At 35.9% G+C, this 57,671-nt stretch carries 52 protein-coding genes and 1 riboswitch (1 of these 53 only partly in view); of the genes, 38 read left to right on the plus strand and 14 right to left on the minus strand.

All coding sequences use genetic code 11. From position 1 onward, the window contains the following. Positions 1 to 65 precede the first annotated feature (65 nt). The 8 genes from G6O73_RS00295 to G6O73_RS00330 all read left to right on the plus strand — a co-directional run bounded on the left by G6O73_RS00295 (position 66) and on the right by G6O73_RS00330 (position 4,702). On the plus strand, positions 66 to 536 hold the full coding sequence (locus G6O73_RS00295; protein WP_057884700.1) for an FMN-binding protein: 471 nt from the start codon (positions 66 to 68) through the stop codon (positions 534 to 536). 28 nt (positions 537 to 564) lie between these two features. Further along, positions 565 to 1,368 (plus strand): FAD:protein FMN transferase, encoded by an 804-nt coding sequence (locus G6O73_RS00300; RefSeq protein WP_235805033.1) that lies wholly within the window; start codon positions 565 to 567, stop codon positions 1,366 to 1,368. Next, positions 1,346 to 2,641 carry an FAD-binding oxidoreductase gene (locus G6O73_RS00305; protein WP_057884701.1) on the plus strand — a complete coding sequence of 432 codons (1,296 nt, stop codon included), beginning with the start codon at positions 1,346 to 1,348 and terminating at the stop codon, positions 2,639 to 2,641. The genes G6O73_RS00300 and G6O73_RS00305 overlap by 23 nt, the downstream gene beginning before the upstream one ends. 944 nt (positions 2,642 to 3,585) lie before the next feature. Further along, positions 3,586 to 3,855 carry a 30S ribosomal protein S14 gene (rpsN, locus tag G6O73_RS00310; protein WP_057884702.1) on the plus strand — a complete coding sequence of 90 codons (270 nt, stop codon included), beginning with the start codon at positions 3,586 to 3,588 and terminating at the stop codon, positions 3,853 to 3,855. A 14-nt stretch (positions 3,856 to 3,869) separates the two neighbouring features. Next, positions 3,870 to 4,028 carry a 50S ribosomal protein L32 gene (gene rpmF / locus G6O73_RS00315; protein WP_057884703.1) on the plus strand — a complete coding sequence of 53 codons (159 nt, stop codon included), beginning with the start codon at positions 3,870 to 3,872 and terminating at the stop codon, positions 4,026 to 4,028. Positions 4,029 to 4,032: 4 nt separating this feature from the next. Further along, the gene (locus tag G6O73_RS00320) at positions 4,033 to 4,419 is read left to right on the plus strand and encodes a hypothetical protein (protein WP_057884704.1); all 387 of its coding nucleotides are present in this window, start codon (positions 4,033 to 4,035) and stop codon (positions 4,417 to 4,419) included. A 3-nt stretch (positions 4,420 to 4,422) separates the two neighbouring features. Then, positions 4,423 to 4,572: a 50S ribosomal protein L33 gene (gene rpmG, locus G6O73_RS00325; RefSeq protein ID WP_083478411.1), complete on the plus strand. Its 150-nt coding sequence runs from the start codon at positions 4,423 to 4,425 to the stop codon at positions 4,570 to 4,572. Positions 4,573 to 4,588: 16 nt separating this feature from the next. Continuing rightward, positions 4,589 to 4,702 (plus strand): putative metal homeostasis protein, encoded by a 114-nt coding sequence (locus G6O73_RS00330; protein WP_162254583.1) that lies wholly within the window; start codon positions 4,589 to 4,591, stop codon positions 4,700 to 4,702. Positions 4,703 to 4,790: 88 nt separating this feature from the next. Here G6O73_RS00330 and G6O73_RS00335 read toward each other — a convergent pair whose 3' ends face one another. Continuing rightward, the gene (locus G6O73_RS00335; RefSeq protein ID WP_057884705.1) at positions 4,791 to 5,264 is read right to left on the minus strand and encodes an RpiB/LacA/LacB family sugar-phosphate isomerase; all 474 of its coding nucleotides are present in this window, start codon (positions 5,262 to 5,264) and stop codon (positions 4,791 to 4,793) included. Between the two features lie 109 nt (positions 5,265 to 5,373). Then, complete coding sequence (locus tag G6O73_RS00340; RefSeq protein WP_057884706.1) at positions 5,374 to 5,922, minus strand: TetR/AcrR family transcriptional regulator; 549 nt, start codon at positions 5,920 to 5,922, stop codon at positions 5,374 to 5,376. A 226-nt stretch (positions 5,923 to 6,148) separates the two neighbouring features. On the opposite strand from G6O73_RS00340, the gene G6O73_RS00345 reads away from it, so the two are divergent. After that, positions 6,149 to 9,409 (plus strand): MMPL family transporter, encoded by a 3,261-nt coding sequence (locus G6O73_RS00345; protein ID WP_083478412.1) that lies wholly within the window; start codon positions 6,149 to 6,151, stop codon positions 9,407 to 9,409. Between the two features lie 68 nt (positions 9,410 to 9,477). Here G6O73_RS00345 and G6O73_RS00350 read toward each other — a convergent pair whose 3' ends face one another. Beyond that, on the minus strand, positions 9,478 to 10,467 hold the full coding sequence (locus tag G6O73_RS00350; protein WP_057884708.1) for a LacI family DNA-binding transcriptional regulator: 990 nt from the start codon (positions 10,465 to 10,467) through the stop codon (positions 9,478 to 9,480). Between the two features lie 231 nt (positions 10,468 to 10,698). Here G6O73_RS00350 and G6O73_RS00355 point away from each other — a divergent pair, with 231 nt between their 5' ends. Continuing rightward, positions 10,699 to 12,075 (plus strand): SLC45 family MFS transporter, encoded by a 1,377-nt coding sequence (locus tag G6O73_RS00355; RefSeq protein ID WP_157056631.1) that lies wholly within the window; start codon positions 10,699 to 10,701, stop codon positions 12,073 to 12,075. A 28-nt stretch (positions 12,076 to 12,103) separates the two neighbouring features. Next, positions 12,104 to 13,774: a glycoside hydrolase family 13 protein gene (locus G6O73_RS00360; RefSeq protein ID WP_057884710.1), complete on the plus strand. Its 1,671-nt coding sequence runs from the start codon at positions 12,104 to 12,106 to the stop codon at positions 13,772 to 13,774. 70 nt (positions 13,775 to 13,844) lie between these two features. Here the strand turns inward: G6O73_RS00360 and G6O73_RS00365 are convergent, their stop codons facing one another. Then, positions 13,845 to 14,615 carry a sulfite exporter TauE/SafE family protein gene (locus G6O73_RS00365; protein ID WP_057884711.1) on the minus strand — a complete coding sequence of 257 codons (771 nt, stop codon included), beginning with the start codon at positions 14,613 to 14,615 and terminating at the stop codon, positions 13,845 to 13,847. 486 nt (positions 14,616 to 15,101) lie between these two features. Here G6O73_RS00365 and G6O73_RS00370 point away from each other — a divergent pair, with 486 nt between their 5' ends. From G6O73_RS00370 to G6O73_RS00390, 5 genes are all read left to right on the plus strand, one after another. After that, positions 15,102 to 16,382, plus strand: a complete 1,281-nt coding sequence (locus tag G6O73_RS00370) for an O-acetylhomoserine aminocarboxypropyltransferase/cysteine synthase family protein (RefSeq protein ID WP_057884712.1) — start codon at positions 15,102 to 15,104, stop codon at positions 16,380 to 16,382. Positions 16,383 to 16,481: 99 nt separating this feature from the next. Then, positions 16,482 to 17,738 (plus strand): amino acid permease, encoded by a 1,257-nt coding sequence (locus G6O73_RS00375; protein WP_083478414.1) that lies wholly within the window; start codon positions 16,482 to 16,484, stop codon positions 17,736 to 17,738. Between the two features lie 218 nt (positions 17,739 to 17,956). Continuing rightward, positions 17,957 to 18,670 carry an AzlC family ABC transporter permease gene (locus G6O73_RS00380; RefSeq protein WP_057884714.1) on the plus strand — a complete coding sequence of 238 codons (714 nt, stop codon included), beginning with the start codon at positions 17,957 to 17,959 and terminating at the stop codon, positions 18,668 to 18,670. Further along, entirely contained in the window at positions 18,657 to 18,983 is a 327-nt protein-coding gene (locus G6O73_RS00385; RefSeq protein ID WP_057884715.1) for a branched-chain amino acid transporter permease, read from the plus strand. The genes G6O73_RS00380 and G6O73_RS00385 overlap by 14 nt, the downstream gene beginning before the upstream one ends. A gap of 80 nt (positions 18,984 to 19,063) precedes the next feature. Next, on the plus strand, positions 19,064 to 19,537 hold the full coding sequence (locus tag G6O73_RS00390; RefSeq protein ID WP_057884716.1) for a glutathione peroxidase: 474 nt from the start codon (positions 19,064 to 19,066) through the stop codon (positions 19,535 to 19,537). A 77-nt stretch (positions 19,538 to 19,614) separates the two neighbouring features. On the opposite strand, the gene ade is transcribed toward G6O73_RS00390, so the two are convergent. Next, positions 19,615 to 21,291 carry an adenine deaminase gene (ade, locus tag G6O73_RS00395; protein WP_057884717.1) on the minus strand — a complete coding sequence of 559 codons (1,677 nt, stop codon included), beginning with the start codon at positions 21,289 to 21,291 and terminating at the stop codon, positions 19,615 to 19,617. 109 nt (positions 21,292 to 21,400) lie between these two features. Continuing rightward, positions 21,401 to 22,570 carry an MFS transporter gene (locus G6O73_RS00400; protein ID WP_057884718.1) on the minus strand — a complete coding sequence of 390 codons (1,170 nt, stop codon included), beginning with the start codon at positions 22,568 to 22,570 and terminating at the stop codon, positions 21,401 to 21,403. A gap of 258 nt (positions 22,571 to 22,828) precedes the next feature. Between G6O73_RS00400 and G6O73_RS00405 the strand changes: the two genes are divergently transcribed. Then, on the plus strand, positions 22,829 to 24,112 hold the full coding sequence (locus G6O73_RS00405; RefSeq protein ID WP_187327491.1) for an L-cysteine desulfidase family protein: 1,284 nt from the start codon (positions 22,829 to 22,831) through the stop codon (positions 24,110 to 24,112). Between the two features lie 95 nt (positions 24,113 to 24,207). Continuing rightward, the gene (locus tag G6O73_RS00410; protein ID WP_057884719.1) at positions 24,208 to 24,738 is read left to right on the plus strand and encodes a VOC family protein; all 531 of its coding nucleotides are present in this window, start codon (positions 24,208 to 24,210) and stop codon (positions 24,736 to 24,738) included. 85 nt (positions 24,739 to 24,823) lie between these two features. On the opposite strand, the gene G6O73_RS00415 is transcribed toward G6O73_RS00410, so the two are convergent. Further along, a complete protein-coding gene (locus G6O73_RS00415; RefSeq protein ID WP_057884720.1) occupies positions 24,824 to 26,458 on the minus strand; it encodes a peptide ABC transporter substrate-binding protein in 1,635 nt (544 codons plus the stop codon). Between the two features lie 370 nt (positions 26,459 to 26,828). Here G6O73_RS00415 and G6O73_RS00420 point away from each other — a divergent pair, with 370 nt between their 5' ends. Beyond that, positions 26,829 to 28,874, plus strand: coding sequence for a methyl-accepting chemotaxis protein (locus G6O73_RS00420; RefSeq protein ID WP_057884721.1), 2,046 nt, complete (start codon positions 26,829 to 26,831; stop codon positions 28,872 to 28,874). A gap of 159 nt (positions 28,875 to 29,033) precedes the next feature. Here the strand turns inward: G6O73_RS00420 and G6O73_RS00425 are convergent, their stop codons facing one another. Beyond that, complete coding sequence (locus tag G6O73_RS00425) at positions 29,034 to 30,008, minus strand: asparaginase (RefSeq protein WP_057884722.1); 975 nt, start codon at positions 30,006 to 30,008, stop codon at positions 29,034 to 29,036. A 389-nt stretch (positions 30,009 to 30,397) separates the two neighbouring features. Here G6O73_RS00425 and G6O73_RS00430 point away from each other — a divergent pair, with 389 nt between their 5' ends. The 4 genes from G6O73_RS00430 to G6O73_RS00445 all read left to right on the plus strand — a co-directional run bounded on the left by G6O73_RS00430 (position 30,398) and on the right by G6O73_RS00445 (position 35,047). Continuing rightward, on the plus strand, positions 30,398 to 31,387 hold the full coding sequence (locus G6O73_RS00430) for a LacI family DNA-binding transcriptional regulator (protein WP_057884723.1): 990 nt from the start codon (positions 30,398 to 30,400) through the stop codon (positions 31,385 to 31,387). Between the two features lie 21 nt (positions 31,388 to 31,408). After that, positions 31,409 to 32,362 carry a dihydrodipicolinate synthase family protein gene (locus G6O73_RS00435; protein ID WP_057884724.1) on the plus strand — a complete coding sequence of 318 codons (954 nt, stop codon included), beginning with the start codon at positions 31,409 to 31,411 and terminating at the stop codon, positions 32,360 to 32,362. Between the two features lie 101 nt (positions 32,363 to 32,463). After that, complete coding sequence (locus tag G6O73_RS00440; protein WP_057884725.1) at positions 32,464 to 33,873, plus strand: sodium:solute symporter family protein; 1,410 nt, start codon at positions 32,464 to 32,466, stop codon at positions 33,871 to 33,873. 16 nt (positions 33,874 to 33,889) lie between these two features. Further along, complete coding sequence (locus tag G6O73_RS00445; RefSeq protein WP_057884726.1) at positions 33,890 to 35,047, plus strand: NAD(P)-dependent malic enzyme; 1,158 nt, start codon at positions 33,890 to 33,892, stop codon at positions 35,045 to 35,047. Between the two features lie 76 nt (positions 35,048 to 35,123). Here the strand turns inward: G6O73_RS00445 and G6O73_RS00450 are convergent, their stop codons facing one another. The 6 genes from G6O73_RS00450 to G6O73_RS00475 are packed head-to-tail and all read right to left on the minus strand — an operon-like array spanning position 35,124 to position 40,770. Beyond that, positions 35,124 to 36,284 carry a serine hydrolase domain-containing protein gene (locus G6O73_RS00450; RefSeq protein ID WP_057884727.1) on the minus strand — a complete coding sequence of 387 codons (1,161 nt, stop codon included), beginning with the start codon at positions 36,282 to 36,284 and terminating at the stop codon, positions 35,124 to 35,126. Between the two features lie 28 nt (positions 36,285 to 36,312). Beyond that, on the minus strand, positions 36,313 to 37,596 hold the full coding sequence (dltD, locus tag G6O73_RS00455) for a D-alanyl-lipoteichoic acid biosynthesis protein DltD (RefSeq protein ID WP_057884728.1): 1,284 nt from the start codon (positions 37,594 to 37,596) through the stop codon (positions 36,313 to 36,315). Then, on the minus strand, positions 37,593 to 37,841 hold the full coding sequence (dltC, locus tag G6O73_RS00460) for a D-alanine--poly(phosphoribitol) ligase subunit DltC (RefSeq protein WP_057884729.1): 249 nt from the start codon (positions 37,839 to 37,841) through the stop codon (positions 37,593 to 37,595). Before dltC ends, dltD begins: the two co-directional genes overlap by 4 nt. A gap of 27 nt (positions 37,842 to 37,868) precedes the next feature. Beyond that, a complete protein-coding gene (gene dltB, locus G6O73_RS00465; RefSeq protein WP_057884730.1) occupies positions 37,869 to 39,095 on the minus strand; it encodes a D-alanyl-lipoteichoic acid biosynthesis protein DltB in 1,227 nt (408 codons plus the stop codon). Continuing rightward, positions 39,092 to 40,615 carry a D-alanine--poly(phosphoribitol) ligase subunit DltA gene (gene dltA / locus G6O73_RS00470; protein WP_057884731.1) on the minus strand — a complete coding sequence of 508 codons (1,524 nt, stop codon included), beginning with the start codon at positions 40,613 to 40,615 and terminating at the stop codon, positions 39,092 to 39,094. Before dltA ends, dltB begins: the two co-directional genes overlap by 4 nt. Before the next feature lie 23 nt (positions 40,616 to 40,638). Beyond that, a complete protein-coding gene (locus G6O73_RS00475; RefSeq protein ID WP_390624798.1) occupies positions 40,639 to 40,770 on the minus strand; it encodes a teichoic acid D-Ala incorporation-associated protein DltX in 132 nt (43 codons plus the stop codon). 237 nt (positions 40,771 to 41,007) lie between these two features. Between G6O73_RS00475 and G6O73_RS00480 the strand changes: the two genes are divergently transcribed. The 15 genes from G6O73_RS00480 to G6O73_RS00550 all read left to right on the plus strand — a co-directional run. Next, positions 41,008 to 42,072 carry a YdcF family protein gene (locus G6O73_RS00480; protein ID WP_057884733.1) on the plus strand — a complete coding sequence of 355 codons (1,065 nt, stop codon included), beginning with the start codon at positions 41,008 to 41,010 and terminating at the stop codon, positions 42,070 to 42,072. A 319-nt stretch (positions 42,073 to 42,391) separates the two neighbouring features. After that, positions 42,392 to 43,624 (plus strand): arginine deiminase, encoded by a 1,233-nt coding sequence (arcA, locus tag G6O73_RS00485; RefSeq protein WP_057884734.1) that lies wholly within the window; start codon positions 42,392 to 42,394, stop codon positions 43,622 to 43,624. A 16-nt stretch (positions 43,625 to 43,640) separates the two neighbouring features. Continuing rightward, positions 43,641 to 44,639: an ornithine carbamoyltransferase gene (gene argF / locus G6O73_RS00490; protein WP_057884735.1), complete on the plus strand. Its 999-nt coding sequence runs from the start codon at positions 43,641 to 43,643 to the stop codon at positions 44,637 to 44,639. 37 nt (positions 44,640 to 44,676) lie between these two features. Beyond that, on the plus strand, positions 44,677 to 45,615 hold the full coding sequence (gene arcC, locus G6O73_RS00495; RefSeq protein WP_415592799.1) for a carbamate kinase: 939 nt from the start codon (positions 44,677 to 44,679) through the stop codon (positions 45,613 to 45,615). A 135-nt stretch (positions 45,616 to 45,750) separates the two neighbouring features. Further along, complete coding sequence (gene arcD, locus G6O73_RS00500) at positions 45,751 to 47,175, plus strand: arginine-ornithine antiporter (RefSeq protein ID WP_057884737.1); 1,425 nt, start codon at positions 45,751 to 45,753, stop codon at positions 47,173 to 47,175. A 35-nt stretch (positions 47,176 to 47,210) separates the two neighbouring features. Beyond that, positions 47,211 to 47,675 carry an arginine repressor gene (locus G6O73_RS00505; RefSeq protein ID WP_057884738.1) on the plus strand — a complete coding sequence of 155 codons (465 nt, stop codon included), beginning with the start codon at positions 47,211 to 47,213 and terminating at the stop codon, positions 47,673 to 47,675. A gap of 79 nt (positions 47,676 to 47,754) precedes the next feature. Continuing rightward, on the plus strand, positions 47,755 to 49,179 hold the full coding sequence (locus G6O73_RS00510) for a basic amino acid/polyamine antiporter (protein WP_057884739.1): 1,425 nt from the start codon (positions 47,755 to 47,757) through the stop codon (positions 49,177 to 49,179). A gap of 19 nt (positions 49,180 to 49,198) precedes the next feature. Continuing rightward, entirely contained in the window at positions 49,199 to 50,800 is a 1,602-nt protein-coding gene (locus G6O73_RS00515) for an amidohydrolase (protein WP_057884799.1), read from the plus strand. Between the two features lie 82 nt (positions 50,801 to 50,882). Then, a riboswitch (PreQ1 riboswitch) is annotated at positions 50,883 to 50,927 on the plus strand. Between the two features lie 29 nt (positions 50,928 to 50,956). Further along, the gene (locus G6O73_RS00520; RefSeq protein ID WP_057884740.1) at positions 50,957 to 51,943 is read left to right on the plus strand and encodes a nucleoside hydrolase; all 987 of its coding nucleotides are present in this window, start codon (positions 50,957 to 50,959) and stop codon (positions 51,941 to 51,943) included. Positions 51,944 to 51,959: 16 nt separating this feature from the next. Then, positions 51,960 to 52,523 carry an ECF transporter S component gene (locus G6O73_RS00525; RefSeq protein WP_057884741.1) on the plus strand — a complete coding sequence of 188 codons (564 nt, stop codon included), beginning with the start codon at positions 51,960 to 51,962 and terminating at the stop codon, positions 52,521 to 52,523. Positions 52,524 to 52,696: 173 nt separating this feature from the next. Further along, complete coding sequence (locus G6O73_RS00530; protein ID WP_057884742.1) at positions 52,697 to 53,386, plus strand: response regulator transcription factor; 690 nt, start codon at positions 52,697 to 52,699, stop codon at positions 53,384 to 53,386. Next, positions 53,373 to 54,362: a sensor histidine kinase gene (locus G6O73_RS00535; protein ID WP_057884743.1), complete on the plus strand. Its 990-nt coding sequence runs from the start codon at positions 53,373 to 53,375 to the stop codon at positions 54,360 to 54,362. Before G6O73_RS00530 ends, G6O73_RS00535 begins: the two co-directional genes overlap by 14 nt. Positions 54,363 to 54,443: 81 nt before the next feature. Continuing rightward, positions 54,444 to 55,202 (plus strand): ABC transporter ATP-binding protein, encoded by a 759-nt coding sequence (locus G6O73_RS00540; protein WP_057884744.1) that lies wholly within the window; start codon positions 54,444 to 54,446, stop codon positions 55,200 to 55,202. Continuing rightward, on the plus strand, positions 55,199 to 57,106 hold the full coding sequence (locus tag G6O73_RS00545; protein ID WP_057884745.1) for an FtsX-like permease family protein: 1,908 nt from the start codon (positions 55,199 to 55,201) through the stop codon (positions 57,104 to 57,106). Before G6O73_RS00540 ends, G6O73_RS00545 begins: the two co-directional genes overlap by 4 nt. Before the next feature lie 233 nt (positions 57,107 to 57,339). After that, on the plus strand, positions 57,340 to 57,671 hold the 5' end (the start) of the coding sequence (locus G6O73_RS00550; protein ID WP_057884746.1) for a branched-chain amino acid aminotransferase. 697 nt of this gene lie beyond the right edge of the window; only the first 332 of its 1,029 coding nucleotides appear in the window; the start codon lies at positions 57,340 to 57,342; its stop codon lies beyond the right edge, outside the window.

Consider the following 57,671-nt stretch of genomic DNA (forward strand, 5'->3'; position numbering starts at 1 on the left):
CATAATTTAGCATATTATCTAAAAAAAGGAATTAATTAGCTTGTGTTTGAAGGCGAGGAATAATTATGTGTCGTAAAGTAGCAGCAGTTTTTTTATCTTTAGCCATTGCAGTAGCAATGGCTTTGGATGGTTATTTTGTGTTCTTTCAGCCGCTAAGCAGCAAAAAGAGTACGATAAGCAGCACAAGTACAGCTGCAAGTACGAGTTTGAGCAATGCAACAGCTTCCAGTCAACCTGGAAGTCAGCAAACGTATAAAGATGGTGAATATGTCGGCAAGAGTACGGCAACTGCGTGGGGAAATGTGCAGTTAAAAGTTAAAATCACTAATAGCAAGATTAGTCAGATTACTGTACTCAAATATCCAGACACACATTCACATTCGGTTGAGGTAAATCAGCAGTCCCTGCCGATTTACAAGCAAGAAGCACTAAAGAAACAATCTGCAAGTATTAATCAAGTTTCCGGAGCAACTGAAACTTGGAAAGGTTTTACTGGCTCTTTACAGAGCGCATTAATGCAAGCACGGCAAGCTTAAATATCATAATTGATCGGAGATGATTAACATGGGACCAAAACAACTAGACTACCAATTTTATGATCGGTTAATCAACGAGATGAATTTGCCATTTACCTTAACACTTGTTTGTGAAAAAAATTCACCAAGTATTGAGCAAGAAGTTAATCAATTAGCAAAACAGATCCAGCAGAATTTACAAGATATTGACCGAATCTTTTCACCATTTAAACAAGATTCATTATTAAAAAAATATCAGCAAGGTGACTTGCAAGTAATGCAAAATAAAAGCTTCCGAACGGTTTTTGGGCTGGCTGAGATGGCGGCTAAGCTGACAACCGGTTTCTTTGATCCTTATTATGCAGCTAAATATGATCCAACCGGTTTAGTTAAGGGATGGTCCATTGAAGAAATCTTTAATAAATTACTGGTTCCATTTCTGCTACAGCATAGTCAAGTTGTCGGTATTTCGTTAAATGGCGGTGGTGATTTGCAATTTAGGACCCGGGCTGATAGTGCTTTTTATTGGGAAGTTGGAATTGAAAATCCTAACAACTTGCAAAAGTTAAGTGCTGTCTATCAAATGAAGGATGGGGCGATTGCTACTTCTGGTTTCAGTAAACGCGGACAACATATTGCCAATTTAACAGATCACTCATTGTTACAAGCAACAATTATTACTGATAGTTTGACCTGGGCAGATATCTGGGCAACGGCGGCACTGACAGCTGGTCGGCAAAATTTTCTTGAGCTTTTAAAAACAAACCAATTAAGTGGAGTATTGATTACGCCGACAAGTACAATTCCATTTTCAAAAGGGAGGCTAGCAGATGCTGCGGAAAATTCAATATAAACTAATCCTTTTTTGGTTTAGTTTCTTCTTTATTATTCCACTTCCTTTTATTCAGACACTGGCTGAGGGACTGCAGGGTGTGTCTTCGAATGAAGCTGTAGCGATTTATAGTGGGGCAATTGCCTACGCTTGGATGCTGGCAGTTGTTTATCTAAGTACTAAACCGCGTTGGTTGGACCGGTTAATTGGTCTTCCGAGCATTTACCAGCTTCATGGAATATTAGCATTGGCAGCTTTAGCGTTGTCTTGGTTACACAAGATCGGATTGACTTCAAGTGGTTTAATTAAGCAAACCGGTAATTTGGCGCTATTCATTTTAATCGGGACAATTAGTTATTCGTTGCTGTTTTTAGCTGGTTGGTTGACTAGTCGCTGGTTTTGGTTGAGAAAATTCAAGCAGAGTCTTGAAATTATTTTTAAACATGAAGTTACAATGTGGATTCATAAATTATTGCTTGTAGCAGTAGTTTTAGTCTTCATTCACGTGCAGTTGATAGACTATATTACTTCAATTACTCCATTTATGATTTGGTTTAATGGTCTAAGTTTGCTAGCAGCAGTCAGTTATCTGTTTAGTAAAGTAAGCTGGTATGGCCGTAAAGGACAGGCTGAAGTTAAATTAATTCGTAATTTATCGCTATCAGATCAGATCCAAGAATTAACTTTAGGCGGCCAGCAAAGCCAGCAGCTTGATTTGCAAGCAGGAGATTTTGTTTTCTTAGCTTTTCCAAGTGTGCCGCAACTGCGAGAACTGCATCCTTTTTCGTTAGTAAGTCTGCCCAATCGAGTGGGAGAATTCAAATTAACTATTCGAGCTGACGGTGATTTTACTTCACAACTGAAAAAAATCAAGGTTGGAACGCCAGTTAAGGTTATGGGTGGCTTTGGTCGCTATCAAGAATTTATCGATGAACACAAGCAAATTGTTAATTTAGTTATGATTACTGGTGGAATCGGAGCAACACCGTTATTTTCCTTAATCCCCGAAAATTTTTCACGTCAGATTTATCTATTTTACTCGGCTCACCAGGAGAGCGACTTATTGTATCGAAAACAATTAAGTCAGTGGAATCAAAGTGCTAACTTTACTGGGTATTGGCAGGAAGGGAGATTTGCGGATAATTTTATTTTAAGCCGGTTGCCGAAAAATTGGGAAAGACAAACGTTATTTTTGCTTAGCGGCCCAGTACCGCTAATTCATCATTGGGAACGAGTATTAGCTCATGCTCACGTCAGCAGTAAAAATATCTTTAAAGAAGAATTCAGCTGGTAGTTTTGTTAACTGTTTTTTGACGTACATTTAGATACCAGAGATATTTGGAAATACATCGAGTCCGGGATTTTTCCCGAACTTTTTTTGTTTAAACAGAACAGCCGGTAGGGCAAATAAATGTTTAATTATTGTTAATGATTATTGCAGACTTGATCATGACGTAAACAAGTACACACTAACTGTCTTAAAGGCATACATAAAGCAGTCAATACGGTTCGTACGCAGCTCATGATTGAGAGCCATTTTAAACAGTTTGAAAAAAAGCCAACAAGATGTTTTCAAATCCGTAAAGTGGGATTTTTGAGGGGCTTTATCAAGAAGAATATGACTGTTTTCGACAAAGTATTGACTGAAAAAGAGACAGTCAAAATTACGTTGTTGAATGGGTGTCACGCAATGGTTTGACAACTTCGAGTAATTAAGAATGGCAATATCTGTCTGTGATTTTCCAACTTTGAAATTTGCTTTGATTTTTCCTCTTTCTTCAGGCGTGAGTTGTAAATGGAGCTAGTATAGATTTTGGACAATTTTTGGTAGAACATCTTTGTCAGCCTCTATGGCTACAAAATATGATTTTATTTCTTTGTCGAAATGGAGAAAAGGTAAAATATCTTACCAGCAGATGTGGTGTTTCAGATGAAAATATTTATCTTTGGATTAAACATTATTCTAAAGATAAACAAACGAACGCCAGTCAGGATAAATATCTCAAGTTGAAAAGAATTATCAAAAAATTCAAAAAAGGCAACCCAATAATTGAAACATAAATATAAATAATTCCCCTAATATCTATTCTACAGATACTAGAGGTATGCCTCAAATAGCAGGGTCTTTTTTTCTGAGCTGTATTTTAAAAGTAATTATTACTGTTTACATAGAGAAAAAAATATCATATACTGTTAAGAGTAATTATTACTATTAGTCAGAAAGAAAGGATGTTTTTTATGGCAAAGAAATCGAAAATTGCAAAATTAAAGCGTCAAGAAGCTTTAGTTGCAAAATTTGCTGCTAGACGTCAAGCATTGAAAGCCAGTGGTGATTATCAGGCGTTAGCTAAATTGCCACGTGATAGTTCACCTGTTCGGCTGCACCATCGTGATCAGCTTGATGGACGACCACATGGTTATCTAGGCAAATTCAAAATGTCGCGACTAAACTTTCGTGAATTGGCATTAAAGGGCCAAATTCCAGGAGTTAAAAAAGCTAGTTGGTAAAGGGAGAATAAATTATGGCAGTTCCAGCAAGAAAAACTTCAAAATCACGTAAAAAACAACGGCGAACACAACAAAAACTTAAACAACCGGCAATTTCACTTGACCCTAAAACAGGAGAGTATCATCGTAGCCATCATTATTCATTAACAGAAATTAAAAATCGCAGGAGCTAACATTATGAATTCAATAATTTATCCTCCGTTAGTTGAACAGGCCGTAACAGAATTAGCGGCGGGAGAACCAATTACTGCCGCTTATCAAGCTCAAGTTTATCGAGCGTTAGTCAAAGACCAAATTATTGATGAGTTTGGTAATCCAACTCAACAAGCATTGCAGCAAGGCTGGGTAACAGAGGTTGTTGAAAAATCAGATTTGACTTGGCGAGAATTCATAGAACTTTATCCAGTTTTTGGCAATTTTGCTCAAGACTTTAAAAAGTTTGATGGTTTTTGGGAAGTTACGCTTGAGTTTAAAAATTTTTTAATTCATGAACTGAAAGGAGCTGCTTTTACTGAAATTGAAAAACAGCAGATCCAAGATTTTTTAGGTGGAAGGTTGGAATAGAAAATGAGAGTACATGTAATCTTAGAGTGTGAAGAGACTGGCGAACGGATTTACTTAACCAGTAAGAATAAAAGAAATACTCCTGAGAGACTGCGATTAAAAAAGTATTCACCAAAACTCATGCGTAAAGCCTGGTTTGTGGAAACAAAATAGTTATTGGAGGTGAAAAATGGAAAAAGAATCATTAGCAGGGGCCTATCGTAAATTAAAGAGCCCCAATAAAAAGACTAAAAAACGAGCATTACGTTTGATTCACGAAACAAAACGTAAGAAAAATAAATAACTATGTTAAAAAAACTCTTCAAAGTCAAGTAGTATTGAAAAAACTAACTTGATTGAAGAGTTTTTTATTTAATCTAAATTGATGTTAATTAAAACTTAATTTCATCGAGACTTCTTAAATGACGTTTAGAAATTTCCTTAACTTTATTGTTGCGTCGCAAGTATTTCTCTTCAGTTAATGGATCAGTTGTCATCCAAGTCTTAACAATTTCAGCTGCAATTGCAGACCCAATGATTTTGCCCCCCAAGCATAAAACATTGCTGTTAGTGTGTTGACGAGCTAATTTAGCACAAAACGGATCTTGACAGACAACGGCATCAATTCCTAAAATCCGATTAGCAATTAAAGCACTGCCATAACCAACACCATCAATAAAGATTCCCCGATCGTATTCATGTTTAGCTACTGCAAGGGATGCAGGGTAAACAAAATCAGATAAGTCAACTGAATCGCCGCTAAATGGTCCGGCATCTTTAACTGTATGGCCCATCGCAGTTAGTTGTGCTGCAATTTCTTTTTTTAGTTCATATCCAGCGTGATCACCAGCTAAAATAATTTTCAAATAAATCGCTTCTTTCTTATGCTTTCTTGAATAGATTAAGGATAAATTATCCCTTGCCATTATAACAGTAAATCTGCCCAGTGTCGGTGATATTTTTCAGATAATAACTTTATTCAAGTTTGATTAAAATTTGATTCAAAATATTGGACAATTCATAGGGTGCTGTGTCCGAGTCACGCATCAACCAATTAATGAAAATATTGATTGCGCCAGTTACGGTAAATAAAATTTCAAAGTAAGCTTGTTTGTTAGCTTGAGTTATTTTTTCAATTTTTAAAATTCGTCTGGTAAATAAATTAATTAAATTATTGGTTAATTTATTTTCACTATCTTTTTTGAATAATACTTGGAAAAAACTTTTTTGTTCAGCTACATAATTGATTAATTCTTGCATTAAATTTTTGAAATTTGAAGCTAAAGTACTGGCTGGATAGAGCCGATCAAAGCGATTGGTTAATCCACTTAATAAATTATTGATAATTTGATCATATAAATCATAGACATCTTCATAGTGCAGGTAAAAGGTACTACGGGCAATATCAGCTCTTTTAGTAATATCGGCAACCGTAACTTCATTAATTTTTTTGTGACTTAATAAATCGAAAAAGCTTTTTCTAATAGCTTGTTGGGTTTTGGTAATGCGCCGATCAATTCTCATAACATTCTCCTGTTTTTAGACAATTTCAAGCCAGGTGTCCATTAATAAACAATTTTTATCAAATTGATCTTTGGCTACAGTGACTCTACTAATATAATAAGTGATAAACCTTGAAAAATTAAGCCGGAATTGCTAATTTTAGCAGTTATTTAGCATTCCAAAAGAAAAACTTTAATTCTTTAATAAAACTTAAAAATTCAGCAAGTTTGCAGTCAGGAGAATGAGAATGAAGAAAATATTTTTTAGCGGACACAAGTGGTGGGCACTCGGCTGGTCAGTTTTATTGCTAATTGCTTTAATATTTGCCCCTAATGTTGCTAATGTAACCAAAAACAGTTCAATTCCTAGCAACTATCAAAGTAGTCAAGCAACTAAATTGCAAAATAAGTGGGGAAGCAAGCAAAATAAGACAACTTCAGTCGTAGCAGTTTTTAATAATCACAATCATCATTTAACGGCTAAACAAAATCAGGCAATTAATCACACAATTGCGCGACTGAAACAAAAAGAACAACAATATCAGATTAAAGACATTACCGATGCTAAAGATACACCATTGGTTAAATCGCAGTTAATTTCTAAAGATAAGACAACTCAAATTGTTGAGATTTCAGTTAAGAAAACTAAACAGCATGATATTAAGAAAATTAAACAAGAATTGACGAAAACAATAAAAACACCTGGTGTTAGAAGTTACTTGACGGGAAGTGATATTTTAGACCAAGATTTTTCTAATTCAACTGAAAAAGGTGTCAAGAAAACTGAAATTATTGCGGCAATATTTATTTTCATAGTATTGTTGCTGGTATTCAAGTCACCAATCACTCCAATTTTTTCTTTAATAACGGTTGGAGTTGCCGGCCTAATCTCAATCAGTACTGTTGATGCATTGGTTAAATACCTTGGCTTTCCATATTCCAATTTTACTGAGGTGTTTATCATTATTGTCTTGTTTGGAATTGGTACGGACTACAATATTTTGTTGTATAACGAATTTAAAGCTGGATTATCAGTTGGGTTAACTAAAAAAGAGGCGACTAAGTCGGCTTTACGAGTGGGTGGTCGAACGATTATTTACTCAGGAATCTCGGTCTTAATTGGCATGACGACTTTATTTTTTGCCAAATTTTCTCTCTATCGCTCGGCAGCTGGAATTGCCGTCGGAGTAGCGATTCTTTTATTGGTTTTATTGACGTTGAACCCGTTTTTTATGGGAACAATAGGTGAAAAAATTTTTTGGCCGATTAAACATTTTAAGGGTGAAAAGCAAAGTCGTTTGTGGCATGGATTAGCCAAATATTCATTATTGCGACCGATTTTAACGATTATTGTAGTTTTGGCCTTCTTGACACCACTAGCAGCTCAAACTCAGGGGTTGTTGAATTATGATGATGCAGATGAAGTTAGTAATCAAGTTCCATCAAAAATTGGTTTTAACTTGATTCAACAACATTTCTCAAAGGGAATGTCTGAACCAACAACCGTTTATCTTAAAAGTCATCAACGGTTGACAAGTGAAAAATATCTCCAAATAATTGATCAACTTACTAACCAGCTAAAAAATGTAGCTGGAGTTAAAACCGTTTTATCTGCTTCGCAACCAGCAGGGAAGGCAATAAAAAAACTATATATAAAAAGCCAGTTAACAGATGTTACCAAAGGCTTAACTCAAGCAAAAGTTGGTTTGAACAAAATTGGCAGCGGCTTAAGTTCAGCTAAAAACCAGGTTGATGGAGTAAACATTAATAGTGGTATCACTTCAGCCAAGCAATTGGCCGAAGGATCGCAGCAAGTCGCGACTGGGACCAGCCAATTAAGTGACGGCATTAAAGAATTGACTGCAGCAGTTACTGAATTGCATGGACAGCTAAGTTCAGGAATGAATAATTCTGAACAGGTACAATTACAAAAGTTAGTTCAAGCATTGCCAGAGTTGAATCAAGCTATTAGCCAACTGAACCAACAAGTAGCTAATAGTTCCAGTAGTTCTGAGTCAACGACTAAAAATTCATTAACACAGATTGGCAGTGCAGCAAATGATATTCAACAGCAGTTGACTACGGTTGACGCTGCAATGGGGAAATTAACTGCTAATACAGTTTCTGGGACTCAATTGGTGGCAGAGTTACAAAGTGCAGGTGCTCAGTTGACAACTGAGCAACAGCAAAAAATTACTCAAGTTATTAATCAAAATCAACAACAGCAACAACAAGCTTTATCCAGCTTAAGTGGGGTATTAACTGATTCTTTGACAAAAATTGGAAATGACACTAAGTCAATTGGCAGTTCAGCTAATTCTCTAGCTGCTCAATTAACTGCTCTTCAACAGTCATCGGCCAGCTTGCAGCAAGCAGTTAGTCAATTAGCAAGTTCATCAGCACAAGTCTTGCCAGCTGCTGCAAGCACAATTAAGCAGTTAAACAGCAGCTTAGGTCAATTAAGCAGTGGAACAGCACAATTAGCAACTGCTATGGACTCATTAAACAATCAAACTGGTCAATTAACGACAGGAGCCAGTCAAGTTGCTACGGGAAACCAAAAACTAGTTCAAAGCTTAACCGGATTGCCACAAGCTGTTCAATCATTATCAACAGGATTGGGTAGTGCTACTAATGGAATCGGTCAGGTTAATCAGGTAAACCAAGCCAGCAACAATTATTTGCAAGGATTGCAGAAATCTGCAGCGGGTAAAACTTATTATTTGCCGACAAAGGAAATCCACAGTAAAGCTTTCAAACCGATTCTAGATACTTATTTTTCAGATAATAAAAAAATGACACAATTAACTGTCGTCCTCAAGGATGATCCTAATTCGCAAGCAGCTATTCAAACTTTGGCAAAAATTCAACGATTAATCACAGGTTCTTTGAAAGGAACAAGTTTGAATCATGCAGATGTGGTTTTAGGTGGTTCAACTTCACAAACACGTGATTTGAAACAAGTGGCATCACAAGATTTTAAGCGAACAGCCTTACTAATGTTAGTTGGAATTTTAGTTGCCCTGATGTTCGTTACTCGCTCGCTAATTCAGTCGTTGACGATTGAAGCAATGTTGCTTATTATTTACTATAGTTCACTGAATCTGGTTCACTGGTTCAGCCAAATCGTTTTAGGAACCTCAATGCTGACTTGGAATACACCATTTTTTTCGTTTATAATGTTAGTCGCTTTAGGGGTTGATTATAGTATTTTCTTGGTTGTTAAGTTCCGTGAAGGAATGCATGATCCGCTTTCAATCGATGCTAAGGTGTTACGGGCAACGTCGATTATCGGTACGGTAGTTATTTCAGCTGGAGTTATTTTGAGTGGAACTTTTGCAGCTTTGATTCCATCAGGCGTAACTACACTGATTCAAGTGGCCTTAGTGGTAATTACAGGAATTTTCTTGTTGGTACTTTTAATTCCGGTTGTGATGCCAGCTGTGATGAAGATTACTTATCCAACGCCAAATTCTAAAATTAACGATCAATCACATGAAGAACAATAAATAAAAAGAATCCTCTGATTTAATCAGATCAAAATGATTAAATATCGGAGGATTCTTTTTTTATCAGGTTAATTCTTTTTAACACTGGCTCGTTGGCAAATTTGAATCTCAGTATAAGCATTTTTATTACTGCCAGAAATTAAATAGGTTGTTCCAAGATAGCCCATTTGATAAAAGTCTTGGGTAATGCTAGTTAGAGCTGGCCGAACCAATTGACAGAGATTCGTTCCATCAATCGAGACAACAGATAGGTCGGCTGGAATATGCAGTCCAATTTTAGCAGCTTGATTTAAAATACCAATTCCTACTAAATCGCTAGCGGCAACTATTGCTGAAACTTTACCTTTTTGATAAGCATTCATTGCCGCTACTCCAGCTTCATAGCTATAATCACCAGTTTGCAGCCAGTTTGTTTGAAAATTAATTCCACTTTCAGCCAGAGCTTTTCGGTAGCCATGGAATCTTAAATTTCCAGTATGAGCACTTGGAGAAATATCTACCCCAGCTAAGCCAATTTTCCGATGACCATGCTTAATCAAAAATTTTGTTGCTTGATAGCCAATCTGATAGTCATCTGAAGCAATGTAATTCAATTTGGTATCTTCAAATGAAATTGAGATAAAGAAAAAAGGAACTTTAGCTGATTTTAATAGCTGTAAATTATCAGGATAAAGATCAACGGAAACTAACAAAATTCCTAAAAGAGGTCGTTCTAATGCGGTTGTTAAAGCAATTTGCTGAGCAGTTTGATCATGATCACCAGCATACAAGATAATAACTCTTTTGCCTGTCTCGCCAGCTTTTTTTTGAATTCCCATAATAATTTGATCGGAGAAATTAGTTTTAGTTGAATTAATGATAACTGCGATAACATTGCTGGTCTGCATAACTAATTCAGTTGCGGCCATGTTTTTTTTATATCCTAAATCTGCAGCTGCTTGATGAATAGCTTGCGCAGTTGTTTGACTGAAAAAACCAGTTTTATTTGATAGAACTCGTGAAACCGTGGCAACAGAGAAACCAGTTTTTTTGGCAATATCTTTAATTGTTACGCTCATAGACTTTCTCCTTCTATTTATCTGTAATTAATTTTACCTCATGATGTCAAAAAATAAAACTGTTCAAAAGAAAATCAAGAAAACGTTTGTGTTTTTTATAAAAAGCTATTGTGAACGTTTGCCCACGGTATTATAATACCCAATGTAAGCAGTTGCAGCTAGCTAGTTAATTTAAGGAGTGAATCAAATATGGAGAGAAAAGTTAATCAAAAATCAGTTGATACTACCAAAATGACTGATCAAACGGCAAAAAAGAAAACAATTACCAATTCGTTACCTTCACTACCGTTAAGTACCATTTTTGCAATGACTTTTGGCTTTTTTGGTGTTAACATGGCATTTTCTTTGCAATCGTCACAAATGGGAAGAATTTTTCAAACAATTGGTGCCGATCCAACTAAACTGGGATTTTTCTTTATTTTACCGCCGTTGGCTGGGATGGTTGTTCAACCGTTAGTTGGAAAATATTCTGATTTAACTTGGTCAGAAAAGTTCGGTAGAAGAATGCCGTACCTAATGTTAGGTGCACCGATTGCTGCAATAGTTATGGCTTTATTACCCAACGCTGGTTCATTTGGATTTGGTTATGCTTCATTGGCAGCGCTAACTTTCGGAGCAATTGCAATTTTATTCATGGATTTATCAAGCAATGTCTGTATGCAACCATTTAAAATGATTATTGGCGATATGGTAAATGAAGATCAAAAAGATTTAGCTTGGTCTTGGCAACAATCGTTTAGTAATTTAGGTGGCGTGGTTGCAACTGTCTTTCCTTTTTTACTAACAATGGTTGGCGTTTCCAACGTTGCTAAACAAGGGGTAGTCCCACTATCTGTCAGACTATCATTTTATATTGGGGCAGCTATTTTGTTAGCTACTTCAATCTACACAATCATTAAAGTTAAGGAATATGATCCGACAACTTATGCAGCTTATCATCATATTGATCCCAAACATCATCAAGTTGCTCCTTCGTTGTGGAAACTGGTTAAAAAAGCACCACGTTCGTTTTGGGAAGTTTCATTTGTTCAATTGTTTGATTGGTTTGCATTTCAGTATTTATGGACTTATGCAACTGGAGCAATTGCTAAAAATGTTTGGAATACTGCCAACACAGCATCAGCAGGCTATCAAGCGGCTGGAAATTGGTATGGAATTTTAACCTGTGTGCAATCAATTGCAGCAGTTGTTTGGGGCTTTTTAGTATTATCAAAAACTAATCCTTACAAACGTAAGTTTTGGTTCCGAGTGGGTTTGATTATGGGAGCAATTGGTTTTATTGGTGTCTTTATGATTCATGACCAGTATTTGTTGATCTTGCCATTTTGCTTGATTGGAATTTCATACTTGACGATGCAAACAGAGGCTTTTTCTATCTTCACTTCATCTTTAGATGGTAAAAATGAAGGGGCTTATATGGGATTGTTTAATTGTGGAATTTGTTTACCGCAAATTATTGCTTCAGTGGCCAGTTTTGCCATTTTCCCATTAATTAACCAATCAATGCCAGGAATGATTTTGGTAGCTGGAATTGCTATGTTACTTGGAGCAGTGGCTGTTGGAGTAATCAAAGAAGATCAGCCACAACAAGACAATGCTCAGAAATAAATTAAACTGAGAGGGAGAAAAAGATATTATGAAAAAGAAATGGTGGCAAAAAGCAGTTGTTTACCAAGTCTATCCACGCAGTTTTCAAGATAGTGATGGAGATGGTATCGGCGATTTAGGTGGCGTTTTGCAGCGCCTACCTTATATAAAAAAACTTGGTGTCGATGTTATTTGGTTGAATCCAATTTATAAATCACCTGATAAAGATAATGGTTACGATATCAGTGATTATCGGGCAATCCAGCCTAAGTTTGGCAATATGAAAGTCTTTGATCAGTTACTAGCTGAGACCCATCGACTAGGAATGAAAATTGTAATGGATTTGGTAGTTAATCACACATCTGATCAACATGAGTGGTTTAAACAAAGCCGTTCCAGTAAAGACAACCCATATCGTGACTTTTATATTTGGCGAGATGGCAAAAATAACCTAGTTCCAAACAACTGGGGTTCTTATTTTGGGGGTTCGACTTGGCAATTTGATGAAGCAACCAAACAATATTATTTACATCTATTTGCTAAGGGACAGCCTGACTTAAATTGGGAAAATCCAGCTGTTAGGGAGCAAGTCTGGGAATTAATGCGTTTTTGGTTGAATAAGGGAGTTGACGGTTTTCGGATGGATGTAATCAATTTCCTCTCCAAACCAGCTGGCTTGCCCGATGCACCTAATCCAGAACATGCTGAATTTGCTAATGTAGAACCAATGGTAGCTGATGGACCGAAGCTGAATGATTATTTACGGGAAATGAATAAGAAAGTTCTTTCACACTATGACGTTATGAGTGTTGGCGAGATGCCTAGTGCCAAACCTAAAGATGCGCTGGAATATACCGGTTTGGACGCCCATGAGTTAAATATGGTTTTTCAATTTGATCATGTGACCTTAGCACTGAATAAAGATCCACGTTTAGGCAAATGGAACGACCAGCCAGTTAAGTTGGTTGATTTAAAGCAAGCATTATCGAAGTGGCAGACGGCTTTAGACGGGAAGGGTTGGAATAGTTTATACTGGAATAACCATGATCGGGCACGAGCTGTTTCACGTTTTGGCAATGATAGCCCACAATATCGGGTTTTGTCAGCAAAAATGCTAGCTACAACCCTACACATGATGCAAGGAACACCCTATATTTATCAAGGCGAAGAACTAGGCATGACAAATGCACATTTTACAGCACTATCTGAGTATCAAGACATTGAATCAATTGAGGCATATCATCAATTAGTTGAGCGGGAAAAGTTAGTTGATCATAAGACGATGATGCGGTACTTAGCAACCGAATCACGGGATAATGCGCGAACCCCAATGCAATGGGATACTTCAACTAATGCCGGTTTTACAAGCGGTAAGCCTTGGTTACAATTAAATAAAAATTATTGTGAAATTAATGCCGCAGCCGAATTAAAAGATCAGCAGTCAGTCTTTTACTATTATCAGAAATTAATTAAATTACGTCATCAAAGTGATTTAATTGTCTATGGCAATTATCAAGAACTTATCCCAGAAGATGAGGAAGTCTTTGCTTACCGACGAGAATATCAAGGACAAACTTTAGTAGTAATTAGTAACTTTACTGAAAAAATAATTAAACGACACTTAGAAATGCCAACCAACAAAAAATTATTAATCAGCAACTATGCTGATGATCAAGCGGATCAATTGCGTCCATTTGAAGCTAAAGTTTATCTTTATTAATTTGAAACAGCAAATAAGCGGGTAAATCAAAAGTTTTCTTTTGATTTACCCGCTTTTGAAACCAAAATATTTAAAAATAGGCAGTTATAAATAAATAACTAGCTAATCCAAAAGCGGCTATGGCAATTAATGCTCGTAACAAGTGGATGTTGGCGTGTCGAACAATAATTGGGCCAAGATAGCCACCAATTAACAAGCCAAATCCAAGTGGAACAACCATTAGCCAAGCTACATGCGTCTTGAAAACAAAAATTAGAGTAGCAATTAAATTTCCCGCAAAAGCAATGACATTCTTCATTGCGTTCACAGTTGCAAACTGATCATTAGTAATTAAAGAGAGAATTGCTAAAAAGATAACGCCACCAGCAGCACCAAAATAACCGGTGTAACCTCCAACAAAAAAAATACCAATTAAACTGACCAAACTGATCCAAATATTAGCTTGAGTGGGAAGACTATTTTTCGAAATTCCTTTTTTGCGGCTTGAAAGTAATAATAAAAGTCCAGCAGCAAAAATAAAAAAAGGAACGATTTTTTCAAAAGATGAAGCTGGAGCAATTAGCAGTAGCCAACTGCCAGCAACGCTCCCAAAAGATGCTAAAAAAGTAAAAAGTGCAACTTTTTTCCAGTGACCATGTAATTCGCGAAGTGAGGACATTGTTGATCCGATCCCTGAAAAAATCAGTGCGGTTGTGTTGGTTACATTAGCTAAAACGGGTGGTAAACCAACTAATAGTAATGCGGGATAAGAAGCTAGTGAGGCCAGACCAGCAACTGAGGCTAGTAAACCCGCTACAAATCCAGCAGCAATTAAAAAAATGAAAGTTAAGAAAAGCGACATAAGTGAATCCTTTCAAAGGTTTTTTAGATTAAACAAATAAAATTTGCTTGTTTTATTTATATTGAAGCAAAATAACTGTTTATCAATCAGTATTAACCTTCAAAAGTTAATTTGCAATCATTATTTGTTTTTCTTTGAAAATAAAATTAAAAAAAAGTCTTGACTACTTAAATTTGAAATGCTAGGATACTGGAAAAGATAATAATTAGACTTTGATGAGAAGAGTAAGCTGAATTTCATATTGCAGAGATCCCAAGTTGGTGAAAATGGGAGTTTGAATTAAGCTGAAGATGAACTCGGAGTTGCAATCGGCGGTGCAAGCCTTAGATTCGTGAGGATACGATATAATCCCTAACATAATTGTGTTGATGAGGTTTGATTAGTAATAATTAAACGAATACGGGTGGTACCACGTTTTGACGTCCCTGTAATGCAAAATTGCATTACAGGGATTTTTTGTTATCAAAAATTAAGGAGGAAATTAACATGGTTGCGAATAAATTTCATTTTGAAACTTTACAGGTCCACGCAGGTCAGACGGTTGACGAGACAGGGGCACGAGCAGTTCCGATTTATCAAACAACATCATATGTTTTCAAAGATGCGCAGCAAGCAGCAGATCGTTTTGGACTGAAAGATCCAGGAAATATTTATACGCGCTTGACTAATCCAACAACAGCAGTCGTCGATCAACGAGTAGCTGCTTTGGAACATGGCACCAGTGGAGTAACGTTAGCAACGGGAGCAGCAGCTATTTCTGCGGCAATTACTAATATTGCTGGTCAAGGTGATGAGATTGTAGCGGCCAATACACTTTACGGTGGGACGTATAATTTATTTAATGTTACTTTACCTAAACTAGGGATTAAAACACATTTTGTCGATTCAGATGATCCAAAAAATTTTGCAACTGCAATTAATGAACACACGAAAGCTTTATATGTCGAAACAATTGGTAATCCAGATATCAATTTAGTTGATTTAGAGGCAATAGCTGAAATAGCTCATGAAAATCACCTGTTACTGATTTCTGATAACACCTTTGCTTCACCTTACCTTTACCGACCACTTGATCATGGAGCTGATATTGTCATTGAATCAGCTACCAAATTTATTGGTGGACATGGAACTACCATGGGTGGAGTCATCGTTGAAAATGGTCAATTTGATTACCGGGCAAGTCAGCGTTATCCCGAATTCACGACACCTGATCCACAGTATAATGGGTTAGTTTTTGCTGACTTAACAGGAGGTGCCTTTACAACTAAAGTACGGGCGGAGGGATTGCGAGACACCGGAGCAACAATTAGTCCATTTAATTCATTTTTATTACTACAAGGGCTTGAGACACTTTCGTTGCGGGTTGAGCGACATGTTGCTAACACTAGAAAAGTTATTGATTTTTTACAGAATCATCCTAAAGTTGCTTGGATAAAATATCCTGAATTAGCAGATAGTCGATATAATTCACTCGCAAAAAGGGACTTTCCTAATGGAGTTGGTTCGATCTTTACCCTTGGGTTGACGGGTGGTGAACAAGCTGGCAAAGCGCTAATTGAAAATTTGCAGGTCTTTTCATTGTTAGCCAATGTTGGTGATGCTAAATCTCTGATTATTCATCCTGCATCAACAACGCATGCACAATTAAATGAAGCTGAATTACGCCAAGCAGGAATTACACCTGATTTGATTCGTGTATCGATAGGAATTGAAAATGCGGCAGATTTAATTGCCGATTTGGAACAGGCTTTAGCCAAAATTAATTAGAATTTTAGTTGGAAATGAGGCAGTACAGTGGGAAAAACAGCAAAAGTTGAAGTTAATCGCGATGGAACTCAACGAGGACTGACGAATCTAGCCGTGCAAATGATCGCTTTTGGCGGTTCAATCGGAACAGGTCTATTTTTAGGAGCTGGCAGTACAATTCATCGTACAGGGCCATCAATCTTATTTGTTTACGCGATTATTGGCGGTTTCTTTTTTCTGATGATGCGAGCAATCGGTGAAATGTTGTATGCTGATCCAAATCAACACACGTTTGTGGTTTTTATTCATCGGTATTTAGGAAGTAACTGGGGTAAATTTGCTGAATGGAGTTATTGGTTAGAATTAATTTTGGCGGCGATGGCCGAATTAACAGCTATTGCAGCTTATTTTCAATTATGGTTTCCAACTCTTCCAGCTTGGTTAATTCAATTAGCTTTTTTAGTCGGGTTAACCCTGATTAATGTGGCGGTTGTCAGTTTCTTTGGGAAAACGGAAATAATTTTGTCGGGGATTAAAATCATAACGATTTTGGGATTGATTATTGTTGGTGCTTGGCTAGTAGTAACTCATCATCAAGGAATTAGTGGTGATCAAGCAACAATCAGTAATTTAACCCGAAATTTTACCCTCTTTCCCAATGGAATTTCACAATTTATTTTTGCATTTCCAATGGTGTTTTTTGCTTTTCAAGGAATGGAATTTGTTGGAATTACTACCGCTGAAACCAAACAGCCGCGTCAAGTTTTGCCACGAGCTATTAATCAAATTATCGGTCGGATTTTATTCTTTTACATTGGTTCTTTAGCGGTGATCATGATGGTGTCGCCTTGGCAGCAGATTAATGCATCTCAAAGTCCGTTTGTTCAGATTTTTGAATTGGCTGGAATTCCGGCGGCTGCATTGTTAATTAATGCAGTTGTTATTATTGCAGCTGCTTCAACTTTGAATAGTGCAATATTTTCGACAGGACGGCATCTATATCAACTAGCACTCGAAAGTAATTCCCGCTGGATGTTACCTTTACGGAAAATTTCTGTCAAAGGGATTCCTTTGACTAGTGTTTTATTTTCAGCTGCACTGATGTTAGGTGCTCCGATTCTTAGCTTATTCAACCAGTTAACGACAGCTTTTACTTTTGTTGCGTCCGTTTCAGGAGATATTTATATTTTAGTTTGCATTTTAACTATGCTGGCACATTGGAAGTTTCGCCAAAAAACAATTGGACAAGAAGTATTATTTCGGATGCCAGCATATCGGATTACTGAACCATTAACAATTTGTTTTTTTGGTGCAGTTTTTGTGAGTTTGTTTTTCAGTTCAGCTTCTCGTTGGCCCGCAATCGGTGCCATTATTTAGGCATTAGGATTTGCTGCTTATCTAAAATTAGGACAGCAAAACACAATCAGCCGACTTGAAAGAGACAAACAATAATTATTGTTTAGGCAAATTTTTTCAATTAACTTAAGTGGTAAACTGAAAATAAGTTGAAATTGAAAAATTATCTCAAATAAAAAAAGAACTGGACAAAATTATATTTTGTCACAGCTCTTTTTGCCGTTTTAAGGAGGAAAAGCATGTCAGAAAAACAAAGTGAATTAAAATTTGCTTTTCAAAAAGCATTTCCAGTGATGATCGGATACTTAATGTTAGCCATGGGGTATGGATTATATATGCATAACCTAGGATTTTCCTTTTGGTTTCCAACTATTATGGCTGCAGTTATTTATGGTGGATCAGTCGAATTTATTGTTGCAAGCCGGCTTGTTGCAAGGTTTGCACCTTGGAATGTATTTTTAGTGACGCTAGTGGTCGGTTTTCGCCAATTTTTTTATAGTTTAGCAATGCTTAATAAATACCGAAATACATCAATTTTCCAACGGTTAATTTTAATTTTTGGTGAAAGTGATGAAACTTTTTCTGTTAACTATGCATTGGAAGTTCCAACCAATTTAAAAACTAAGCTGGTTTATACTTATGTAACTATTTTTAATTATTTGGCTTGGGTGATGGGGGCGTTTCTAGGGGGATTTTCAGGCCATTTGTTGGGGATTCAACTAAGAGGCCTTAATTTTATGATGACAGCATTGTTTATTGTCCTTTTTTTAGAACAATTTTTAAAAGAACAGAGTCATCTCAGTTCGTTTAGTGGCCTAATAATAACTACAATTAGTTTATTGGTAATTGGAAAAACATATTTTTTGCTAGTAACATTAAGTTTTTTAGTAGTTGAATATGCAATTAAATACTATCTAGATCAAAAGCGGGTGTTTCCTCATGACATTGATTGAACAAATCATAACAATTGCTTTGGCCGCAGTGGCTAATTTTACCACGCGTTTTTTACCATTTGTTCTTTTTCGGACGGATAAAACGACTCCTTTTTTTGTTCGAAAGCTGGGAGGCTTTTTACCCCCGGCAATTATGGCGATGCTAGTCGTTTATTGTTTTCGCAATGTTTCTTGGCTAGCTGGTGATCATGGATTACCTGACTTACTGGCCAGCTTAATTACAATTTTTTTGCATTTGTGGCGTCGTAATTTGTTACTTTCAATGTTAGGTGGGACTTTGAGCTATATTATCCTATTGAATTTTTTGTTTTAGGCAGCAACCAATTTTATTTACAATTTGAGTATTAGCAGCCATAATCAAGACAGTTAGATTGACTAAAAGGGAGTGATTGAATGACTTCAATTTATGATTTTAGTGAAGTTGAGACAAGTGGCACTGAACTGAGATTGCGAGATTTTCGCGGCCAGGTGCTCTTAATTGTGAATACCGCCAGCAAATGTGGTTTAGCACCGCAGTTAAGCGGCTTGGAGAAGCTTTACCAGCGTTATCATACACAGGGATTAATGGTAATTGGATTGCCTTCAGATCAATTTCATCAAGAGTTAGCTGAAGATGAAAAAGTCAGTGAGTATTGTCAATTACATTATGGAGTCACTTTTCCAATGACCAAAAAAGTTAAAGTGAATGGGGGAGATGAAGACCCGTTATTTACTTATCTGAAAGCAACGGCCGGACATGGCCGAATTAAATGGAATTACACTAAGTTTTTAGTTGATCGAGCAGGAAAAGTGATTCAACGTTTTGCTCCAATTACAACACCAGAAAAAATTGAACCAGCGATTGTTGCGGCATTAAAGAAAAAATAAGTCAAATTAAAATTGAGCTCGCTGGAGAATAAATCAGGACTGCACAATTCTTATGCAGTCCTGATTTAAAATAAAAATTATTTAATTTCTAGTGAAATGAAGTTAGCTTGCTCAAAATCATAGAGTCCTTGATCAGTTAATTTAATAGAAGGAATCACTGGTAGAGTTAAAAATGATAGGGTAATAAAAGGATTGAACTTTACCGCAGATGGCAAGCTGATTTGCAGATAAGCATTTAAAATGGCGGTTAACTGCTCAGCGGCCACCTGACAGCTTTGATTAGACATTAGTCCAGCAATCGGTAAAGGCATTTTTGCTAAGACTTCAGTGCCTTTGCTGACCGCAATCCCCCCATGAGTGGAGCTGATTGCCTGAATTGCGGTGTAAATTGCTTGGTCATCACTACCGACAGCAACAATATTATGTGAATCATGAGCGATGGTGGTTGCAATTGCTCCGTTAGTAATTTTAAATCCGTGGACTAACCCAAGTCCAAAAGTGCCTAATTGATGATGACGTTCTACAACAATCATTTTGGAAATATCTTGTGCAGTGTCATTAACAAAATAGCCATTTTTCAGAGGAACATGTTTTTGCAAGTGATTTGTTTCAATATGATTTGGAATAATTCCAATTACATTGCAATAATCGTCAGTCAGTTTGATTTTTAAATCTGTTTTTTCTAAGTGCTGGTGAACGGTATTTGTCGTGAAAGAAAGTGGACGGGTTGGCTTAGGGACAATCCACTGACCGTTTTTCATCACTTTTTGAGCGGTGGCAGTTTTTAAATCTTTTAAAACAACTAAGTCCGCGACAAACCCGGTATTCAAAATTCCACGATCAATCAATTTGTGAGCTTGAGCCGCATTGTAACTTGCCATGGTGTAAGCTGTCTCTGGCCGTATTCCATTTTTAATTGCTAGTTGAATGCAGTAATTAATACCTCCATCTATTAACAAGTCACTGATTAATTTATCATCAGTACAAAATGCAAAACGTTGGGCATTACTTTCTGTGACTACTGGAATAAGTTTTTCAAGATCTTTTTCAACTGATCCTTCACGTAAAAAGGTCCAAAAGCCAGCTGAAAGCCTTTCTTGTGCTTGCTGAATGGTTGTACATTCGTGATCAGTATCAATCCCAACTTGTCGATAGACATCAAGTTGACTGGCATCTAGACCAGCTCCGTGTCCATCGGCATGGTATCCCAGTTGTTGCGCATCCTGAATTTTTTGCATAATATCAGGTTCACGTTTGGCAACGGCTGGGTAATCCATGACTTCTGCCAATCCTTTAACACTGGGTTCAGCGTAAAGTGGTCGTAAATCTTCAGCCGTTAAAGTTGCTCCGTTATGTTCAAAGGGAGTACATGGAACCGAAGAAGGGAGCATAAAGAAAATGTCCAACGGTGTTTGGCCGGCATCGTTAATCATATACTTTAGCCCAGAAATACCGGTAACATTAGCAATTTCATGTGGATCAGTTACGATTGTGGTCGTTCCTTTGGTTAGTAAAGCTTTACCAAGCTCACTCGGAGCAACCATGGAGCTTTCGATATGAACGTGAGCATCGATCATCCCTGGCACAATATAAGCTCCCTGAGCATCAAAAACCTCATGAGCCGTTAGTTCGGCTTTTTCACCAGTTGCAACAATCTTGCCTTGATCAATCCATAAAACTTTTTCTTCAAATTTACGATTAAAAACATTTAAAACTTTCCCATTCATGCAACACAAGTCAACTTGCTTTCTCATTATTTGCTCCCTCTCACTTTTTAAAGCTGCTTAAACTTGCTTAATATCTTAGTATAAAATTTTGAGAGATGCAAGCTCTATTTGATTAAAAATAGAATAATTTTAATGACTACATATTTAAATGTTCGCTTTTACCAAGCGAGTTCGCCTTTAACTGCCAACTGCCGAGTAGACAGAAAAGCAGATGAACAGCAAACAAGATAATAAAGGTCACTTGATAGTTCCAAAGTTGAATCATAACTCCCCCTAGCAACGGACCTAAAGCTCGGCCTAATGAACCAGCAGTACTCCCTAGAGCTTGAATTGTTGCTCGGTTTTGATCAGTCGCAAAACGGTTGATCATAGCCGGGGTCGTGGTTAATGCCAGCATGTCACCAAAAGATAAGAGGGTGATGCCAATTAAGAACTGACTATAGTGCTGGGCATTAATCAAGCTTAGGTATGATATTCCCAAAAGTAGAGTACCACTTAAAATACGATATTTTTCATTTTTAAAAGTTGGCCGAAAAAAGAAATTTAATAAAGGTTGAAAGACTACAATTTCGATGGTTGAAATTGTGAATAAGAGACTATATTTTTGGACTGAGATGCCTTGTTGGAGCGTATATACAGAAACATTGCTGTTCCATTGCTCATAGCCAATCCAGATAATAACTAATAGCAAACAAATAAACCACAAACTTCCAGAAAAATGTGATCTAGATTTCCAACTAGCTTTAACTTTAGGAATTGATGATGAACGGGGAATTTCCTGGAAAAATAATTTGACGACAATTAGAGTAGTGACAAATAGCATTAAAGCCACAGCAAAAACCCAGCGAATATTATGAGCATATAGTATTCCAGACAAAAAGGTTGCTAACCCCATACCAAGATTCGCTAACCAGTAAGCATTAGTAAATAAATTTGGAGACTCTTTCTGATAAGCTGCAATATAACCATTAACAGCAGAGTTCAGGATACCAAGACCCAAGCCATAACCAATTACTAAAATCGTATACCAAGGCCAGATGGGAAAAACAATTAGAAAAATTAGATTTAACCAAACAAGCACCCCTCCTAAATAGTGAGTAGGTTTAATTTTCCAATGGTCAAATAACCAGCCACCTAACAAATTGCCTAAAACCATTGCCAATGAAAAGCCCATTAAAACATAGCCAGAGGTTACTAAACTCTGGTGTAATCGATTGTGCAAAAAAAGAGTTGTAATCGGCATGATCAAACCAATCCCCATGTTGACCAGCATACTGGCCAGTAAAATCGGCAAGTTTTTTTTCATGATGTTTTCCTCATTAATCTTAAGATATAATTAACTTTAGCATTTAAAACAAATTATGGAAAGTTCAGAAATAAAAGTCGAACTATGGTATATGGTAGAAAATTACAGCAAGGGTTTACAACTGTTAATTTAGAAAAATAATAAATTAGCTGATTTGATTTTGTTTCCAAGAAAAGCATTATTTGGGCGGAACTTTTCTAATAGTTTCGCTATAATAAAGCTAACTCTTTTATAAAAAATTGGTTAGGGAGAAATACTATGCCAGCAATAGATGAAACGAATGAAAAAATGTTTTTAAAAGCTTTAAAAAAGGGCGTTGTTCCGGCGACCGGTTGTACTGAACCAGTTGCGGTTGCCTTAGCAGCAGCCAAAGCAATGGTTTATTTAGACCATGAACCAATCAAACAGATAATGGTTAAAGTTTCTCCAAATGTAATGAAAAATGCCCTAGCAGTGATGGTACCCGGAGTGGGAGAACCAGGGTTGTTAATTGCGGCGGCAGCTGGTGCTTTGACCGGCGATTCAAGCGCTGGTTTAAGTGTAATTGCGACCATTCCCAGGCAGAAGGTTCCAGCTATTAAAGAATTAGCTCACTCAGGAAAAATACGTGCTCAAGTAGCTTCAGTAGCTGATGATTTGTATGTTGAAGTAATGGTTCAAACAAGAGTTGATAAGGTAACCGTTCGAATTGCCGGTGGACATACCAATATCTATGAAATTGAAAAAAATCAAGACTTCATTTTTAAAAAAACACGTCCGGCTACTCATCAAGTATCAGAAATCAATCATTTCTTGCAGCAGACATCTTTGGCAACAATTTGGAAATTTGCTACTACAGTTGATTTAGCAAAGATCATGTTTATGGAACAAGCTGGTAGATTAAATATGGCATTAGCACAAGCAGGCCTTCAACATGACTATGGAATTGCTGTTGGGAATCATCTGAAAACAGCGACTACTGGGGATTTAGAACAAAAAATTGTAGCTTATTCTGCAGCAGCTTCTGATGCACGAATGGGCGGAATTCAGTTGCCGGCAATGTCAAATTCTGGTTCTGGAAATCAGGGAATTACAGCAACCGTCCCGGTATGTGTGACGGCTAAAGAATTAGAAGTGGATCAGGAACATTTAGTGCGAGCATTGACTCTATCCCATTTAACGGCACTTTATATTCATTCTTTTTTGCCTGTTTTATCAGCATTTTGTGCTACTGCTTCTGCAGCAATGGGTGCAGCAGCAGGCACAGTGTATTTGCGTACTGGAAACTATCAGGCAGCTGCAGCTGCAATTAAAAATATGTGCGGGGATGTCGTCGGGATGGTTTGTGATGGGGCTGGCTGTTCTTGTGCGATGAAAGTTGCCAATTCGGCAGCAACGATGTGTCGTGCAGTTAAATTGGCTTTAGCGGGAGTTGTTATTCCGGCTACAAATGGATTAGTGGCTGAAGATGTTGATCAGACCTTACGAGGAATTGGTCAACTTGCCACGATAGGAATGAAAGAAACTGATCCAGCAATTTTAAAAGTTATGTTAAACAAATAATCAGGAGATAATTGGCTTTTCAGAAATTTGCCAACAAGCAAAATAGTTGAGAATCTCTGTATGCTTGGTAAGCTTGGACATATGGAGGTGAGAAAATGGTTAAACATTCGGAAATTCTAGGCATTAATCATTTAGGTTTAACAGTTCCAGATGTTGATCAGGCAACGCAGTTTTTGAAAGCTGCTTTTGGAGCTAAACTAGCTTACGCCTCCTTGACTCAACAAGATAGCCCTCGGCAAGGCATGGAGGTTGAGCGGCAATTGGGTTTAGCACCAGGCAGTAAAATTGTTCGGCAGCAAATGGTTGTGATTGGTAAGGGACCAAGCTTAGAACTTTTTGAAATTCAAACAGATCAGCAACAGTCACCAGCAACATTAGGTGACCAAGGTATTACCCATTTTTCAATTTTTGTTAATGATCTGAACACGGCCTTGGATAAAGCAGTTGCTGCTGGAGCAACTGCTTTATCAGAAATCCACGGGAACTCAAAGTATGAGGACACGCCAGGAAACGGCAGTGTCTATGTTAAAGCTCCTTGGGGAACTTTAATTGAATTACAAACTATCCCTAATGGTTATTACTATCCTTCAAATAGTGAAGCTAAACTTTGGTTACCAACTGACTAGGTAATATTTTATGTTAAAGAAACTACAAAAAAACGGTAACAGCTAATATCTAGTTGTTATCGTTTTTTGTGGTGTTAAACATTACTTATTTTGTAACATAAGCATCTTTGAAATTATAACTGACACCAGCTGAGTTATAAATAACGCCTTTAACTTTTGGTTTAACTAAAGTTGCTTGTGTTTGTTGGTAAAGTGGAGCAACACCTTGATCTTGCATCAAAATTTTTGCTGCATCGATCATATTTTGCCAACGTTTACTTCCATTAGTTGCATTAGTGGTTCCAGATGCATCAATCAACTTATCGTACTGGCTGTTTTTCCATTTGCCATCATTATATGAATTCCCTGAGGTGAACAATTGTAAAAAGGTAATTGGATCGCTAAAATCGGCGCCCCAACCTGATAAGACGACTTGGAAGTTTCCATTTTCCGCTCGAGTTAAACGAGTTTTGAAAGGAACATTTTCGACAGATACATTAATTCCTGGCAAGTTTTCTTCTAACTGGCTTTGGATGTACTCGGAAACATTTTTGGCACTATCGGTATCATCAGCTAGAAGCGTGAAATCAAATTTTTTGACTCCCAGTTCTTTTAATCCTTCTTGCCAGAGTTTTTGAGCTTTTTGCTTATTATAGCTGATACCAGCTGATGTTTTAGCAGCTGTTGCAAAATCTTTACCTTGATAAGAGGCTAATCCGCTAGAAACAATTCCGGGAGCAGTTGTTGAACCATCTCCTAGAACTTTTTTGACTAATTGAGTTCGGTTGATTGCTAGTGAAATAGCTTCACGAATTTTTTTATTCTGGAACTCTTTTTGTGTTTGGTTATATTCCAAGTAACTGATTCTTGACTCTTTTCGTGGTGTGAAGTCTTTTGAATTTGATAGTTGTTTTGCCTGTTCAGCTCCTAACAATGTTTCATCTAACTTGCCACTTTGATAGAGATTGTAACTGGTAGAAGTACTCTTATTAACGGCAAAGTTAATCTGACTGAGTTTAACGGCTTTCTTATCCCAATAGTCTTTGTTTTTCCGGAGACTCCAAGTTAAGTTGGAACCAGTCCATCCTTTCATAACATAGGGACCATTATAGACAGAATATTTTGAAGCAGTGCCATACTTACTGCCATACTTTTCAACGGTTGCTTTGTTTTGTGGAAAAAAGACAGGAAATCCCATTAGTAACTTGAAATAAGGAACGTGTTTTTCTAAGGTGATTACTAACTTATAGTTGCCCTCGGCTTTTATACCTAAAGTATTAGCAGACTTTTTACCAGCTACAATGGCATCAGCATTTTTGATACCATCAAACAAGTATGAATATTCTGCCCCAGTTGCTGGTTTGACTGTTCGTTGCCAGGAATAAACAAAGTCTTTAGCAGTTACTTGGTCACCATTACTCCATTTAGCATTTTTTCGAAGTGTAAAGGTATATTTCAACCCATTGTTTGAAACCTTGGTTGTTTTAGCAATTCCCGGTTCAATTTTGCTCTTTTTGCCGATGCGATACAAACCCTCACCAGTATTATTCAGCATGTCAAAACTGATTGTGTCGGTAGCCGTTGAGATATTCATAGTTGGTAGTTCAGATGGCTCATCCCAATTAATAACCTGTTTGTCAGCTAAGTTTCCGGCCGAGCTAGAGGCAGATTTTCCACAAGCTGCTAATAAAAGACAACTTGCAACAACAATCCCTAATCCAAATTTTTTCCCCAATTTCATACTTGTTCTCCCCTTGTGATTGTGAGAAAAATTTTTACTTTAAGCAAAAATTTTTCTGTTCCTTTATGTGACATTAATCATAGATTAATAAATGATTAAAATCAATTAAGGATAACTATTGCTAAGAAAGATAAGTAAAGCAGAGAATCTAATTAATAAAATAACTTTTTTGAAACTTATTCTTGCCAAAAACAGACTATTAAATTTTAATTATCAACGAGTATTTTAGTAATTACAGATAATATTTAACTGAGTATTTAATTATCTTTTTGTTTTTGGCTTAAAAAAGAATGCTAGTGTCCGATACTTATTTATTGTAACTAACTTTTTAGATTAGTTACAATAAATACAGAAAGAGAAGTTGATATTATTGGCAAAAAGAAAGAGTATTGGCAAACCTATTGCAAGTTTATTAATTTTAGTAGCAGTTATTCCCATTATTGTTATGTTGACGAGCAACTTTTTAAGCACCAAAGAAATGTTAATTGACCGCAGCAATCGTGATAAAGCAGCGGCAGTTGCTACGGTTGATCACAGCCAATTATCTTTACATAAATCTGCTGAAAAGGGTTTGACTGGAATTTTGGAACAACCAGCATTTAAAGGTGAGTTTAACTTAAAACAAATTGCAGCAGTTATTTCTGCTGCTGAGACTGAAAACGGTACTATTAAGAATGCAATTTTTGCTACATCAGATAATCAGTTTGTGGCGAATAGCAAAAAGTTACCAGCAAACTTTAAGCCAACATCACGTCCTTGGTATCAAGGAGCGGTTACCCATCAAGACGAAATTTTTTGGTCAGCTCCGTTTGTTGATGCTAACAGTGGCCAATATGTTATGAGCGTTTCTAAAGCAGTTCGTGATTCTAAAGGACATTTAGGTGTACTATCATTCAATATTTCATACAATGCAGTTCAGCAGGATTTGACTAAATTACAAATTGGTCGAACGGGGAATGCAATGCTTGTCTCGACTGATGGGGTAGTAGTTGCTTCGAAAAATAAAAAGTTAATTGGCAAGAATATTTCTAAAAGGGTTATTTTTAAGAAAGCTAAATTAGCAAATTCAATCAAAGGTAATTTTTTGCCAAAACATGATACGGCGATTCAACGAGTTTATTATCGAAAAAACCTTAATAGCTCAACGATTGGATTAGCCCAAACTCAAAAAGATGAAATTAAACCGGAGTTATCAGCGATTGTAAAAATATCAATTGTAGTAGCAATTGTTATGGTGATTTTGATTATCTTAATGGCAAGTTCAATCACCATGTTGGTCAAACGAATAATTAATGTTTTTGTATCATCGCTTGAAAAAGTAGGTTTAGGTAAATTTCAAAAAATATCGACGAAATCAATTAAAAATGAAACTGCAGTTGATAAATTTGTTATAAGAGCGGTTATTGCTGATCGGAATGGAAGTGAGATTCAACGATTAACAGCCCATTATAATGAAATGATTAATTCAATCAGCGAATTAGTTAATGGTATTCAGCAAGAAGGTAATAAGGTATCCGAAATGTCGGTTTCTTTACTGGGGTTGTCCAAACAAACAAGTAAGGCCACTGATGAAGTAGCCCAGACTATCACTGGAATAGCTAATGTGACAAGCAGTCAAGCTGAAGAAACCCAAAAAAGTGTTGCACAGCTACAAAGCTTATCAGTAATAGTAAAAGATATGCGGGATAATGTCGTCAGCATCAATGAAAAATCAGAGGAATCTTCGAAGTTCAATCAAAGCAATATTTTAGTTGCTAACGAAGTGAAAGATAATTGGCACCATGAATTGAGTAAAATGCAGCAGTTGACTCAGAATATGAGTGCAACTAATGCTAATATTCAAAATATTGGAAAAATTGTTAATGTTATTAATGGGATTTCTCATCAAACCAATTTGTTGGCATTGAATGCTTCAATTGAGGCTGCTAGTGCCGGAGAAGCGGGAAAAGGTTTTGCAGTGGTTGCTGCTGAAATTCGCAAATTATCGGAACAAAGTAAAAGTTCAACAAAAGAAATTGAAGAATTGATCGATAAGATTCGCACTCAGTCACAACAAATGGTTAAACAAACGACAGATTCGTTAGCAGGAGGTCAGAAGCAAACAGATTTAATTGTAAAATCAATTGAATCTTCTCAAGAAGTTTCCAAACGCAGTGAGTTAATGATTACAGAAATTCGTAAATTGACCAAATCAAGTCAGAAAATAGTTATGATTCAAAATAAGGTTTTGGAAAATTTGGAGAATATTTCAGCGTCAACCGAAGAAAACTCTGCGGGAACCGAAGAAGTTTCAGCTAATTCCGAGGAAGTTTTAGCAACCATGGAAGAATTCACCGGACATATTGCTGATTTAAATAAAATAGCTGATCAATTGCAAAAAAAATTAGCTAAGCAATTCCAAATAATATCGGATTAAGAAAAGTTTAATAGCAAATGAAGCTTTAATTTCATTAGAAGTTTTCTGAATGATAAAAACCGCATTCCACTATTGAGGAATACGGTTTTTTTAAACTGAAAAATTATAAAATATTTAGTTGGTGTTGTTTTATTAGATAGTCTAGTAGGCCAAACGACTTTAAGATACAGCGTCACTGACAAAATCAGTTAACGATTTGCCTTTAAGACCATAACTCAGACCAACTAATAACTTTATCCGTGCTTTTTGCCCATTTAGTCCATGACAAAAAGTAACACCTAAATTATTTAGCTGGATTCCACCACCATCGTAACCATAAACATCTTGGGCAATTCCGTTAAAACAGCGAGAAACTAGGACAACAGGAATTTTTCGGTCTAAGATTTTTTTTAACTCCGGCAAAACAGTAGGTGGTAAATTTCCGGCTCCTAATGCTTCAATTACAACGCCATTGGTTGCTGAATTAGCTAACATTCCCAGAAGTTCTGGATCCATTCCAGCATATGCTTTAATTAAGTAAACATGTTTAATTACATGATCAATCGGATGACAGCTTTGTAATAGTAATTTTTCAAAAAAATGAGCTCCGTTTTTAGTAACTAAGCCAATTGGACCAAAAGTGGGGGTTCGAAAAGTCGCTACATTCGTTGTATGCGTTTTTGTTACATAACGTGCAGTATGAATTTCATCATTCATGACAACTAAGACACCTTTTCCCTTGGCTTGATCACTAGCAGCAGTTTGAATAGCAGTTTGAAAATTATGCAGACCATCTGAACCGATTTCATTAGCCGAGCGCATAGCACCAGTAATTACAACTGGTAAATCATTTGGAACAGTTAAGTCTAGAAAATAAGCTGTTTCTTCTAAAGTATCTGTCCCATGAGTTACAACAATACCGTCAATACCATCTGCCACAGCTTGCATAATTCGTTGTTGAATTAACAGCATTTCTTTTGGCCCAATGTGCGGTGAAGGTAGGTTAAAGAGATCTTCTGTTATTAAGTCTAGTTTTCCGTGAAAAGGATTTTGAAATGCATCAAGTGGGTTATTTGAATTTGGAACAACTGCGCCATCATTATTTTGTGACATAGCAATTGTGCCACCTGTATGCAAAATTAAGATTTTCTTCATTTGATTTGTCCTCCAAAATGAGATGATTATCTCATTATAATCATTGAGAGTGCTTGCTGAAAAGAAAAATTTTTAAAAAAACAAATTAGAAGTTAATTTTTAATTTTTACAAATTAACAAAATCACAAGCAAAAAATGCTTAACAGTTTTTTTGAAACTTGTTTCATAACAAAACGGCTTTTAAATGCTGATACAATGGTCTTTTAAGAAAACTGAGGTAATGTAAACTTAACGTTTTTAAATACTTTTTTCTGCAACAATTTGCAGAAAGCGCTTACTCTATTTAAAAAGATTGTGATAAGTAATACAATACAAAGTGTAAAAACAAATGAGTTCTTAAAGTAATTTTGTTTCTACACATGGTGTTTTTTACATGAGGAGGCCTTCTCTTGATTACACTTAAAGATGTTGCCAAATTGGCTAATGTGGATGTCAGTACTGTATCGCGAGCTATTAACAATACTTCGTATGTACATCCGGATACTAAGTTAAGAATTCTCGAAGCTGTTTCGCAATTAAGTTATCATCCAAATTTAATTGAAAAAGGTTTGCGAAAGGGTAAACGAAAAACGATTGGGTTAGTAGTTCCGGATATGCAGTTAACAATTTACAATGATCTTGCTTGTATCATTGAAAAAAATGCTGTTAAGAATGGATATCAAGTTATCTTATGCATCACTAATAATGATATTTCAAATGAAAAAGCTGGACTACAGCGATTACGAGATAGTTTTGTCGATGGAATAATTATTGTTGGCACAGGGGCTAACAATCGATTGTTGAGAGATATTGCAGTTGGTGGTTTACCAATAATTCAATTGATGCGAGCACAAGATAAAACTCTTAGTAGCGTTGGAGCGGATTATAAGCAGGCTGCAACAGTCGCAACTAGTTGTTTAATTAAACAAGGATGTAAAAAAATTGGTCTGTTGAATGGTCCCAAGAATCTTTTCCCTTATGAAAGACGTTTGGTGGGATATCAAGAACAAATTAGGCAAGCAGGATTGCAAGAATATATTTGTAATTTACCTACATTGAAATCTCAATATTATCAATTTGGTTATGAATCAACGCTAAGTTTAATTCAGCAAGCCAAAAAACTTGATGGGTTATTGGTCGCTACCGATACGATGGGAATGGGAGCAATTCGACAACTAAAAAAGCAGCATTATCAAATACCTGAAGAAATTAAAATTATCAGTTTAACGGGATATTCAATTGGTAGGTATTTAGAGACAACACTTAGTTCGATTGAATTGCCCTTAAAACAAATTGGTATTAGTGCTTTAAATTTGCTATTTAAGAATATCGCCGAGAAACAAATAGAAACAGAACATAAAATTTATTCTGTAAAATTGATTTTGAGAGAAACTTGTTAAATTTAAGGAGAGTGAATAATTATGTCAAAAAATAAAACATTCAAGACAATTTTTCCTGCTATAGCTGTACCTTTTAATGAAGATTATACAATTAATGAGCCCGAGTTCAGAAAGTACATCAATTGGATTGCTTCAATTGATGGAATTGATGGAGTTGTCTGCAACGGACATACCGGTGAAATCACCGCTTTAAGTCGAGAAGAAAGAAAAAGAGTTGTTGAAATAGTTAATGAAGAAGCTGGTGACAAATTAACAATTGTTTCTGGAGTTAACAGTGAGAGCACAGAAGGTGCTATTGAAATGGCACGTGACGCTAAAGAAGCTGGTGCAGATGGAATCTTATTGATGCCACCACATATGTGGTTAAGATTTGGAATGAATCCGCGAGCACCGTTTGAATATATTAAGGATGTTGCTGATGGTGCTGACATTGATATTATTATTCATCTTTATCCAGCGACAACTAAAGCCTTTTATCCAATTGATACCTTACTAAAAATGTGCACAGAAATCCCACATGTTAAAGGAGTCAAAATGGGGACACGAGTTGAACCAATCTATGAACATGATATTCGGGTATTACGTGACAAATCCCCAGAAACAGTTTTATTGACTTGCCATGATGAGACATTGTTAAGCTCAATGTTTCCAGGAATGGATGGAGCTATTATTGGATTTGCCGGTTGTATTCCAGAACTGATTACAGCTGCTTGGAAGGCATATGATCATGGAAATATGGAAGATATTCATCATTATGATGATTTAATCTACCCAATGGCACAAGCAATTTACGGTGGCGGTCAGCCTTCAGGAGAAGCGCATGCTCGTTTGAAAGAAGCTTTAGTACAACGCGGAATCTTCTCAAATGCCTTGATGCGTAAGCCAGTCTTACCTTTGAGCCAAGAAGAAAAAGACTGGGTAGCTAAAGGTATTCGTGATAGTCAAGTAGGAAAAGTCGATCTATTGGTAAAATAGTAATTTAATAAGTTGATATTTGAAATGGATAGCATAAAACTAATTTGATTTTGATTACTTTTATGCTGTCTTTTTTTTAGGGAAAAAGGAGGCAGTCAATTATGTCACTTTTAAGTTCTCAAGCAGTTTTAATAATTATAGGTGTCGCAATAGTCTATATCATTTTTACAGGTTATTTGAGTTTAAGATGGAGTGGTCATTCTAACAATGAATTTATGACGGGAAATAAAAATTTGCCGACTTTTGTTGTAGCAGTGCTCCTAATGTCAGAGTTTATTGGGGCAATGTCAACTATTGGTGCCGCGCAAACAGCATTTACATCAGGATTTGCTGCCGCTTGGTCGATTTTAGCTGCAGTAGTTGGTTTCATTTTGTACGGTCTTTTATTTGCGGACAAACTTTACAAAACAGGTGGTTTTACAATTTCACATGCAATTGAGCAAAAGTATGGTAAATCAACTAAAATAATTGTTTCGATTATTATGATTTATGCTCTGCTGTTGGTAAATGTTAATAATTATATCAGTGGAGCAAGTATTTTGTCAGAAATTTTACAGTTGAAATTGCCGTTGGCGATGATTATTATTGGGGTTATCAGTACATTTTACTTTTGCATAGGTGGGATGAAAAGTGTAGCCTATGTCACAGTTATTCATACTTTTTTAAAATATGTTGGGATCATAGTTGTTTTCATTGCTGCTTTGATGATGACCAAGGGAATTGCTCCAATTAAAGCGGCTTTGCCAGCGTATTATTTCTCAGCAACAGGGCATGTAGGATTAGCTACAATTATTGGCTGGATAATAACAATTACAGGGGCAATATTTTCAACACAGTTTATTGTCCAGGCAATTTCATCTTCTCGAAATAGTCATGAGGCACGAAAAGCTTCTTTTATTGCCGCCTTGTTAGCATTTCCACTTGGACTGATGGTAGCTGTAATTGGAATATGCGCGCGATATCTTTTTCCTAAAATCAATAATTTGTATGCGCTTACAATATTTTTGCGTCACATTAATGTTTGGTTATCTGCTTTGGTAGCAACAGGACTACTAGCATCAGTCTTTATCGGGGTTAGCGCGGTTGCGTTAGGGATTGTTTCTTTAATTGTAGATGATTTTTATGTACCACATTGGAAGCCAACACCAGAAAAACAACTAAAAGTTACGCGAATTATTTCTTTGGTTGTTGGTTTTACACCATTAGTTTTTGCATTTGCTACACCGCAAATTCTTGCATTATCATTTTTCACAAAGGCGTTACGAGTGTCAATCACGATTGTAGCAGTTGTGGCTTTTTACCTGCCAGCTTTCAGTGATACTAAAGGAGCAAATATTGCATTAGTTGGGACAACATTTATTTCCACAGCTTGGTTTTTATTAGGAGATCCATTCGGAATCAGTGATATTTATGTAGCATTATTATCGCCATTGATTTTGATGCTCCTTTGGAGAATGTTTGAAATTTTTACCAAAAATACAGGTAATAAAGCGTTACACCAAGAAAAATAATTAAGAGGGAATTTTGATGAAGCAGTTAAATAATGAGCAATTAAAAGTTTTAAAATCTCATCAACAAAATATTGGTGTTCTAGAAATTAAAGCGGATTTGAAAATTGAAAATCGAAAAGATTTAAGCTTGGCATATACACCTGGAGTAGCAATCTTAGCAGAAATAATTAAAGAATTTCCTGAAACCAAGAATAACTATACGATGAGTGGAAAATTAGTTGCAGTAATTACAGATGGAACGGCGGTTTTAGGTTTAGGAAATATCGGCCCAATTTCTGGGTTGCCAGTTGTTGAAGCAAAGGCGCTAATTTATAAAGATTTAGCGGGGATTAATGCTTTACCATTGGGAATTAAGCAAACTAACGTCTTAGAAACCGTTGCAACAATTAAGAATATTAGTGATAGTTTTGCTGGAATTCATTTGGAGGACATAGCAGCTCCTCGCTGTTTTGAAATTGAAGAAAGGCTGCAGCGTGAGTTAGATATACCGGTTTATCATGATGACCAAGAGGGAACAGCAATTGTGGTGTTAGCAGGCTTAATTAATGCTGCTAAGGTTTGTGGTAAAGAGTTGAAGAAGATGTATATTTTAATTAATGGAGTAGGGGCTGCTGGAGTAGCAATTGCCAAATTATTGCATGCGGTAGGATTTGAAAACCTAACGCTACTTGATCAACAAGGGGTGATTACTTCACAAACAATTACTGCAAACAAATGGCAACTTGAGGCAGCGAGCGGAACAAAAAGAGCTGTATCCGGTGAATCATTAATAGATGCAATAAAAGGCCAAGATGTATTTATTGGCGTTTCGGTTGGAGAAATATTGAATTCAGAAATGATAAAAATGATGAACTCTAGGCCAATTATTTTTGCGCTAGCCAACCCAATTCCAGAAATTATGCCTAAAACTGCAGTTGAGGCGGGAGCGGCTATTATCGCAACTGGGTCTAGTGAATATCCTAATCAAATTAATAATATTTTGGTTTTTCCAGGAATGTTTAAAGGATTACTTGAACAAGGAATTAAAAAAATAACTTTCGAACTTGAAGAAAAAATTGCTCAAGCGATTGCTGGACTAGTAAAGGATCCTTCTAAAAATAAAATAGTTCCCAATGTACTTGATCCAAAAGTAGTTAAAACTGTTTCGGAAGTTTTTAAAAAAATTTATAACTAATCATTAAAAAACTGATCCTAAAAGCAAACGTAATGTCGTTAAGCTTTTAAGATCAGTTTTTGATATTTTCTATCAATTAAGCAGGATTAATAATTTGATATAGCTGACTAGTAAGGGTTGTTTGAATCGCTGCTTTGGAATTCCAGTGGTTAGTCAATAAGACAACAGCATCTTGTCCACTTGAGCTCATTGCGACACTACTTTCAAAGCCAAACCCAATTCCATGTATTCGGTTAAATTGGGTTAACGGGTACATACCAGCTACGTAAGGATCTTTTGAAGTAGTTTGATATAGTTCAGCTTTACTTTGACTCGAAAGTAAAGTTCCATTACGTAACGCTGCAAGTGATTGATACAGATCCCAAACACTCATATAAATATTACTAGCACCAAATTCTCGCGAAATTTCGTATTGCTTAATCTTTTGAGCTTGCCATTGATTATTATTAAAGTTATAACCAATCGGTTGCTGGGGATTATTGAGATACATAAAACCAGTATTTGTTAAGTTCAACTTATCAATTATTTTTTGTTTGATCAGTTTCTCGTAACTTGTTCCAGTTAGTTTGGTTACCACACCAGCTAAAAGAGTATAGTTAACCTCTTGGTAATTAAATTTTCCTAGTTGTTGGCTGCTATATTTGAGATGGCTCAAATTATACTTCAAGACGCCTTCATCGGAAGCTAAATAATTCATTTGTTTTGGTAATTGGTAACCAGAACACATATTTAACATATCTCGAATGGTAACAGTTTGTCCGCCGGGAATTTTAGGGTAGAACTTACCGATTTTATCAGTAAAATTCAACCGATGTTCTTGAATTAGCTGCATTATTAAATAAGCCGTTAATCCTTTTTGAATCGAATTAATTGGATAAACAGAATTAATTTGATTCAATTTTCCGGTGGTGTTGTTGGCATTGCCAAAAGCTTGTAAGTAGATAATTTTACCATTTTTAACTAACAAGCAGGTACCACTAAACTTATTTTTGTCGAGTTGTTTTTGTATCGCAGTTTTCTCAACGCTAGGTAAAGAATCAACTTTTTCAGCGGGTTCATGATTAACAAATTTAATGCCATCACGAGTATACGTCAATTGTTGAAGATGCTTTGAAGTTACGGGCTTTTCTTGCCCAGCTCTCACACTATTTTTATACTTAAAAAACCCACCGACTAAAACAAACCCCATCAATCCCAATAAGATAGTTGTCATTAAAACTGCATAAAATTTTTTCATTCAGTTACTTCCTTTAAGCAAGACTCAATTATTCATGGGAGAATGCCTTGAGGTTTTGTTCAGTTGGTTCAAGTTGTTGCCAATTTTTGTTTAAGAATTTCTGTTGTAAGTGATAATTTGTTTTTTGGTTTTTTTGAGCCATAAAATTGGCAACGCGTTTATCAAATTTAACCCAACCGACCCAACCAATATGAATAGTATCTTCCATAAAGTAGGGAGTGTTCCCTTGATGCGAGTAATCGGCAATGTTGTTAAAGCCTTGCTGATGCAATTGATACTTAATTTTACGGACAGATTGGTAATACATCTTCATGTCCAGTCCAGTGTAATTAGCCCATTTACTGTTTATAGGTTGAATCATAAATAAAACCTGGGTATGCTGCTTAGCAAACTGTTTTAAAACTAACTCGAAATCTGAATACTCAGGTGATTTCAAATAGTCAAAGTTTTTTTCCGCGTTTTTTAACATCGCTTTTTTTGATTTAACTCGACTAGCATAAAAACTATTTAAAATACCAAATTGATTATTGGTAGTTTGTTGTTTGGCATCACTACGAGCTAAGCTTTTTAGGTCTTGATAATTATACTTAGCAGGTAGACGATCGATTTTAGGAGCAATACGTTTTTCGTAATTTTCATTCGGACGAAAACGTGAGAATAACTGGTCTTCGTGAATTAAAAATTTACGTTGAATTGCAATTGTTTGATAATTTACCCAAGTTAACTTATGACCGGTAGCAATCTCATGAGCCATTTGACCAACGCGGTCGTTAGCACCGAGAAGCTGAACTAACCGGCGAGCGAAGTAACGATCATAAGCAGAGTTTGGATCAGCATGTTGCAGCCAAGTTAAATCTGCTAGGTCGCCATTGTAATATTTAAAGGCCGCTGGAGAGATCCCTTGTTTAACAAACCACTGTGGTGAAATAATAAAGACTGCTTTTCGGTTTTTAAGTTGGGGCATAATTGTTTCCATCGATAAAACTTGTGGCAACGATTGCGCACCCTTTTTCCCTAAAAGAAAAGGTCGATAATTATGATATCTGGCAGCCATTACAGAAGGATGAAAACGATCCATCCGTTCTAATTCACTAGAACCAAAAAACGGAACATAATGAGTAGTTTTGTTATCCAAGGCTTGCTTTTTTAAAAATTGATTTTTAAAAGTTGCTGTATCAAGCGAAACAGCAGCCTCTTTCAAAGTTTGCGAAGAAACTTTGAAATTTAACGGTAATAAGAAAAGGCCAATCAGCATTAAAACGGCAATTATGATTGGACCGAAAATCGGCCACAGTCGGTAATTTTTTTTCACTTTTGTAACTTCCTTATTTGATCACAGATTTTGTCTAAGGTATCCCATTGTGAACGATCAAATTCTGAAACAGGAACTTCAATATCAAGCTCATCTTGAAGTTGAACTAACAACTCAACAGTTCCCATTGAATCAAGGAATCCGTTACCAAAAAGGTCTTGGCCATCCCATCCCTTAACTGTTTCTTCATCAGTAGAAGTTACATCGGCTAAAACTTCAATTACTTTGTTTTTAATATCATCCATTAAAATTCACTACTTTCTTTTTATTTTTTAAAATTTCCCGCCAAACCAAAACCGATTTAAAAAACCGGAGAAAAGCAGGAAGCTTAACATGACAAAATTGAAGGTGATTACAATCGCAATAAATTCAGTAAATTTATTATGTGGTAACCATTTCAAGTGTTTCTTCTTTAAACGTAGCCACCAATCATTGATGATTAGCCCCAAGCCATGCATCAATCCATAAAGAATGTAATACCAAGTCAAGCCATGCCAACAGCCCATCACAAACATATTTAGAAGGTAGGCCAGTGAAGACAAGGTGTTGCGGTTTTTAATCCATTTATGGCGAGTAGCGGTAAAAACAAAACGCATAAAGATATAATCACGGAACCAAAACGACAAAGTCATATGCCAACGATTCCAGAACTCTTTAATGTTCTTTGATAAGAACGGTTTATTGAAGTTCATTGGCGTTTTGACACCCATCAAATAACTGATGGCAACTGCAAATAATGAATAGCCAGCAAAATCAAAGAAAAGATACAAGCCATAGACATACATGACGCCTACTAGGTACCAAGTGAAATGCGGACTGTAAAACATAGCTTTAGCTTCAAGCATTGGTAGTAAACGTGAGCCCAAAAAATAGGAAAGGACAAATTTATACAAAAATCCTAAGAACAAGTAATGTACGGCTTTATCAACCATACCAAGATATTCTTGTCGGTCAGGAACTTTTTGATAGTCTTTTTCAAAACGCCGAAAACGATCAATTGGTCCCGAAGTAATGGCCGGCATGAATGCCATAAAGCGAATAAAATGTCCCGTGTTAAATTCTTTAATAGCTCCATCACGGATCTCAATCAAAGTTCCTACAGCTCGGAAAGTTAAATAACTGATTCCTAAGAACCCAATAAGCGAATTTTTGCCCGAAACTGCTGGAGTAACCTTGACAATAATTATTGGGATCAATAACAAAAGTGTCCAGAGATAGAAGACTAAGTTGTTATTAGCTTTTTTTCGATATTTGAAGTAAATTAATACTAAAATTGTTTGCCAAGCAAGGAAAGCAATCAATGCAATCAGTTGCGGCCAACTGCTGGCATCAAACATCAAATAAATGAATACAATGTTCACTAAGACTTCATATTTAACTAGTCGTTTTCCAAAATACAGGCTGATTACCAAAGGCGTGATTGCCAACAATAAGTAGATAAAATAAATTGGCGTCCCGTAAACTTTTAAATTCGGGAGGCTGTTAAGAATATCAATCAAGAATTTGCCTCCTTGATTAACTGCTTAACATCAATTTTACCATTGGGTGATAAGGGCAATTGATCACGAAAAACAAATTCAGTCGGCATCATATACGGCATAATTACACCTTGTAATTCCTGACGAATGCCTTGAATCAGCTCAGTTTCTGTTTTGAAATTATTGGGGTTAGCAATAATATAAGCGACTAAATGTTTTGGACGTTGATTGCGGTCATACTTAGGAACCGCAACCGCTTGTTTGATGTAAGAGCATTTTTCTAATGAAGCACGAACTTCATCCAACTCAATGCGGAAACCATGCAATTTAATTTGAAAATCACAACGTCCATGATAGTAAAGTAAACCATCTGGTCCATAGTGACCTAAATCACCAGTATGATACGCTGGTTGACCATCGAGTTCGAAGAAAGCTGCTTTAGTTTTGGCTGGATTATTTAAATAGCCACTAGAAACACAAGGACCACTAATAATAATTTCACCGATGTCGCCTTGCTTAACCGGTAGCCCATCACTCCAGATTGATAGATCGACTTGGGGTTCAGCTGTTCCCAATGGGATACGTTTAAGTTCTGAAAGTTGAGATTTATCAACTTCCCAAGCACTAACGGCTACCGTAGCTTCAGTTGGACCATAAGTATTAAAGATTCGAGCATCTGGGAAGCGCTTGGTTAATTTTTTTGCTAGCTTGACAGTTAACTCTTCACCACAAAGTAAAAATAGTTGGAGATTCGGTTTCTTTTCCGCCTTAAACTCAGGTGAAAGGCAAAACATTTCAGCTAATGAAGGTGTTCCAACAAAAACTTGAAAATCTAATTGTGGTAAGATGCTGAACAGCGAGCTGAAATCATTGACTGCTTCCCGCGGCAAAGCTTTAATTGTACCACCACGTAAAACTGAGCTTAACCAATACATATTAGAAACATCAAAGGAATACGGTACCTGTCCTAAAAAGTTTGGCTGCTCAGGAATACCAAATTCAGGGCCTAGTAACCAAGTGATAAACAAGTTAATGTTTTGATGACTAATCGGAACTCCCTTAGGTGAACCAGTTGTGCCGGAAGTAAACAAGATATAAAAAGGTGTTGTTTCCGGTACAGTCAACTGTTTATAGCGATGCTGCTCATTAAAAATTTCTTGTAATTGTTCAAGATTGATGATTTCTCGGTCTGCTAGAGCAGCAATGTCAAATGGAAAATCATCAATTAAGATAACCGTTTTTGGATCAGCGGTAGCCAAAATTGATTTAATTCTCGGTAGGCTCGAAGATGAGTCTACGGGAATGTATGGATGTCCTGCAAAAGCACATCCTAAAAATGTTGCAATCATTTCAAATTGATGATCACCAAAAACCAGAATCGGACGATGGTCTGGTTGGCTTTTTTCTAAAAATCCAGCTAAAGATTGAACATTTGCTTCCAACTCTTGATAGGTGTGTTGTTTGCCAAGTTCGTCATAGGCAGTATGCCCTGAATTTTTTTCAAGTGCTGCCGTTAGCTTGGATATTAAATTTTCGGTCATCGAAAATCCCCCTCTAAAAGAAGCTAGAATTCATTATAAATAAATGGTTCTTGTCCAGCTCCGTAATAACCATACAAATAAATTAAGATTAGTAACACAGCAAAATAAAATAAGGTTTTACCGATAAAGGAAATTATCGGATGATATCGTGCCAATTCTTTCAATAATAAATTCCCCTTTTAAAAAAATTGCTTTTACAAGCTTTTTCCATTATATATGCTTTGTAATAATTTTGAAACATAAATTAGTTAATCTTAGTTAAACGTTAAAGAACTTAACTGGACTAGGAATTTAATTAATGGAAATTTAATAATCAAGCAGTTTTTAGCTAGAAAACTCTTAAAAAAATGGTACTCTTAAAAGGAAAATGTTAAACGATAGGAGCAGGATAAATGCATTTTAATATCGGAACCTGGATGGTTATCATTAGTTGGTTATTTTTTTGCTTGAGCTGTGGGATGTTGATATTTAGTTTGAAAAAAAACAAATTTCGTTTATTGAATGGGGTTTTAGGAAATAGTGCCCTACTACTTTTAGGGGTAGCAGTTTCTTTTACTATTATGTACAGTCAAATCTATTTTTTAGAAAGAGCTTTGATAATTGCAGCAGTAATAATTATTGTACCGTTAGCATTACTATATTTTTCAATGGGCTTTTTGCTGTTATGGAATGCAGCAATTGTTTGGCGTAAGGAAAGTCATTCATTAGGAAATATGTTAACCTTGATTATTGGAATTTGTTTAATTTTGAGTCCATTATTTTCCCGGGTAGTAAGAAGTTTTCTTTCACCTTATGTAACTTCATTGTTATTTGGTTTAATTGGAATTGTTGTTTTTTATTTTGTTTTTTGGTTGGGAAATTTCATTACCTCGTTTTTAATTACTCGGTTATTTCGGCCGCGGTGGGACAAAAAATATATTATTGTGCTAGGTTCAGGTCTGATAGGGGGCAGTCGAGTATCACCTTTACTAGCTTCTAGAATTATGAAAGCTAAGGAGTTCGGAGAACAGCAATTTCAAAAAAATGGATTGCGACCACTAATTATTTTTTCTGGTGGTCAAGGTCCGGATGAAAAATTACCTGAAGGTCAAGCAATGAAAGATTATGGTTTAGCTCATGGTATGCAAGACTTTACTTTGATCGCTGAAACCAAATCCAAAAACACTTATCAAAATATGTTATTTTCAAAACAAATTTTGGAGGAAAAGCAAATTGATTTAAAGGCTGGCTTATTTGCCACTAGTGACTATCATACTTTTCGGGCTGCAGGTTATGCTCGTTATGTCGGACTAGATATTGATGGTATTGGCGCAAAAACTAGTAAATTTTTTATTCCAAATGCATTTTTACGCGAGTATATTGCCATTTTGATGAATCATAAATTCTTTCATCTTAGTATGTTGTCAATCTTAGTGATAATTGATATTTTTGCTAGTTGGGGTTTTAACGTGAAGTAATAAATAAAAAAATAATAACCAAGAAGAGCGAGAAAACATTTTGTTTTCTCGCTCTTTTTGGTTATTAAATTCAAATTATAAAAAGTACTGATTCTAATTGTTCACTAATTTTTCCTAGAAAAAAATTTATACATTTTCTATTCATTTTTTTTATAAATTTCTTTTTTAAAACGAATATTGAATAAAAAACTGTGAATATACATTTGCATAAATACTTTTCTAAAAGTGTGCAAAATCCTTTAAAAATAAGGATTGATAGCGATTTCAACTAAAGGTAATATGATGATGTAATAAAAAATATACAGGAAGGTGATTTTTTATGTCAGGTCCAATTAATGTAAAATCCGAAATCGGTAAGTTGAAAGCAGTTATCTTGAAGCGTCCCGGAAAAGAAGTTGAAAACATTACTCCAGATACAATGCCACGCTTGTTGTTCGATGATATTCCTTATTTACCGATTGCTCAAAAAGAACATGATGATTTTGCTAGAGTTCTTAAAGAAAATGGGACAGAAGTTTTATATCTTGATGACTTAGTTGCTGAAGCTTTAGAAGAAGAAAAAGTTCGCCAAGAGTTTCTTGAAAGAATGATTTCAGAATCAGGTTTTCAAACTGGTAAAACTGCCACGGCTTTAAAAGAATACCTTGATTCGCTGGATTCATTAACCATGGTTCAACGTATTATGGAAGGAATCAGAAAAGAAGATGTCCAATTAAAATCATTTGATTTGAGGGAAGCATCGGAAGACAGTGACTATCCATTTTTAATGGATCCAATGCCTAATTTATATTTTACACGTGATCCAGCAGCTTCAATTGGTACTGGATTGAGCATTAATCACATGACTTTTGCTGCTCGACGAAGAGAGTCTTTGTTTATGGAATATATTATTGCTTATCATAAACGCTTTGCTAATCAGGGTGTACATGTTTGGCGAAATCGAAATCATAATACGCGAATTGAAGGTGGGGATGAACTTGTCTTGAGCAACCATGTCTTAGCGATCGGAGTTTCTCAACGGACTTCTGCTGAAGCGATTCAAGACATTGCTGGAAGCTTATTTGAGAATGCTTCTGGATACGATACAGTCATTGCAATTAAGATCCCTCACAATCATGCGATGATGCATTTGGATACTGTTTTTACCATGATTAATTATGATCAATTTACAGTACATCCAGCAATTTTAACTAAAGATGGTCAGGTAGATAGTTGGATCTTGCATCCTACCAAAGATGGAATTTCTATTGAACATCAGCGTGATTTAAAACAAGTTTTAAAAACTGCGCTTAATCTAGATGACCTAGACTTAATTCCAACCGGAAATGGAGATCCCATCGTGGCACCTCGTGAACAGTGGAACGATGGTTCAAATACATTGGCAATTGCCCCTGGAGAGGTAGTTACCTATAACCGTAATTATGTATCAAATGAGATTTTACGCAAGCATGGTTTAAAGGTACATGAAGTCTTATCAAGTGAACTTTCACGTGGCCGTGGGGGTCCAAGATGTATGTCTATGCCAATAGTTCGTGAAGATTTAAATAAATAAAGAGGAGAAAAATAAAATGTTCAATGTTCGAAACAAAAGTTATTTGACACTCATGGATTACACACCTCGTCAAATGGAGTACTTGCTTAATTTAGCTGAAGATTTAAAGAAAGCAAAATATGCAGGGACTGAACAACCTAAGTTAAAAGGAAAAAATATTGCATTAATTTTTGAAAAAAGTTCTACTAGGACTCGCTGCTCTTTTGAAGTTGCTGCTTATGATCAAGGAGCACATGTTACTTACCTAGGACCTTCAGGAAGTCATATGGGACATAAGGAATCAGTAAAGGATACCGCTAGAGTTCTCGGAGGAATGTTTGATGGAATTGAATACCGCGGTTTTTCACAACGAACGGTTGAAACTTTAGCTAAGTATTCCGGTGTTCCTGTTTGGAATGGCTTGACTGATGAGGACCATCCAACACAAGTTTTAGCTGATTTTCTAACTGCAAAAGAAGTCCTAAAGAAAGAATATAAGGATATTAAATTTGCCTTTGTCGGTGATGGTCAAGATAATGTTTCAAATGCTCTTATGATTGGCGCAGCCAAAATGGGAATGACTTATCATGTCGTTTGTCCGAAAGAATTAAATCCAGAAAAAGAGTTGCTTGAAAAAGTTGAGAAAGTTGCAGCTGAAACAGGAGCAGAAATTAAAGTATTTAATGATCTGGCTGCGGGTGTAGCTGATATGGATGTAATTTATGGAGACGTTTGGGTCTCAATGGGAGAAGCTGACAGTGTTTGGGAAGAAAGAATAAAGTTGTTGCAACCATATCAAATAGACAAAAAATTGATGGGGTTAACTAATAATTCACACGCGATTTTTGAACACTGCTTGCCAGCCTTTCATAATATTGACACTGAAGTCGGCAAAGAAATTTTTGAAAAATACGGAATTTCTGAAATGGAAGTTACAGATGAAGTCTTTGAAAGCAGTCAGTCAGTAGTCTTTCAAGAAGCTGAAAACCGGATGCATACTATCAAAGCCATCATGGTGGCAACTTTAGGAGAATAAAAGCCTAAAAATCAACCATGAGAGGATGGATAATTTTATGAAAAAAATAGTTGTTGCCTTAGGCGGAAACGCGATTTTGTCGAAAGATGCTAGTGCTGAATCTCAACAAAAAGCGATTTTTAAAACGGCTCAAGTCTTAGCTGAATTTATTAAACGGGGTCATCAGTTAGTGATTACACATGGTAACGGACCACAAGTTGGAAATTTGTTATTGCAGCAAGTGGCAGGAAGTAGCGATAAGAATCCGGCCATGCCATTAGACACAATTGGAGCTATGACTGAGGGCAGCATTGGGTATTGGATGCAAAAAGCTTTAGGAGAAATTCTTCAAAAAGCAGGAATTTCAAAAACAGTAGCGACTGTGATAACGCAAACACAAGTTGCAGCTGACGACCCAGCGTTTAAAAAACCGACAAAACCAATTGGTCCTTTTTACGACAAGATTGAAGCTCAAAAAGCCAAAGAAAAAAATCCTGACTATGTTTTTGTTGAAGATGCTGGTCGAGGATATCGGCGAGTAGTGCCTTCTCCAATTCCTGAAAAAGTAGTTGAATACCCCTTAGTTGCAATGATGCTTGAAAACGGCATGGTTCCAATTGCAGCTGGCGGCGGTGGAATTCCAGTATCGCAGAATAAAAATCATCAGATTATTGGTCAAGAAGCTGTGATTGATAAAGATTATGGAGCAGCAAAATTAGCTGAAAGTATAGGTGCAGATGAATTAATTATTTTGACAGCGGTTGATTATGTATTTGTGAATTTCAATCAACCAGATCAAAAAAAATTGACTAATACAACTGTGGCCGAATTAAAAAAATATATTGCTGAAAAACAATTTGCAGCTGGAAGTATGTTGCCAAAAATTAATGCAGCAATTGAATTTGTTGAGGCAACTCAAGGTAAGGCAATAATTACATCTTTAGATAGAGTTACAGATTTATTAGAAAAAGGAGTGGGGACAATAATCACATCATAGTCTTGCTTAGTAATTAGTTTGGCCATTTTCTAAGCAGATTGGTTGGATGGATGGAAATCAGGTTAGTGTAAGCAAAATGCTTAGGAAAACTTGGTTTCCATTTTTTAGGGTATTTGAAGCTAAGGAGATGAAGTTATGAAAGATAACAAACTGAGTTTAACTGAATTAGTTGGATTAGTTGTTGGCTCAATTATTGGTGGTGGAATCTTTAACTTGATGCGTGATATGGCCACACCGGCCTCAGCAGGTTCGATTATTTTAGGCTGGATTATTACCGCTATTGGCATGGTTATGTTAGCGCTGTGTTTTCAAAATTTGAATATGAAACGTCCTGATTTAGATGCAGGTATTTATAGCTACGCTGAAGCAGGTTTTGGTAAATATATGGGATTCAATTCAGCTTGGGGATATTGGATTTCAGCCTGGTTGGGTAATGTTGGTTATGCAACCTTGTTAATGAGTGCAGTGGGATATTTTATGCCCATTTTTAAAGATGGACAAAATATTTATTCAATTATTGTTGCATCGTTAATTCTTTGGGGATGTCACTTTTTAATACTACAAGGAACGAAATCAGCATCATTTATAAACACAATTTTAACTATCGCCAAACTTATTCCAATCGGAATCTTTTTAGTGGTAATGTTTATTTCTTTTAAAATTGGAGTTTTCACGACTGATTTTTGGGGAACTGTATCAAAACATTTTGAATTGAAACCAGTTTTGTCTCAGGTTAAAGGTACAATGCTGGTAACTGTTTGGGTTTTCATCGGGATTGAAGGTGCAGTCCTTTTTTCTGGTAAGGCTAAAAAAAGATCAGATGTTGGAAAAGCTACTATTTTAGGTATTGTTACCGTTATTTTAATTTATATGCTTGTTACTTTGCTGTCATTAGGGGTAATGACACGACCAGAATTAGCAAATTTGAGGCAACCAGCAATGGCTTATTTGTTGCAATCGGTCGTTGGTAAATGGGGTGCAGTTCTAGTTAATTTGGAATTAATAATTTCAGTTGCGGGTGCTTGGTTATCATGGACGATGTTTGCTGGTCAGTTACCTTATGAAGCTGCAAAAAATGGGACATTTCCAAAATTCTTTGCGAAAGAAAATCAACATCAAGCTCCAGTTAATTCATTGTTACTGACAAATGTGCTAGTCCAATTATTCTTTTTTACGTATTTAATATCAGACAGTGCATATAATTTTTTCTATTCTTTAGCAAGTTCTGCAATTCTGATCCCATATGCTTTTTCAGGATTTTACCAATTAAAGTATTCTTTGGAAGAAGAAAAAACTACTGCAGGGCGTACGACAAATATTGTCATCGGATTAATTGCTAGTATTTATGCTTGCTGGTTAGTATATGCTGCGGGAATGAAATATTTATTGTTGACAACTCTTTTGTTCGCACCCGGAATCGCATTCTTTTATGTTATGCAGAAAAACGATAATCACCAATCTAAGATTTTTTCAAAGCAAGAGTTGTTGGTGGCTGGAATAATAATTGCTTGTGCCGTTTGGGCTCTTTGCTTAATCTTTCTTGGCAAAATCACCTTTTAAAATAAAAAAAGTAATATAAATGAGGAATGATTATTTTGAATAGAGAAAAAAGAAGAAAACTAATTGAATTGTTGATTGTTCAGCATGAAGTTTCTACTCAAGATGAATTATTGAACTTACTTAAGGAAAATGGAATTGAATCGACACAAGCTACTATTTCACGAGATATTCGTGAATTGAATATCGTTAAGCGCAGCGACGATCAGGGGAAAATATATTATACCCAAGAAAGAATGGATCGTCGAAAGGAAATCGAAAAGTTATATCAATTCATTGAAATATCAGTCTATAGTATTCAACAGATTCAATTTATGAATATTATTCGGACGAGTCCCAATTATGCCAATGTATTGACAGCAATTCTGGATGGATTGGAGTTAATAGAAATAGTCGGAAGTATAGCTGGTTATGATACGATTATCATCATTAGTTCAAATATTAGTGATGCTACAACAATCAATAACATATTCAAAACTCATATTGATCCGGATCTACAATGAATTTTTGCTAGTAATTTTTAATCAAACGGCTCTTACAAAATGATAATGTGTTACAGACTTTTTGGCGAAAGGATATTTAATGAAAGCTCATATACACAATTCATCAGAAAAAATTGGGTTAATTACTTTAGTTTCGATTGTAATAACCTCGGCACTAGGATCCGGAATTTTTACAATTAATATCAATTTAGCTAAAGCTGCACCAGCTGGATCGGTAATAATTGGTTGGATGTTTGTCGGGTTTGGAACACTTATGTTGGCTTTATCGATAAATTACTTAGCTGTAAAAATGCCTGAACTCGAAGGCATTTTTTCATATGGGCAAGCAGGATTTGGAAACTTTATTGGATTTTTTTGTGGCTGGGGATATTGGTTGTCAGCCTGCTTAGGTAATGTAGCATTTGCGGTTATTTTGATGAGTTCTTTTAGTTTCTTTTTCCCTGTTTTTCAAACTGGTCAAAATTTAACTTCGATAATTACAGCTAGTCTTATTTTGTGGGGATTGATAATACTAGTTAATCATGGAGTTGAAAGTGCGGCAATTTTAAACACTCTGATTACTTGCTGTAAATTATTACCATTATTGTGTTTAATTGGATTAGGAATTGAAAATTTTAACTTTTCTATATTTATGAGTAATTTGTGGCAAAACAGTAATTCATTAATTGAAAAAAACAACATAGATTTAATTGGTAAACAGGTTAGAGGGTGCATGCTGACGATGGCATGGGTGTTTGTTGGAATAGAAGGAGCAACAACCATGGCTAAACGTGCAAAAAATAAGTCAGATGCAGGGAAAGCAACTGTTTTGGGGATGCTTTGTCTGTTGGTACTATATGTACTGGCTTCAGTACTACCATATGGCTATTTATCAAGAGCTGCTTTATCAAATTTAGCACAACCATCTGGAGCTTATATCTTTAAATCAATGGTTGGCAGCTGGGGTGGACCATTTATTAATTTAGGAATCATAATTTCAATTTTGGGTGCTTGGTTATCTTGGACAATGTTACCAGCTGAGACAACTAGTTTAATGGCAGAAAAAAAATTATTGCCGGTTGTATTTAATAAAAAAAATAAATTTGGAGCACCAACATTTTCTTTAATAATAGAAGGAATAATGTGTCAAATATTTTTGTTGGTAATTTATTTTGCAGCAGATGCATATAATTTGGCTTATTCATTATGTACTTCTTCGATAATAATCTGTTATATTTTTGTCGGACTTTTTCAAATTAAAACAGCTTTAAAAAACAAAGTTAGCAAAGAAAAATATATTAATTTAATTATTGGTTTACTGACGGTTTTTTTTGAAGGTGCAATCATCATTTTTGTTGGCTTAAAATATTTGTTTTTATGTTTTATTGCCTATTTGCCCGGATTGCTCTTCTATCTTTGGGTAAAAAGGAAAGAGGCTTTTGTATTTTCTAAATTTGAAGTCATTGAGATCGGACTTTTATTATTAGGAAGCTTTTATGGCCTTTGGATTATCTATAATTTATAATGTAAAATGGGGTTTTTGGATGAAAACGTTATTGAAAAATGGAAATATTTTTATCGGAGAAGATGAGCAAAAATTTTGTAAAGCAATGATAATTGAAGATGATAGAATTTTTTGGACGGGTAACAATTGGAAACGCCTTGTAGAAAATATTGATCAAATAATTGATTTAAAAAGTGCAACAGTTTTGCCCGGATTGATTGACGTTCATACACATCCTAAATATATTGCCGATGCATTACATGGAGTAGCCTGCACGCCGCCTAATGTGAACAGTATAATTGAAATGCAACGGGCATTAAAACAAGCTAAAGAATATGGTGATCAAGGAAAGTGGATTGAAGGATGGGGCTTTGACGAAACTAAATTAGCTGAACATCGAGCTCCTAACGTGATTGATTTAGATCAAGTTTCAGTTGAGCAACCAATTTTTATTTACCGTTCTGATTGTCATTCATCAGTTGGAAATTCTAAGGCATTAGAGTTAGCTGGTATAGATAGGGACACACCCGATCCATTAGGTGGAAAGATTAAACGATTTGAAAATGGAAAACCAACTGGATTTATGCAGGAGATTACGGCAACTCAATTGTTGATTAAAGCCAAATCAAGTCAAAGTTATGCACAGGATGTTACCAACATGGTGGCTAGCAGTAATCACTATTTAAAAAATGGAATTGTAGCTATTGGTGAGTTGATGGGACGGAAAAAGCCCTATGATACAGTTGAACTTTACAGAGATTCAATCAAGCGAGGCTTCGTTCCCAAAATTGCCGTTTATTATGTTTATGATGAAATTTTGGATAACGAAACTGAATTGGGTAATTTTAAAATGCTAGAACAGCAATTTTCGCAAATTAACATTTGCGGAATAAAAATTTTTATGGATGGCAGTATTTCAGGAGAAACAGCCTTTACAAAAAAACCTTACCAAGATGGTAAGCGAGGAATTTGTTTTCTTGACAAAGCAGCTTTGAAAAAAAGAGTTGATTTTGCTCGAGAACATCATTTGCAGTTAGCAATTCATGCAATGGGGGATGCAGCAATTTACTGTGTATTGGAGAGTACTGAAAATTTAGCACCTTGGTTACAAGATCGCCCATCAATTAGAATTGAACACGCTACCTTATTAACCGATAAGCTGATTCAGCGGTTAAAGACCGCTAGAATGAAATATGCTGTTGTTACACAACCTATTTTTTTATTTGCTGAGAGTGATTCATATTGTAAATATTTAAATTTTCAGCAGTTGCAGCTTGTATATCGGTTAAACTCATTAATCAAAGCTAAGATTTTATTGGCTTTAAGTTCTGATGCACCATGTACGCCATGGTTTGAACCTGATAGCCCTTTTTATAGTATATATGCAGCAGTTACTCGAAAAGCGGCAAATGGAATGTTAATTTCAGCAGCTGAGGGAATAACTGTCAATCAGGCTGTTTTAGCATACACGAAATGGGCTGCCATAATTGGTGGGTTTTCACAGAATGGAGAATTAAAAGCAGGCAAAAAAGCTGATTTTGTTATTTTGAGCGATAATATTTTTAAGGTTTCTTATAAAAGAATTAAAGATATTCAGGTGATTGAGACTTGGGTAAATGGTAAAAAAGTGTATCATACTTAATTTGTATTTAAAAAATGTCAGCTTTGTTTTTGGCTGAATTTCCTTTATAATAACAATTGTGCATTTATCAAATGAGCTAACAACTCGACTGGTTCGTGAACTTCCCAGGATAAAAAACCAAGTATCTCAGCCTAAGGGGCGTAAGGAGGTTGGAAAATGAATGCCAAAAAAGCTAAATATCAAGTTATTATTGACTGTGATCCAGGAATTGACGACTGCCTTGCTTTGCTACTGGCATTAAAGTCGCCGGAAATTGAGATTTTGGGGATTACAACGGTTAGTGGTAATGTTCCGGCAGCTTTAGGGGAGAAGAACACCCTAAAGCTGCTTAATTTTGCCCATAGATTGGATATTCCCGTTTATTGTGGGTCAAAGCAACCATTAAAAAGGGATTATGTTAGTGCACAAGATACTCATGGAATGGATGGCTTAGGCGAAAGTGCAATTTCTGAGATAACAACGGTTCAACCGCAGAAGCTTGATGCGGTTAGTTTTATCAGTCAGACACTGGCAACTCGAACTAATGTAACGATAATTGCAATTGGTCCCTTGACCAATTTAGCTAAGTCACTACAACAACAGCCAATCGCATGGCAGAACTGCTGTGATTTGATATCAATGGGTGGGACGTTTAAGAGTCCAGGTAATTGTTCACCGGTAGCCGAATATAATTATTGGTGTGATCCAGATGCTGCTGAATATGTATTTCAGCATGCTCCTTTACCAATAAAAATGGTGGGATTGGACGTAACCCGAAAAATCGTTTTGACACCGAATATTCTAGAATATATTCGACAAAAAAGTCCGACGACTGGCGAATTTATTACGGCAATTACACGCTTTTATTTTGATTTTCACTGGAAACAAGAAAAAGTAATTGGCTGTGTAATCAATGACCCACTAGCAGTGGCCTATTTACTTGAACCGAATCTTTGTCAAGGGTTTGCAGCTTATACAACGGTTGAAACGACTGGCAAAGCAATTGGTCAGACACTGGTTGATTCACAAAGCTTCTGGCATCGTTCGCCAAATAGTTTTATTTTAACTCAAGTTGACGCTCAAAGATTTATGCACATATTTTTACAGCGGCTAATCAAAGCTACTGATCCAGAATTGACAACAATTCTGCAACAAATTATGTAAAATAGAGGGGTTAACTATGTTAAAAAGACGTCTTTCACTGCAAGCAATTACTTTAATTGCTTTAGCAGCTGCTTTAAATATTGTTGGCAGTAACTTAGCTTTATTATTGCGCTTGCCGGTATATTTGGATACTATCGGAACGATTCTGGCTGCTGCCTTACTTGGTCCGATAGCCGGAATGTTAGCTGGTGGAATTACTGGGTTGATTGTTGGGTTTACTACTGATTTAATGTCACTTTATTTTTTGCCAGTTCAATTAGTTATTGGGTTAACAGCGGGATTTGTTTTTCATAAATGGCAACCTGATCACTGGCAGTCACTAGGGTTAACGGCTTTATTGATTTCGTTACCGGGCTCAATTTTTTCTTCAACAATTGCATACTTTTTGTTTCACGGAATTACTTCATCAGGTTCAAGTATTATTGTTCAGTTATTGATAGGTGCTGGGCTTAATAAAGCAGCAGCGGTTTTAATTGTCCAGTTTATTACCGATTATTTCGATCGCTTAATTGGTGTCAGTGTCGTTGCGGCATTATATCGGGTTTTGAAGACCCGAGTTAAACCTTCAATCTGGCAATAAAAAGCAGTTTTTAAAAATAAATTTGGTCAACAGGTTAAACTAGTGTTAATTCGTTTAACCTGTTTTTTTTAGTTCTCGAAAATGATATGTTTAAATTAATAGATTTTGATAATTAACTGGACAGGTTTCGTTAAGTGAGTTACTAAGAATTTTTGAGGGAGAATAATTTAGCTATGCAGAAAATTTTTATTGTTGAGGATGATCAAGCAATTATTCGAGCACTACAAGTGGGACTAAAAAAGTGGAACTATCAAACACAAACAGTCACTGATTGGGGAAATATTACTACTGAGATTTTAACAGCACAACCGGATTTAGTGATTATGGATATCACTTTACCGATGTTTGACGGCTTTTACTGGACCGGTAAATTACGCGAAAGTTCTCAGTTACCGGTCATTTTTTTATCGGCAGCTGAATTGGATCCGAATGCTGTTCGAGCTTTAGCCTTAGGGGCAGATGATTACATAGTTAAGCCATTCTCGGTGAATGTCTTAGTTTCAAAGATTCAGGCGATTTTTCGTCGAATGAAACTTAATCAAACTGAAATAAATGAACTTAGTTTTGAAAACTATCATTTGAATATTTTGACCAATAGTTTAACGATTGGATCAGAATATGTGAAATTAACTCCTACTGAAGGTGTAATTTTAAAATTACTATTTTTAAATGCAGGTAAATTAGTTGGCAAGAAACAGTTAATGAATGAGCTCTGGCAAGGTGGCAGTTTTGTTGATGAGGGGGTTCTAAACGTTAATATCAGTCGTTTACGAAAAAAGTTATCATCACTTAAGCTGGCTGAACAATTAATTACAGAAAGAAAAAAAGGTTATCGATTGGTGAAAAAAGATGATAAGAAATAAGAAGTTTGTAGTTTTAATGTTAGTAGAGCAACTGCCTTTATTGCTAGCATATGGGCTATTACTAAGCTTAATTTGGGTGTTGATAAAATTAAAAGAACCAATCACATCATTACCACAAGATTTATTACGTTTTTCCTGGCTGCCTTTTGTGATTTGGATTTTTTGGCGATGCTGGCGAACCTATCAGTCACAGCAGGACTTAAAGCAAGCGTGGGAAAATGAAAAATTGCCAGCCAAAAATCCAGGCACCGCAATAGCTGCTAGCTATTATCAACTACTGCAGCTAAAAGTTCAACAGCAAAGAGAAAAAAACGGACAGCAACGAATCCAAGCTGCACAACGGACAGATTATTTACGTTTATGGAGTCATGAAATTAAATTGCCATTAACTGCTTTAAAACTGGCGGCTGAAAACACCTCACAAGTAAGCAGTGAAGAAATTATAACTCAAATAGGATTAATTCAAAATCAGTTAGATTTAATGTTGAATTATGAACGCTTGGCTGATTTTCATCATGATTTGACATTTGAAAAATTTTCATTAAAAGATCTTTTGGAAGACTTACTGAAAGAAAATGCTGTTTTTTTTATTGACCGGAAATTGCGGCCTACAATTGACTTGAAAAAAGATGTGCAGTTGACTTTAGACAGGAAATGGTTGCATTTTTGTTTACAACAAGTAATTTTTAATGCAATCAAATATTCATCTGTGGGATCTGAACTGCATTTAAAGTGGTCTAAGGCGACATTAGTGATTCAAGATTTTGGTTGCGGTATTAAAAGTGATGAATTACCTCGAATCTTTGAAGCTGGCTTTACGGGTGAAAATGGACGACGGCAACAAGCAGCAACAGGGATGGGGTTATATCTCGTTAAACAAATTGCTGAAAAATTAGAGTTAACAATAAAAGTTAAGTCGGTGGTTAGTCAGGGGACAGAGGTCTATTTTATTTTTCCTAATAATAACAATCTGTAAGGTTAACGGCTTGACTGTAACTAAAATTCAAGCTGCTAACCTTTTATAATTTATTTTAGAAATAGCAAAGGAGAACTAAAAATGAGACTTTTAAAAATCGAGCATCTTCAACGGAACTTTTCTGAAGGAAAATTGCAAGTTCAAGCTTTAAAAGATATTTCTTTCACAGTTGATGCCGGCGATTACGTGGCAATCATGGGAGAGTCAGGAGCTGGTAAAACAACATTATTAAATATTATTGCAACTTTGGATCAGCCTAGTAGTGGCATCATCGAACTTGAAGGGCGCCAACTTGGTCGAATGAAAGAAAATCAAGCAGCGCGTTTTCGCAGAGAACATTTGGGATTTGTTTTTCAAAACTTTAACCTACTAGATACTTTTAACAATCGGGATAATATTTTTTTGCCCTTAGTACTAGCAAGGACAGCCTATGAAAAGATGGAACAGCGCTTGATACCTTTAGCAAGACAACTTCAAATTGTTGATTTATTGGATCGTTTTCCGTATGAAGTTTCTGGTGGGCAAAGACAACGAATTGCAGTTGCGCGCGCGTTGATTACACATCCAGAATTGTTGTTGGCAGACGAACCAACGGGAGCTCTAGATTCAAAAAATACGAATGCTTTACTAGATCTCTTTGACACAGTTAATGCTGCAGGACAAACGATATTAATGGTAACCCATAGTGCGGCAGCTGCCAGTTATTCGAAACGAACACTGTTCATTAAAGATGGAGTTATTTATCATGAGCTTTACCGGGGCAAACAGCCACGCAGTGCGTATCTTGAAAAAATTTCGGCTAGTTTGACAGCCCTGTCAAGTGAGAAGGTGCAGCGATGATTGAGATACGTTTAGCTAAAGCCGATCTTAAACATCATTGGCAACAAAATAGTTTATTTGTTTTAGCCAGTTCATTGATGATTGCCATTAATTATATTTTCTTAAGTTTGATGGCAAATCATAGTTTGGCCGATAGTAGTTATGGAAAAGTAATTATTAATTTATTAGCTCTCGGAAAGAATTTCACCTTAATCGTGGCAATTTTTTTTATGTTTTATGCAAATAGTTTCTTATTGCGCCAGCGTGACCGCGATTTAGGTTTATACAATATGTTAGGAATGACCAAAAATAATTTGCGGCAAATTTTACTGTTTGAAAAATTATTTTTATATCTGGTTAGCGTACTAGTAGGCCTGATTTTGGGGACAACATTTATTAAGTTAGCTTTTATCATTTTGCGGAATTTGTTAAATAACTACCATCTTTATAGCAAATTCTCGCTTGATCAATTAATGCAAACTTTTGTTTTTTTCGGTGGGGTTTTCTTGTTGCTGTTTATTTATGATTGTTGGCGATTGCGGCAATTAAGACCAGCAGCTCTCTGGCAACAAGCTGTTCAAGCTGAAAAAGAACCTCAGGCCAAACGATTGTTAGGAATTGGTGGTTTATTAATTTTAGGTTGCGGCTATTGGCTTGCCATTAAAACAAAACCGAATATGGCTGGTATTTCTAATTTTATGTTGGCGGTCATTTTGGTTGTAATTGGGACTTATGCAGTGTTTACTGCGGGAAGTATTTTATTATTGCACCTTTTGAAAAGTAAGCAAAATTTTTATTATCAGCCGGAACATTTTATCGGAATTTCGGGAATGCTTTATCGAATGAAACAAAATGCAGCTGGTTTAGCGACTATCTGTATTTTGTGTACGACAATTTTAGTAACGCTAACTAGCAGCGTTAGTTTAGTTGCCGGCCAACAGCAGTTGCTTTCGTCATGGAATCCATTTGAACTAATGCTTACCACGAAGGAGCCGCTAAATCCAAGTCGCGTTCAGCAAATAGCGCAGCGCAATCAAGTCAAGTTAAAGCAAAATCAGCAGTTGCAAATTACAAGTCCGATATATGGCAGTTTTAGTCGGAATGGGTATTTTAAATCAGGGATGACAAGCAAAGCTTCGGTTTCATTATCGGTTATAACTTTAGGAGAATTTAATCGAGTTCAACATCAAAATGTTAAACTTAAAGCTAATCAAGTTTTAGTCGATAGTCCTGCTGGTCAACGATTGACACAAATGGTGATTAAAGGCAAAATTTATCGAACTAAAGGATATATTAATTTAAAAGCTGGAAATGTGGATCACTCGATTTTTCAACCGGTTTTTCTAGTAGTTTCAAGTAATAAAATTGCTCGCCAAATTAGTTCCTCACACTGGATTTATCAATCTGGTTTAGATGTATCCGGTTCAGCTAAGAATCGTCAAAATTTGGCTACTCAACTACAGCAAACATTACAGTTAGACAACGGTAGTTTTTCTTATCGCCCAGAAATGCAGAAATTTTTGCGGGCAACATTTGGCAGTTTATTATTTGTTGGAATTTTAATCAGTTTTGCGTTAGCAATTACGACTGCTTTAATTATTTATTACAAACAGTCTGCCGAAGGATTATCGGATCAGCAGCGTTTTAAGACTATGCAGCAAGTAGGCTTGAGTCAAAAAGAAAGTCGTCAAGCAATTTATGGTCAAGTTTTGCTGGTCTTTATGTTGCCAATTGTTGGCGCAGTAATTAATACCGTATTTGCATTGCCAGCTCTCAGCAGTGTCTTGAAAATATTCTCTTTATATGACGGTTGGTTATTATTACGAGTTTGTGTGCTGACAATAGCGATTTTATTAATTGGTTACCTACTGGTATATAGTTTAACGACAAAAGTCTATCAACGATTAGTCAATCGAAGTAACTAACTTTAAAAAATAATTTATTGTCGAATAATTATTAATTAAAAAAGGTGTTTGACAAAAAAGATCAAGATAATTATACTAGCCTTAAATAAATAATAAAATTCTTAGAAAGTTTCAAAGAAATTTGGCTGTTAACATTGAAAAATGTGCTATTTAATGATAGTAAGTGACTTGACGAGATTTTTTATTTATGATAGTTATTTAATTTATTTAAACTACTCATAGGGGGAATTATTATGACAAAAGCAGTTGCTGCTGACATGGATTGGAACAATTTAGGATTTAAATATTGGGATTTGCCATATCGATATCAGGCGGTTTATAAAGATGGCAAATGGCAAAAAGGCGGTTTGGTCGAAGATTCTAATTTGACACTTTCCGAAGCTGCTGAAGATTTTCATTATGGTCAAGAAGTGTTCGAAGGCTTAAAAGCTTATCGCTGTAAAGATGGTAGTGTTAATCTTTTTCGGCCAGAAATGAATGCTAAACGAATGCAAGACTCAGCTAAGAGATTATGTATGGCAACTTACCCAATCGATGATTTTGTCGCTGCGGTTAAAGCAGTTGT

The sequence above is a fragment of the Liquorilactobacillus nagelii DSM 13675 genome (assembly GCF_019444005.1).
Lineage (GTDB): Bacteria > Bacillota > Bacilli > Lactobacillales > Lactobacillaceae > Liquorilactobacillus > Liquorilactobacillus nagelii.

Bases quoted from the DNA above. Each gene is read 5' to 3' on its own strand.
- dltA (WP_057884731.1), bottom strand. From the start codon at position 40,615: ATGACCGAAAATTTAATATCCAAGCTAACGGCAGCACTTGAAAAAAAT.
- G6O73_RS00330 (WP_162254583.1), top strand. From the start codon at position 4,589: ATGGAAAAAGAATCATTAGCAGGGGCCTATCGTAAATTAAAGAGCCCC.
- arcD (WP_057884737.1), top strand. From the start codon at position 45,751: ATGAAAGATAACAAACTGAGTTTAACTGAATTAGTTGGATTAGTTGTT.
- arcA (WP_057884734.1), top strand. From the start codon at position 42,392: ATGTCAGGTCCAATTAATGTAAAATCCGAAATCGGTAAGTTGAAAGCA.
- ade (WP_057884717.1), bottom strand. From the start codon at position 21,291: ATGAGAAAGCAAGTTGACTTGTGTTGCATGAATGGGAAAGTTTTAAAT.
- G6O73_RS00355 (WP_157056631.1), top strand. From the start codon at position 10,699: ATGACTGATCAAACGGCAAAAAAGAAAACAATTACCAATTCGTTACCT.
- G6O73_RS00425 (WP_057884722.1), bottom strand. From the start codon at position 30,008: ATGAAGAAAATCTTAATTTTGCATACAGGTGGCACAATTGCTATGTCA.
- G6O73_RS00385 (WP_057884715.1), top strand. From the start codon at position 18,657: ATGACATTGATTGAACAAATCATAACAATTGCTTTGGCCGCAGTGGCT.
- G6O73_RS00305 (WP_057884701.1), top strand. From the start codon at position 1,346: ATGCTGCGGAAAATTCAATATAAACTAATCCTTTTTTGGTTTAGTTTC.
- G6O73_RS00375 (WP_083478414.1), top strand. From the start codon at position 16,482: ATGATCGCTTTTGGCGGTTCAATCGGAACAGGTCTATTTTTAGGAGCT.
- G6O73_RS00360 (WP_057884710.1), top strand. From the start codon at position 12,104: ATGAAAAAGAAATGGTGGCAAAAAGCAGTTGTTTACCAAGTCTATCCA.
- G6O73_RS00450 (WP_057884727.1), bottom strand. From the start codon at position 36,284: ATGAAAAAATTTTATGCAGTTTTAATGACAACTATCTTATTGGGATTG.
- G6O73_RS00350 (WP_057884708.1), bottom strand. From the start codon at position 10,467: ATGAGCGTAACAATTAAAGATATTGCCAAAAAAACTGGTTTCTCTGTT.
- G6O73_RS00510 (WP_057884739.1), top strand. From the start codon at position 47,755: ATGAAAGCTCATATACACAATTCATCAGAAAAAATTGGGTTAATTACT.
- G6O73_RS00440 (WP_057884725.1), top strand. From the start codon at position 32,464: ATGTCACTTTTAAGTTCTCAAGCAGTTTTAATAATTATAGGTGTCGCA.
- G6O73_RS00540 (WP_057884744.1), top strand. From the start codon at position 54,444: ATGAGACTTTTAAAAATCGAGCATCTTCAACGGAACTTTTCTGAAGGA.
- G6O73_RS00405 (WP_187327491.1), top strand. From the start codon at position 22,829: ATGCCAGCAATAGATGAAACGAATGAAAAAATGTTTTTAAAAGCTTTA.
- G6O73_RS00365 (WP_057884711.1), bottom strand. From the start codon at position 14,615: ATGTCGCTTTTCTTAACTTTCATTTTTTTAATTGCTGCTGGATTTGTA.
- G6O73_RS00345 (WP_083478412.1), top strand. From the start codon at position 6,149: ATGAAGAAAATATTTTTTAGCGGACACAAGTGGTGGGCACTCGGCTGG.
- G6O73_RS00320 (WP_057884704.1), top strand. From the start codon at position 4,033: ATGAATTCAATAATTTATCCTCCGTTAGTTGAACAGGCCGTAACAGAA.
- dltC (WP_057884729.1), bottom strand. From the start codon at position 37,841: ATGGATGATATTAAAAACAAAGTAATTGAAGTTTTAGCCGATGTAACT.
- G6O73_RS00415 (WP_057884720.1), bottom strand. From the start codon at position 26,458: ATGAAATTGGGGAAAAAATTTGGATTAGGGATTGTTGTTGCAAGTTGT.
- G6O73_RS00535 (WP_057884743.1), top strand. From the start codon at position 53,373: ATGATAAGAAATAAGAAGTTTGTAGTTTTAATGTTAGTAGAGCAACTG.
- G6O73_RS00300 (WP_235805033.1), top strand. From the start codon at position 565: ATGGGACCAAAACAACTAGACTACCAATTTTATGATCGGTTAATCAAC.
- G6O73_RS00380 (WP_057884714.1), top strand. From the start codon at position 17,957: ATGTCAGAAAAACAAAGTGAATTAAAATTTGCTTTTCAAAAAGCATTT.
- G6O73_RS00370 (WP_057884712.1), top strand. From the start codon at position 15,102: ATGGTTGCGAATAAATTTCATTTTGAAACTTTACAGGTCCACGCAGGT.
- G6O73_RS00295 (WP_057884700.1), top strand. From the start codon at position 66: ATGTGTCGTAAAGTAGCAGCAGTTTTTTTATCTTTAGCCATTGCAGTA.
- argF (WP_057884735.1), top strand. From the start codon at position 43,641: ATGTTCAATGTTCGAAACAAAAGTTATTTGACACTCATGGATTACACA.
- G6O73_RS00525 (WP_057884741.1), top strand. From the start codon at position 51,960: ATGTTAAAAAGACGTCTTTCACTGCAAGCAATTACTTTAATTGCTTTA.
- G6O73_RS00530 (WP_057884742.1), top strand. From the start codon at position 52,697: ATGCAGAAAATTTTTATTGTTGAGGATGATCAAGCAATTATTCGAGCA.
- G6O73_RS00480 (WP_057884733.1), top strand. From the start codon at position 41,008: ATGCATTTTAATATCGGAACCTGGATGGTTATCATTAGTTGGTTATTT.
- G6O73_RS00390 (WP_057884716.1), top strand. From the start codon at position 19,064: ATGACTTCAATTTATGATTTTAGTGAAGTTGAGACAAGTGGCACTGAA.
- G6O73_RS00435 (WP_057884724.1), top strand. From the start codon at position 31,409: ATGTCAAAAAATAAAACATTCAAGACAATTTTTCCTGCTATAGCTGTA.
- rpmG (WP_083478411.1), top strand. From the start codon at position 4,423: ATGAGAGTACATGTAATCTTAGAGTGTGAAGAGACTGGCGAACGGATT.
- G6O73_RS00400 (WP_057884718.1), bottom strand. From the start codon at position 22,570: ATGAAAAAAAACTTGCCGATTTTACTGGCCAGTATGCTGGTCAACATG.
- G6O73_RS00545 (WP_057884745.1), top strand. From the start codon at position 55,199: ATGATTGAGATACGTTTAGCTAAAGCCGATCTTAAACATCATTGGCAA.
- rpsN (WP_057884702.1), top strand. From the start codon at position 3,586: ATGGCAAAGAAATCGAAAATTGCAAAATTAAAGCGTCAAGAAGCTTTA.
- rpmF (WP_057884703.1), top strand. From the start codon at position 3,870: ATGGCAGTTCCAGCAAGAAAAACTTCAAAATCACGTAAAAAACAACGG.
- G6O73_RS00410 (WP_057884719.1), top strand. From the start codon at position 24,208: ATGGTTAAACATTCGGAAATTCTAGGCATTAATCATTTAGGTTTAACA.
- arcC (WP_415592799.1), top strand. From the start codon at position 44,677: ATGAAAAAAATAGTTGTTGCCTTAGGCGGAAACGCGATTTTGTCGAAA.
- G6O73_RS00520 (WP_057884740.1), top strand. From the start codon at position 50,957: ATGAATGCCAAAAAAGCTAAATATCAAGTTATTATTGACTGTGATCCA.
- G6O73_RS00445 (WP_057884726.1), top strand. From the start codon at position 33,890: ATGAAGCAGTTAAATAATGAGCAATTAAAAGTTTTAAAATCTCATCAA.
- G6O73_RS00515 (WP_057884799.1), top strand. From the start codon at position 49,199: ATGAAAACGTTATTGAAAAATGGAAATATTTTTATCGGAGAAGATGAG.
- G6O73_RS00340 (WP_057884706.1), bottom strand. From the start codon at position 5,922: ATGAGAATTGATCGGCGCATTACCAAAACCCAACAAGCTATTAGAAAA.